The 57,671-nt window shown below is 45.7% G+C and carries 53 protein-coding genes, 1 tRNA gene and 2 pseudogenes (2 of these 56 cut by a window edge); 43 read left to right on the top strand and 13 right to left on the bottom strand.

Annotated elements, in window-relative coordinates:
* From LWH95_RS00560 to pgmB, 8 genes are all read left to right on the top strand, one after another.
* Window positions 1–1,133: the 3' portion of a glycoside hydrolase family 13 protein gene (locus LWH95_RS00560; RefSeq protein ID WP_232918740.1), read on the top strand. Its footprint begins 637 nt before the window's first position; only the last 1,133 of its 1,770 coding nucleotides appear in the window; its start codon lies beyond the left edge, outside the window; the stop codon is at window positions 1,131–1,133.
* Window positions 1,134–1,227: 94 nt separating this feature from the next.
* Window positions 1,228–2,481, top strand: a complete 1,254-nt coding sequence (locus LWH95_RS00565; RefSeq protein ID WP_232918742.1) for a maltodextrin ABC transporter substrate-binding protein — start codon at window positions 1,228–1,230, stop codon at window positions 2,479–2,481.
* 39 nt (window positions 2,482–2,520) lie between these two features.
* Window positions 2,521–3,828, top strand: coding sequence for a maltodextrin ABC transporter permease MdxF (mdxF, locus tag LWH95_RS00570; protein WP_232918744.1), 1,308 nt, complete (start codon window positions 2,521–2,523; stop codon window positions 3,826–3,828).
* Window positions 3,829–4,665, top strand: coding sequence for a maltodextrin ABC transporter permease MdxG (gene mdxG / locus LWH95_RS00575; RefSeq protein WP_100276358.1), 837 nt, complete (start codon window positions 3,829–3,831; stop codon window positions 4,663–4,665).
* 4 nt (window positions 4,666–4,669) lie between these two features.
* On the top strand, window positions 4,670–5,554 hold the full coding sequence (locus LWH95_RS00580; RefSeq protein WP_232918745.1) for a DUF1189 domain-containing protein: 885 nt from the start codon (window positions 4,670–4,672) through the stop codon (window positions 5,552–5,554).
* Window positions 5,532–7,805, top strand: coding sequence for a glycoside hydrolase family 65 protein (locus tag LWH95_RS00585; protein ID WP_232918746.1), 2,274 nt, complete (start codon window positions 5,532–5,534; stop codon window positions 7,803–7,805). The genes LWH95_RS00580 and LWH95_RS00585 overlap by 23 nt, the downstream gene beginning before the upstream one ends.
* Window positions 7,798–9,483, top strand: coding sequence for a glycoside hydrolase family 13 protein (locus LWH95_RS00590; RefSeq protein WP_232918747.1), 1,686 nt, complete (start codon window positions 7,798–7,800; stop codon window positions 9,481–9,483). Before LWH95_RS00585 ends, LWH95_RS00590 begins: the two co-directional genes overlap by 8 nt.
* The gene (gene pgmB / locus LWH95_RS00595) at window positions 9,480–10,154 is read left to right on the top strand and encodes a beta-phosphoglucomutase (RefSeq protein ID WP_148982544.1); all 675 of its coding nucleotides are present in this window, start codon (window positions 9,480–9,482) and stop codon (window positions 10,152–10,154) included. Before LWH95_RS00590 ends, pgmB begins: the two co-directional genes overlap by 4 nt.
* 72 nt (window positions 10,155–10,226) lie before the next feature.
* On the opposite strand, the gene clpP is transcribed toward pgmB, so the two are convergent.
* A complete protein-coding gene (gene clpP, locus LWH95_RS00600) occupies window positions 10,227–10,823 on the bottom strand; it encodes an ATP-dependent Clp endopeptidase proteolytic subunit ClpP (RefSeq protein ID WP_003219849.1) in 597 nt (198 codons plus the stop codon).
* A gap of 270 nt (window positions 10,824–11,093) precedes the next feature.
* On the opposite strand from clpP, the gene LWH95_RS00605 reads away from it, so the two are divergent.
* Both LWH95_RS00605 and LWH95_RS00610 read left to right on the top strand, forming a co-directional pair.
* Window positions 11,094–11,169 (top strand) — tRNA-Arg (locus LWH95_RS00605).
* Between the two features lie 154 nt (window positions 11,170–11,323).
* Window positions 11,324–11,836 (top strand): DUF3231 family protein, encoded by a 513-nt coding sequence (locus LWH95_RS00610; RefSeq protein ID WP_019259546.1) that lies wholly within the window; start codon window positions 11,324–11,326, stop codon window positions 11,834–11,836.
* 41 nt (window positions 11,837–11,877) lie between these two features.
* Here the strand turns inward: LWH95_RS00610 and LWH95_RS00615 are convergent, their stop codons facing one another.
* The 6 genes from LWH95_RS00615 to sacB all read right to left on the bottom strand — a co-directional run bounded on the left by LWH95_RS00615 (window position 11,878) and on the right by sacB (window position 18,006).
* Complete coding sequence (locus LWH95_RS00615) at window positions 11,878–12,192, bottom strand: DMT family transporter (protein ID WP_019259545.1); 315 nt, start codon at window positions 12,190–12,192, stop codon at window positions 11,878–11,880.
* The gene (locus tag LWH95_RS00620) at window positions 12,192–12,527 is read right to left on the bottom strand and encodes a DMT family transporter (protein ID WP_133485902.1); all 336 of its coding nucleotides are present in this window, start codon (window positions 12,525–12,527) and stop codon (window positions 12,192–12,194) included. Before LWH95_RS00620 ends, LWH95_RS00615 begins: the two co-directional genes overlap by 1 nt.
* An 81-nt stretch (window positions 12,528–12,608) precedes the next feature.
* A complete protein-coding gene (locus tag LWH95_RS00625) occupies window positions 12,609–13,193 on the bottom strand; it encodes a TetR family transcriptional regulator (protein ID WP_232918748.1) in 585 nt (194 codons plus the stop codon).
* Between the two features lie 94 nt (window positions 13,194–13,287).
* Window positions 13,288–14,850 carry an aspartate/proton symporter AspP gene (aspP, locus tag LWH95_RS00630; protein WP_119914319.1) on the bottom strand — a complete coding sequence of 521 codons (1,563 nt, stop codon included), beginning with the start codon at window positions 14,848–14,850 and terminating at the stop codon, window positions 13,288–13,290.
* A 107-nt stretch (window positions 14,851–14,957) separates the two neighbouring features.
* Entirely contained in the window at window positions 14,958–16,508 is a 1,551-nt protein-coding gene (locus tag LWH95_RS00635; protein WP_232918749.1) for a glycoside hydrolase family 32 protein, read from the bottom strand.
* Between the two features lie 76 nt (window positions 16,509–16,584).
* Complete coding sequence (gene sacB, locus LWH95_RS00640; RefSeq protein ID WP_003235314.1) at window positions 16,585–18,006, bottom strand: levansucrase; 1,422 nt, start codon at window positions 18,004–18,006, stop codon at window positions 16,585–16,587.
* 663 nt (window positions 18,007–18,669) lie between these two features.
* Between sacB and LWH95_RS00645 the strand changes: the two genes are divergently transcribed.
* The 5 genes and pseudogenes from LWH95_RS00645 (at window position 18,670) to padC (ending at window position 22,443) form a co-directional block, all read left to right on the top strand.
* The gene (locus LWH95_RS00645) at window positions 18,670–19,158 is read left to right on the top strand and encodes a C1q-like domain-containing protein (protein ID WP_269802247.1); all 489 of its coding nucleotides are present in this window, start codon (window positions 18,670–18,672) and stop codon (window positions 19,156–19,158) included.
* Window positions 19,159–19,303: 145 nt separating this feature from the next.
* A complete protein-coding gene (locus tag LWH95_RS00650; protein ID WP_232918751.1) occupies window positions 19,304–20,728 on the top strand; it encodes a serine hydrolase in 1,425 nt (474 codons plus the stop codon).
* The gene (locus tag LWH95_RS00655) at window positions 20,676–21,359 is read left to right on the top strand and encodes an aspartate/glutamate racemase family protein (protein ID WP_019259537.1); all 684 of its coding nucleotides are present in this window, start codon (window positions 20,676–20,678) and stop codon (window positions 21,357–21,359) included. The genes LWH95_RS00650 and LWH95_RS00655 overlap by 53 nt, the downstream gene beginning before the upstream one ends.
* Before the next feature lie 123 nt (window positions 21,360–21,482).
* A pseudogene (locus tag LWH95_RS00660) lies at window positions 21,483–21,936 on the top strand (DUF3237 domain-containing protein).
* A gap of 21 nt (window positions 21,937–21,957) precedes the next feature.
* Entirely contained in the window at window positions 21,958–22,443 is a 486-nt protein-coding gene (gene padC / locus LWH95_RS00665) for a phenolic acid decarboxylase (RefSeq protein WP_003235304.1), read from the top strand.
* Window positions 22,444–22,468: 25 nt separating this feature from the next.
* Here the strand turns inward: padC and LWH95_RS00670 are convergent, their stop codons facing one another.
* Complete coding sequence (locus tag LWH95_RS00670) at window positions 22,469–22,660, bottom strand: hypothetical protein (RefSeq protein ID WP_003235302.1); 192 nt, start codon at window positions 22,658–22,660, stop codon at window positions 22,469–22,471.
* 119 nt (window positions 22,661–22,779) lie between these two features.
* Window positions 22,780–23,238 carry an HTH-type transcriptional regulator SlrR gene (slrR, locus tag LWH95_RS00675; RefSeq protein ID WP_060399540.1) on the bottom strand — a complete coding sequence of 153 codons (459 nt, stop codon included), beginning with the start codon at window positions 23,236–23,238 and terminating at the stop codon, window positions 22,780–22,782.
* Between the two features lie 231 nt (window positions 23,239–23,469).
* On the opposite strand from slrR, the gene LWH95_RS00680 reads away from it, so the two are divergent.
* From LWH95_RS00680 to LWH95_RS00750, 15 genes and pseudogenes are all read left to right on the top strand, one after another.
* Window positions 23,470–24,174 carry a YveK family protein gene (locus LWH95_RS00680; protein ID WP_232918752.1) on the top strand — a complete coding sequence of 235 codons (705 nt, stop codon included), beginning with the start codon at window positions 23,470–23,472 and terminating at the stop codon, window positions 24,172–24,174.
* 5 nt (window positions 24,175–24,179) lie between these two features.
* Window positions 24,180–24,863, top strand: a complete 684-nt coding sequence (gene epsB, locus LWH95_RS00685) for a protein tyrosine kinase EpsB (protein ID WP_232918753.1) — start codon at window positions 24,180–24,182, stop codon at window positions 24,861–24,863.
* Between the two features lie 235 nt (window positions 24,864–25,098).
* A complete protein-coding gene (locus LWH95_RS00690) occupies window positions 25,099–26,919 on the top strand; it encodes a polysaccharide biosynthesis protein (RefSeq protein ID WP_232918754.1) in 1,821 nt (606 codons plus the stop codon).
* Window positions 26,920–26,930: 11 nt separating this feature from the next.
* Window positions 26,931–28,070, top strand: a complete 1,140-nt coding sequence (locus LWH95_RS00695) for a glycosyltransferase family 4 protein (protein WP_232918755.1) — start codon at window positions 26,931–26,933, stop codon at window positions 28,068–28,070.
* Entirely contained in the window at window positions 28,067–28,903 is an 837-nt protein-coding gene (epsE, locus tag LWH95_RS00700) for a glycosyltransferase EpsE (RefSeq protein WP_060399538.1), read from the top strand. Before LWH95_RS00695 ends, epsE begins: the two co-directional genes overlap by 4 nt.
* A pseudogene (locus LWH95_RS00705) lies at window positions 28,896–30,051 on the top strand (glycosyltransferase family 1 protein). The gene epsE and the pseudogene LWH95_RS00705 overlap by 8 nt, the downstream one beginning before the upstream one ends.
* Entirely contained in the window at window positions 30,048–31,151 is a 1,104-nt protein-coding gene (epsG, locus tag LWH95_RS00710) for a biofilm exopolysaccharide biosynthesis protein EpsG (RefSeq protein ID WP_119914313.1), read from the top strand. The pseudogene LWH95_RS00705 and the gene epsG overlap by 4 nt, the downstream one beginning before the upstream one ends.
* Before the next feature lie 24 nt (window positions 31,152–31,175).
* Window positions 31,176–32,210 (top strand): glycosyltransferase family 2 protein, encoded by a 1,035-nt coding sequence (locus LWH95_RS00715; protein ID WP_232918757.1) that lies wholly within the window; start codon window positions 31,176–31,178, stop codon window positions 32,208–32,210.
* 4 nt (window positions 32,211–32,214) lie between these two features.
* Window positions 32,215–33,291 carry a polysaccharide pyruvyl transferase family protein gene (locus tag LWH95_RS00720; RefSeq protein WP_232918758.1) on the top strand — a complete coding sequence of 359 codons (1,077 nt, stop codon included), beginning with the start codon at window positions 32,215–32,217 and terminating at the stop codon, window positions 33,289–33,291.
* Window positions 33,288–34,322, top strand: coding sequence for a glycosyltransferase (locus LWH95_RS00725; protein WP_232918759.1), 1,035 nt, complete (start codon window positions 33,288–33,290; stop codon window positions 34,320–34,322). Before LWH95_RS00720 ends, LWH95_RS00725 begins: the two co-directional genes overlap by 4 nt.
* Window positions 34,319–35,836: an MATE family efflux transporter gene (locus tag LWH95_RS00730; RefSeq protein ID WP_232918760.1), complete on the top strand. Its 1,518-nt coding sequence runs from the start codon at window positions 34,319–34,321 to the stop codon at window positions 35,834–35,836. The genes LWH95_RS00725 and LWH95_RS00730 overlap by 4 nt, the downstream gene beginning before the upstream one ends.
* Entirely contained in the window at window positions 35,833–36,441 is a 609-nt protein-coding gene (locus tag LWH95_RS00735) for a sugar transferase (protein WP_003235274.1), read from the top strand. The genes LWH95_RS00730 and LWH95_RS00735 overlap by 4 nt, the downstream gene beginning before the upstream one ends.
* Entirely contained in the window at window positions 36,438–37,076 is a 639-nt protein-coding gene (locus tag LWH95_RS00740; protein WP_060399531.1) for an acetyltransferase, read from the top strand. The genes LWH95_RS00735 and LWH95_RS00740 overlap by 4 nt, the downstream gene beginning before the upstream one ends.
* 16 nt (window positions 37,077–37,092) lie before the next feature.
* Window positions 37,093–38,259: a DegT/DnrJ/EryC1/StrS family aminotransferase gene (locus tag LWH95_RS00745; RefSeq protein ID WP_232918761.1), complete on the top strand. Its 1,167-nt coding sequence runs from the start codon at window positions 37,093–37,095 to the stop codon at window positions 38,257–38,259.
* Window positions 38,238–39,206, top strand: a complete 969-nt coding sequence (locus LWH95_RS00750) for a polysaccharide pyruvyl transferase family protein (RefSeq protein WP_232918762.1) — start codon at window positions 38,238–38,240, stop codon at window positions 39,204–39,206. Before LWH95_RS00745 ends, LWH95_RS00750 begins: the two co-directional genes overlap by 22 nt.
* Window positions 39,207–39,215: 9 nt before the next feature.
* Here the strand turns inward: LWH95_RS00750 and yvfG are convergent, their stop codons facing one another.
* Window positions 39,216–39,434, bottom strand: coding sequence for a protein YvfG (yvfG, locus tag LWH95_RS00755; RefSeq protein WP_003235267.1), 219 nt, complete (start codon window positions 39,432–39,434; stop codon window positions 39,216–39,218).
* A 78-nt stretch (window positions 39,435–39,512) separates the two neighbouring features.
* Here yvfG and rpoN point away from each other — a divergent pair, with 78 nt between their 5' ends.
* Window positions 39,513–40,823, top strand: a complete 1,311-nt coding sequence (gene rpoN, locus LWH95_RS00760; protein ID WP_232918763.1) for an RNA polymerase factor sigma-54 — start codon at window positions 39,513–39,515, stop codon at window positions 40,821–40,823.
* Between the two features lie 26 nt (window positions 40,824–40,849).
* Here the strand turns inward: rpoN and lutP are convergent, their stop codons facing one another.
* The gene (lutP, locus tag LWH95_RS00765) at window positions 40,850–42,541 is read right to left on the bottom strand and encodes an L-lactate permease LutP (RefSeq protein WP_104010192.1); all 1,692 of its coding nucleotides are present in this window, start codon (window positions 42,539–42,541) and stop codon (window positions 40,850–40,852) included.
* A 227-nt stretch (window positions 42,542–42,768) separates the two neighbouring features.
* Here lutP and lutR point away from each other — a divergent pair, with 227 nt between their 5' ends.
* The 7 genes from lutR (at window position 42,769) to LWH95_RS00800 (ending at window position 51,674) form a co-directional block, all read left to right on the top strand.
* The gene (gene lutR / locus LWH95_RS00770; RefSeq protein ID WP_269802248.1) at window positions 42,769–43,491 is read left to right on the top strand and encodes an L-lactate utilization/bacilysin biosynthesis transcriptional regulator LutR; all 723 of its coding nucleotides are present in this window, start codon (window positions 42,769–42,771) and stop codon (window positions 43,489–43,491) included.
* Window positions 43,492–43,672: 181 nt separating this feature from the next.
* Window positions 43,673–44,665, top strand: a complete 993-nt coding sequence (gene ganR, locus LWH95_RS00775; RefSeq protein ID WP_232918764.1) for a galactan degradation operon transcriptional regulator GanR — start codon at window positions 43,673–43,675, stop codon at window positions 44,663–44,665.
* A 140-nt stretch (window positions 44,666–44,805) separates the two neighbouring features.
* Window positions 44,806–46,071: an arabinogalactan oligomer ABC transporter substrate-binding protein GanS gene (gene ganS / locus LWH95_RS00780; protein ID WP_232918765.1), complete on the top strand. Its 1,266-nt coding sequence runs from the start codon at window positions 44,806–44,808 to the stop codon at window positions 46,069–46,071.
* Between the two features lie 39 nt (window positions 46,072–46,110).
* Window positions 46,111–47,367 carry an arabinogalactan oligomer ABC transporter permease GanP gene (ganP, locus tag LWH95_RS00785; protein ID WP_133485949.1) on the top strand — a complete coding sequence of 419 codons (1,257 nt, stop codon included), beginning with the start codon at window positions 46,111–46,113 and terminating at the stop codon, window positions 47,365–47,367.
* A gap of 3 nt (window positions 47,368–47,370) precedes the next feature.
* Window positions 47,371–48,222, top strand: a complete 852-nt coding sequence (gene ganQ / locus LWH95_RS00790) for an arabinogalactan oligomer ABC transporter permease GanQ (protein ID WP_232918766.1) — start codon at window positions 47,371–47,373, stop codon at window positions 48,220–48,222.
* An 18-nt stretch (window positions 48,223–48,240) separates the two neighbouring features.
* A complete protein-coding gene (gene ganA / locus LWH95_RS00795) occupies window positions 48,241–50,304 on the top strand; it encodes a beta-galactosidase GanA (protein WP_232918767.1) in 2,064 nt (687 codons plus the stop codon).
* Between the two features lie 80 nt (window positions 50,305–50,384).
* Complete coding sequence (locus LWH95_RS00800; protein ID WP_032731636.1) at window positions 50,385–51,674, top strand: arabinogalactan endo-1,4-beta-galactosidase; 1,290 nt, start codon at window positions 50,385–50,387, stop codon at window positions 51,672–51,674.
* 52 nt (window positions 51,675–51,726) lie between these two features.
* Here LWH95_RS00800 and LWH95_RS00805 read toward each other — a convergent pair whose 3' ends face one another.
* Both LWH95_RS00805 and rsbQ read right to left on the bottom strand, forming a co-directional pair.
* On the bottom strand, window positions 51,727–52,938 hold the full coding sequence (locus LWH95_RS00805) for a PP2C family protein-serine/threonine phosphatase (RefSeq protein WP_232918768.1): 1,212 nt from the start codon (window positions 52,936–52,938) through the stop codon (window positions 51,727–51,729).
* 33 nt (window positions 52,939–52,971) lie between these two features.
* Complete coding sequence (gene rsbQ, locus LWH95_RS00810; RefSeq protein ID WP_232918769.1) at window positions 52,972–53,781, bottom strand: sigma factor SigB/phosphatase RsbP regulator RsbQ; 810 nt, start codon at window positions 53,779–53,781, stop codon at window positions 52,972–52,974.
* 286 nt (window positions 53,782–54,067) lie between these two features.
* On the opposite strand from rsbQ, the gene LWH95_RS00815 reads away from it, so the two are divergent.
* The 5 genes from LWH95_RS00815 to lutA form a co-directional block, all read left to right on the top strand.
* On the top strand, window positions 54,068–54,973 hold the full coding sequence (locus LWH95_RS00815) for an ABC transporter ATP-binding protein (RefSeq protein ID WP_232918770.1): 906 nt from the start codon (window positions 54,068–54,070) through the stop codon (window positions 54,971–54,973).
* Window positions 54,974–55,711, top strand: a complete 738-nt coding sequence (locus LWH95_RS00820) for an ABC transporter permease (RefSeq protein WP_133485961.1) — start codon at window positions 54,974–54,976, stop codon at window positions 55,709–55,711. It abuts the gene before it with no gap.
* A 3-nt stretch (window positions 55,712–55,714) separates the two neighbouring features.
* Window positions 55,715–56,830, top strand: coding sequence for a sensor histidine kinase (locus LWH95_RS00825; RefSeq protein WP_232918771.1), 1,116 nt, complete (start codon window positions 55,715–55,717; stop codon window positions 56,828–56,830).
* A 16-nt stretch (window positions 56,831–56,846) separates the two neighbouring features.
* Window positions 56,847–57,449: a two-component system response regulator YvfU gene (yvfU, locus tag LWH95_RS00830; protein WP_003235239.1), complete on the top strand. Its 603-nt coding sequence runs from the start codon at window positions 56,847–56,849 to the stop codon at window positions 57,447–57,449.
* A gap of 188 nt (window positions 57,450–57,637) precedes the next feature.
* A protein-coding gene (gene lutA / locus LWH95_RS00835; protein ID WP_003235238.1) for a lactate utilization iron-sulfur protein LutA crosses the window boundary here: on the top strand, window positions 57,638–57,671 show its 5' end (the start). 683 nt of this gene lie beyond the right edge of the window; the window shows 34 of its 717 coding nt (coding positions 1–34); the start codon lies at window positions 57,638–57,640; the stop codon falls past the right edge of the window.

Raw genomic sequence — 57,671 nt, forward strand, 5'->3', positions numbered from 1 at the left:
TGGACTACTATTCCATTGATCCGCATTTTGGAGATCCGGAGCTTTTTCGCACATTGGTCAGCCAGCTTCATCAGCGGGGGATGAGAATTATGCTTGATGCTGTTTTTAATCATATAGGCAGCGCTTCTCCGCAGTGGCAGGATGTCGTGAAAAACGGAGCTCAATCCCGCTATAAAGATTGGTTCCATATTCACTCTTTTCCTGTCAAAGAAGGCAATTATGATAGGTTTGCGTTTACACCTGATATGCCGAAGCTACATACGGCTAATCCCGAAGTACAGAGATATTTGCTTGATATTGCTTTGTACTGGATTCGCGAATTTGACATTGACGGCTGGCGTTTGGATGTGGCCAATGAAGTGGATCACGCTTTTTGGAAGACATTCAGGCAAGCCGTATCAGCAGAAAAGCCTGACCTTTATATTTTAGGAGAGATCTGGCATTCTGCCGAACCTTGGCTTAGAGGAGATGAATTTCATGCGGTGATGAATTATCCTTTTACAGAGCCTATGATTGAATATTTTGCTGACCGGGCGATTCCAGCCTCGCGTATGGCCCACCGTGTAAATGCACATTTGATGAATGGGATGAAGCAGGTCAATGAGGTGATGTTTAATTTACTGGATAGCCATGATACAAAACGCCTTTTGACCAGATGCCGCAATGACGAGAAAAAAGCACGCGCTCTGCTGGCCTTTATGTTTGCCCAGACAGGTTCACCATGCATCTATTACGGAACAGAAATCGGGCTGGACGGCGAAAATGATCCTTTATGCCGGAAATGTATGGTTTGGGAAAAAGAAAAGCAAAATCAAGAAATGCTTCTATTTATGAAGCGGTTAATTGCTTTACGCAAACAGGAAAACACTTTATTGACTGAGGGAAATCTTGAGTGGAATCTGCTGGATGACCAAAACAACTTTATTAGTTTTTCACGGACTCTTGATGAAAAAACACTGATTTATTTCTTTAATCAGGGGGATGCGGCTCAACTTGTCAGTTTACGGGATTTGAATATTGAAAGGAATAAGAAAATCTACGATGTATGGACAGAGCAGCCGCTCCATCATAGCGATGTGATTGCCGTTCAGCCGGGAGAATTTTTTATTTTGGGTGCTGCCGTCCCTGTTTAAATTCTGTTATCGGTAACAAATCAAAAGATGTTGTAACCGCTTTCTATAGGCCCATACAATTGTTATAGATTCATAAATAGAAGGGGGAAAAGAGATGATCCTTTTTAAAAAGGGGTTCGCTTTATTGGCGGCATCAGTCCTGACATTCGGTCTCGCCGCCTGTTCAAATTCAAAAGATCCGACAAGCTCTGATGGCAAAAAAGTACTGACTGTGTCTGTCGAAGAAACCTATAAAGAATCCATTGAAAGCATAAAAGCAAAGTTTGAAAAAGAGAATGATGTCACAATAAAAGTTGTTGAAAAGCAAATGTTCGAGCAATTGGAAGCACTTCCTCTTGATGGCCCGGCAGGTAATGCACCTGATGTTATGCTTGCAGCGTACGACCGGATCGGCGGTTTGGGCCAGCAAGGACATTTGCTTGATATTAAGCCATCTAATACAAAAAGTTTTGGCGATAAAGAGATGCAGCAGGTAACGGTTGACGGCAAGGTGTATGGTATGCCGCTAGTCATTGAAACACTTGTTTTGTATTACAACAAAGATCTCTTACAAACAGCACCAAAAACATTTAAAGATCTTGAAAAATTAACAGAGGATTCCCGGTTTGCGTTTGCTTCGGAAAAAGGAAAATCAACCGGATTTTTAGCGAAATGGACTGACTTTTATATGTCGTACGGTTTGTTGGCCGGTTACGGCGGATATGTATTTGGAAAAAACGGAACAGATTCCGGGGACATCGGCCTGAACAATAAAGGGGCTGTAGAAGCGGTGAAATATGCGGAGAAATGGTTTAAAACCTATTGGCCAAAAGGCATGCAAGACAATTCAAGCGCTGACGATTTTATTCAGCAGATGTTTTTAGACGGCAAAGCGGGTGCGATCATCGGCGGACCTTGGTCAGCTGCCAACTATATAGAGGCTAAATTGAACTACGGAGCGGCTCCTATTCCGACATTGCCAAATGGAGAAGAATATGCTCCTTTTGCCGGCGGCAAGGGCTGGGTTGCTTCAAAATATACAAAAGAACCCGAACTGGCTGAAAAATGGCTTGAGTATGCTACAAATGATGCCAATGCTTACGCTTTTTATGAGGATACAAACGAAGTTCCGGCCAATACAGCTGCAAGGAAGAAAGCGGATGGGCAAAAAAATGAGCTGACGTCAGCTGTGATTAAACAATATGAAACAGCGACACCGACTCCGAATATTCCGGAAATGGCTGAGGTATGGACGGGAGCGGAAAGTTTGATTTTTGATGCGGTTTCAGGAAAAAAAGCGGCGCAAACATCAGCGAATGATGCTGTAAACGTCATAAAGGACAATATCAAAGAAAAGTATGTGAAATAAAACGGCGGGACAGCGTCCGGAAGAATAGAGGGCGAAAAAATGAATACACACCACACACTTGCAAAGCAAAAACGAAAGGCAGGGCTTTTATCGATCATTCCAGGGCTTGGGCAGATTGCGAATCAGCAGTTTTCAAAGGGGATCTTGTTTCTTGTCATCACGGGTTTGTTTGCTCTTGAATTAAGCGTTTTCGGCATTCAAGCGCTAACCGGATTGATGACCTTGGGAAGTGTTCCCGGTGAAGACCACTCACTGTTTATGCTGATTGAAGGCACACTGCAATTGATCGTGACGCTGATTTTCCTCATGTTCTATATCTTTAATATTCATGATTCACGTAAGACCGCCGCTATGAAGGCGGCGGGTTTGGAGGTCAATACAACGGCCAAGGATATGATCTGTCATGCGGGTGATAAAGGGTTTCCATATTTATTTACACTGCCGGCATATATCATGATGGTGTTTGTGATTATTTTTCCGGTTTTGGTGACTCTGTTTGTTGCATTAACAAACTATGATTTTTATCATATTCCGCCTAATAGTCTGATTGACTGGGTCGGTTTTAAAAATTTCTTGAATATTTTTTTCCTTGGCTCCTATCGTGAAACATTTATGAATGTACTGGGCTGGACAATTATCTGGACAATCTGTGCAACAACGCTGCAAATCATTTTGGGTATCGTGACGGCACTTTTCGTCAATCAGGATTTTATAAAGGGCAAGCGGATATTTCGAATGATTTTCTTATTTCCATGGGCTGTTCCGGCTTTTATTACAATCATGAGTTTTTCGAACATTTTTAACGACAGCATAGGGGCGATGAATGCACAGGTGATTCCATTATTAAATCACCTGCCGTTCGTAGAGGTGCCGGCGATCGCGTGGAAGACTGATCCTTTCTGGACAAAGACAGCCCTTATTATGGTTCAGACCTGGCTCGGCTTTCCTTATATTTATGTCATGATAACGGGAGTGCTTCAGGCCATCCCAGGTGAACTGTATGAAGCGGCAAAGATTGACGGGGCTACTTTTATTCAGCGTTTTCAACATATTACATTCCCGATGATTTTATTTGCGACAGCACCCGTGATGATTACCCAGTATACGTTTAATTTCAATAACTTCTCGATTATCTACTTATTTAATGAGGGAGGACCGGGCAGCGCGGGAGCCGGAGCCGGGTCGACCGATATCTTAATTTCTTGGATTTATAAACTGACAACAGGCACATCACCGCAATATTCCGTTGCCGCGGCTGTTACACTATTAATTTCTTTCATTGTCATTGGAATTTCCCTGATTGCTTTTAAAAAATCGAATGCTTTTGGCAATGAGGAGGTTATGTAGGTGAATGTGAGAACTGCCAGAATGCTTAATAGAATCTGTACCTATTTATTTTTGACGCTGCTAAGTATTGTCATTATATATCCGTTGCTGATTACGGCATCATCCGCTTTCCGTGTCGGAAATGCAACGGCTTTTCAGCTTGATTTTTCGGGTTCTTGGACTTTGGATCATTTTAAGCGGCTATTTGACGAGACACTTTATCTTCATTGGTACGGCAATACACTTGTCATTGCGCTATCGGTCATGGTATTGCAGGTTACGATTGTGACGCTTGCCGGGTATACGTACAGCCGCTATCGGTTTGCAGGCCGAAAAAAGAGCCTGGTATTCTTTTTAATCATTCAAATGGTGCCGACGATGGCAGCGCTGACTGCTTTTTACGTTCTGGCAATGCTGATAGGCGCACTTGATCAATACTGGTTTTTGACAGCAATCTATATCGGCGGCGGAATTCCGATGAACACGTGGCTGATGAAAGGTTATTTTGATACTGTGCCGAGAGAAATTGATGAAGCCGCGCGAATTGACGGGGCGGGACATCTGAGGATTTTCGCTTCCATTGTTCTGCCGCTTGTTAAGCCGATGCTTGCGGTACAAGCGCTTTGGGCGTTTATGGCACCGTTCGGCGACTATTTGCTGGCGAAGTTTTTGCTCCGCTCACCGGAAAGGCTGACCATCGCTGTAGGATTGCAGTCCTTCATTTCAAATCCGCAGCAGCAAAAAGTCGCCCTGTTTGCGGCCGGAGCTATATTGGCCGCACTGCCGATATGCGTCTTGTTCTTTATTCTCCAAAAGAACTTTGTGTCAGGGCTGACAGCCGGCGGAACAAAGGGGTAATTCGATGAAGAATCTGAAAAATGAAAGCTTTATTATCCGCTGCCTGAAAGCGGCTGCATCCCCATCTGGTGTTTGCCGTTACGGGAATACATTCAGCTGGCTGCAGCTCTCCTTTCTCTTTATGTTTTTGACGGCCTCCCTGATGGCGCCGTTGACGGTTTCGTTTATGAAAATGGATCGCTTCAGTGTTACATCTTTCATGCCGTCAGCTTTTCAAAAGGTTAATGATACATTTGCTGATCAATTACAAGGTTTTCAAATCAGAAACGGAAAACTGACGGGCGGGAAGAGCTCTGATCGAATGGAAGATGGGCAGAATTTGCTGGCTGTCGATATGAAGCATGAATATCAGACAAGCGGTGAAAATGGGCGATTGAAAGTAACTGGATATGATAACGCTATCGTATTTCAATCTGATCAACTGGTGATCACCGATCAAAACGGAACGGGGTTTTCTGTTGGCTATGGGAAATTGGAGGCTGAGCTTAAGGAACCGAACGTCCATGATGTAGAGGTTTTGATCGACAAATTGTGGTTGGCACAGTATAAGCCGATGATCATGATGCTGGCATATGCGGTAATCTTTATGATCCAGCTTTTTTTAACGGCTGTTATTGCGGGTGGCATCTGGATCACAAAAATATCAAACATGATCTTTATTGCGTCATTCAAGGAAGCAGCATCTACGGCGATTTGCGCATCGGCACTGCCGGCATTCGCGGCAGCTGCTATCGGTATGGTTCATTTTGACTTGATCACTGTATTGATGATCCATTCGTGTGGCGTCACTTTGATGATCTCTTTTGCATTTAGATATTTGGCCAAAACCCGCCGTTATAATGGAAACTTACATTCGGGAGGAAATTATGATAAATCAGCGGTTATTTGAGATTGATGAATGGAAAATCAAAACAAATACATTTCAAAAGGAACATACACGGCTGCAGGAAAGCCTGACTTCTCTTGCTAACGGCTATATGGGAGTCAGAGGGAATTTTGAAGAGGGCTATTCAGGCGACAGCCACCAAGGCACATATATTGCAGGCGTGTGGTTTCCTGACAAAACGCGGGTAGGCTGGTGGAAAAACGGGTATCCGGAATATTTCGGAAAAGTGATCAATGCGATGAACTTTATAGGCATAGGTGTATATGTTGACGGTGAAAAAGTCGATCTCTATCAAAACCAAATCGAATCATTTGAGTTAGAACTCAACATGAAAGAGGGGATTCTGCGGCGAAGCGCTGTTGTCCGCATTCAGGATAAAACCGTCAGAATCAGGTCGGAGCGATTTCTTAGCCTTGCCGTAAAAGAGCTTTGTGCGATTCACTATGAAGCGGAGTGCCTGACAGAAGATGCTGTCATTACGCTTGTTCCTTACCTGGACGGAAATGTCGCAAATGAAGATTCTAACTACCAAGAACAGTTTTGGCAGGAAGAAGCAAAAGGTGCTGATCCTCACCGCGGCCATTTAGTCGCCAAAACGATCGAAAATCCATTTGGAACACCGCGCTTTACTGTTTCAGCTGCAATGGCAAACGTGACAGAGGGCTTTGTCAGTGAAAGCTCTCAAACAGCTGGAATGTATGTCGAGAATCGCTACAGTTACCAAACGAAGGCTTCTTTGAAAAAGTTTATTATTGTCACGACTTCCCGTGATGTTCGGGAGGCAGAGCTTTTATCGAAAGCCAAGGAGCTTTTGGCGGGTGTTCTTGAGAACGGATATGAAGAAGCTAAACGGAGTCACACTGAGCAATGGAAGGAAAGATGGGCAAAAGCGGACATAGAGATTAAAGGGGATGAGGAACTTCAGCAGGGGATCCGCTACAATATCTTTCAGTTATTCTCGACATATTACGGGGGCGATGCCCGTTTGAATATCGGGCCGAAAGGATTTACTGGCGAAAAATACGGAGGTGCCGCCTATTGGGATACTGAGGCATATGCTGTGCCGATGTATTTGGCTACAGCCGAGCCGGAGGTGACGAAAAACCTGCTTTTGTATCGCTATCATCATTTGGATGCAGCTAAACGGAATGCCGCCAAACTGGGGATGAAGGGGGCACTTTACCCGATGGTGACGTTCACAGGTGATGAATGCCACAACGAATGGGAGATCACCTTTGAAGAAATCCACCGCAATGGTGCGATTTGCTATGCAATCTGCAATTATGTCCAATATACAGGCGACCGTGACTATATGAAAGAATACGGGATAGACGTTCTCGTGGAAGTCAGCAGGTTTTGGGCTGACCGCGTTCACTTCTCGAAACGAAAAAACAAATATATGATCCACGGCGTCACAGGGCCGAATGAATACGAAAACAATGTCAACAACAATTGGTATACAAATGTCATTGCGGCTTGGACGTTGGAGTATACATTAGAAAATCTCGAAAGTATTTCAGCGGAAAAACGCCGCCTGCTCGATGTGCAGGAAGAAGAACTCAAGGCCTGGAGAAATATCATCCAGCACATGTACTATCCGTATAGTGAAGACCTGCAAATTTTCATTCAGCATGACACATTCTTGGACAAAGACCTGCAATCAGCGGATGAATTAGATCCAGCTGAGCGGCCTCTTTATCAGAATTGGTCATGGGACAAAATTCTCCGCTCCAATTTTATTAAGCAGGCAGATGTTCTTCAAGGCATTTATCTTTTTCATGACCGTTTTACAATGGAAGAAAAACGGCGAAACTTTGAATTTTATGAACCGATGACTGTTCATGAATCAAGCCTGTCGCCCTCTGTCCATGCGGTTCTCGCAGCCGAGCTCAAGATGGAAAAGAAAGCGCTTGAATTATATAAGCGTACAGCAAGGCTTGATCTTGACAATTACAATCATGACACGGAAGAAGGCTTGCACATTACATCAATGACGGGAAGCTGGCTCGCAATCGTTCAAGGCTTTGCAGGCATGAGCATCACGAATGAGACGCTGTCATTTGCTCCGTTTTTGCCGAAAGAATGGGACGGATATTCATTCAAAATTAATTATCGAAACAGATTAATCAATGTTACGGTTGACGAAATGGGCGCCATCTTTGAGCTTGTAAAAGGCGAGCCGCTGCACATGAAAGTTTATGATGAACCGGTTGTCCTAAACGGACGATGTGAAAGGAGAACGCCTGATGAGTGAATGGTGGAAAGAAGCAGTCGTTTATCAAATTTACCCGCGCAGTTTTTATGATTCCAATGGAGATGGATTCGGGGATTTGCAAGGCGTGATTCAAAAGCTGGATTACATCAAAAATCTCGGGGCGGATGTGATCTGGCTCTCCCCGGTGTTTGATTCCCCGCAGGATGATAACGGCTATGACATCAGCGACTATAGAAACATGTACGAAAAATTTGGGACAAATGAAGATATGTTTCAGTTAATTGATGAGGTGCATCAACGCGGAATGAAAATCATCATGGATCTGGTCGTGAACCACACGTCAGATGAGCATGCCTGGTTTGCTGAAAGCCGCAAGTCAAAGGACAATCCTTACCGGGATTATTATTTTTGGAAAGACCCTAAACCGGACGGCTCAGAGCCGAATAATTGGGGGTCAATTTTCTCAGGCCCGGCGTGGACGTTCGATGAAGGAACGGGGCAGTATTATTTGCACTACTTTTCGAAAAAGCAGCCTGATTTAAATTGGGAAAATGAAGCGGTGCGCCGGGAAGTTTATGAATTGATGAGATTTTGGATGGATAAAGGCGTTGACGGCTGGCGGATGGATGTGATCGGCTCCATTTCCAAGTACACCGATTTTCCGGACTACGAAACAGATAACAGCCGCAGCTATATCGTCGGACGTTATCATTCGAATGGCCCCCGCCTTCATGAATTTATCCAAGAGATGAACAGGGAAGTGCTTTCTCATTACGACTGCATGACGGTCGGAGAGGCAAACGGCTCTGATATTGAAGAGGCGAAAAAGTACACAGATGCAAGCAGGCAAGAGCTGAATATGATCTTTACCTTTGAACATATGGATATTGATACAGAACAAAACTCGCCAAATGGGAAATGGCAGATCAAGCCGTTTGATGTGGTTGCTTTAAAAAAGACGATGACAAGATGGCAGAACGGGTTAATGAATGTCGGCTGGAATACCCTGTATTTTGAAAACCATGATCAGCCGAGAGTTATTTCCCGCTGGGGCAATGACGGTGAGTTGCGAAAGCAGTGTGCAAAAGCATTTGCAACGGTTCTCCACGGGATGAAAGGAACACCGTTTATTTACCAGGGAGAAGAAATCGGCATGGTCAACAGTGATATGCCGCTGGAGATGTATGACGATCTTGAAATAAAAAATGCATATCGTGAACTAGTCGTCGAAAACAAAACGATGTCAGAAAAAGAGTTTTTAAAAGCTGTGGCAAAAAAAGGACGGGATCATGCGAGAACACCGATGCAATGGAATGCCGGAAAACATGCGGGATTCACAGCCGGAGACCCTTGGATAGCGGTAAATTCACGCTATCAAGATATCAATGTGGAAGAGTCCTTAGAAGATAAAGATTCGATTTTCTATTACTATCAAAAGCTCATTCAATTACGAAAGCAATATAAGATCATGGTATATGGAGATTATCAGCTGCTGCAGGAGAATAATCCGCAAATCTTTTCTTACCTCCGTGAATATCAAGGAGAAAAGCTTCTCGTCGTTGTGAATATGTCGGAAGACAAGGCTCTGTTCGAAGTGCCTCCAGAATTGATTCATGAGCATTGGAAAGTGCTTATGACGAACTATTCGCATGAGCGGGCTGACTTGAAGAGTATTTTCCTCGAACCTTATGAAGCTGTGATGGGCATTAGCATATGAAAGCGGTCATTTTTGATTTAGACGGAGTGATAACAGATACAGCTGAATATCATTTTCTCGCTTGGAAGCACATTGCAGAACAAATCGATATTCCCTTTGACAGGGGTGTGAATGAAAGCCTAAAAGGAATCAGCAGAGAAGAGTCACTTGAAAGCATACTTATCCTTGGCGGTGCGGAAACAAAGTATACAAATGCAGAGAAACAAGAACTTATGCATCAAAAAAATCAATATTATCAAACGCTGATCAGCAAATTGATGCCGAAAGATCTTTTGCCGGGAATCGGCAGGCTTCTTTGTGAGTTAAAAGGCGAAAATATAAAAATCGGGTTAGCGTCTTCAAGTCGCAATGCTCCAGAGATTTTAAAACGTTTGGAGATCATTGATGATTTTCATGCCATTGTTGACCCGACAGCTCTCGCGAACGGGAAACCTGATCCCGAAATCTTTTTAACAGCTGCAGCGCTGCTCGGTGTTTCCCCGGCTGATTGTGCGGCAATAGAAGATGCTGAAGCAGGCATTTCCGCAATCAAATCTGCCGGGATGTTTGCGGTTGGAGTCGGTCATGAACAGTCAATGCTTGGTGCTGATCTGGTTGTGAGAAACACTTGTGATTTGACGCTTGAGCTGTTGAATGAGGAATGGGAGCAGTATAGAATAAAACGTTTTTAAGAATCGTTAGAGAATGAATTCCTTCAAATGAAAAAACCTGCAAGAGACATCGCTCTTGCAGGTTGTGCAGTATTACTTTTGTTCTTCTGTGTTGCGAGTCAGGATTTTGTCAATCAGGCCGTATTCAAGCGCTTCTTCAGCAGACTTGAAGTTATCACGGTCTGTGTCGCGTTCGATCACTTCAAGCGGCTGGCCAGTACGTTCAGCAAGGACTTTGTTTAATTTGTCGCGAAGCAAGAGAATGCGTTTCGCGGCAATTTCAATTTCTGTCGCCTGACCTTGTGCACCGCCAAGAGGCTGGTGAATCATGACTTCACTGTTTGGAAGCGCATAGCGTTTGCCTTTTTCGCCTGCAGCAAGCAGGAATGCGCCCATTGATGCAGCCATACCGATACAAATTGTAGATACCTTCGGCTTAATAAACTGCATGGTATCATAGATCGCCATACCGGCTGTGATAGAGCCGCCCGGGCTGTTGATGTAAATAGAAATATCTTTTTCAGGGTCTTCTGCTTCTAAGAATAAAAGCTGTGACACGATGGAGTTCGCAACGTTGTCATCAATCGCAGATCCAAGCATGATGATACGATCCTTTAATAGACGAGAATAAATGTCATACGCTCTTTCCCCGCGGTTCGTTTGTTCAATGACTGTAGGTATTAAATTCATAATGCTCCTCCTTCACCTTTTAGGTAAGTATGTAGTTACATGATACATTTTTGGTCAATAAAGGTCAAACAAAAAGCTGGCTGGATATGCAAAGTCGTCTCTTTTTCCCATTTTCCCCAAAAATACAGGGGTTCAAACCATCATATGTCAGATTGCCAAATCAGATGATGTGTCTGTTTAAAAAAAACCGCTCTTGAAATAGAGGGTTGTTATTTGAATGGAATTATCGTATAATTAGTTGTGCTGACGTTCTTATAACGCAGTCAATATGCGCTCGTAGCTCAGTTGGATAGAGCGGTGGTTTCCGGTACCACGTCTGTCGGGGGTTCGAATCCCTCCGAGCGCGTCCAATAGAACAACAGGAAAGACAAGGGTTTGGCATTTTGCCGCTCTTGTCTTTTTTGTTTTGTTTTAAAAAATCTTTCTCATCGGAACATAAATTTTCCTCCAGCCGGGCACGTTATGAGATGTGCGATATTGAATCTGTAAGGAGGATGAACATGGGTATTTTAAGCGGAAATCCGCAAGATGAACCGATGCATTACGGTGAGGTATTCAGCTTGTGGAGTTATGTGATGGCGGGCAATAAAATGGTCGGCAATTACCAGATGTTATTGCATCATGTCGGTGATGAAGACCTGAAGAAGCTGCTTCGTGAGTCCATTGAGAAGTGCCAAGATGAAATGAAACAAGTCAGTGCGATACTGAAAGAAAACGGTGTGGCGCTCCCGCCGGCTTCTCCTGAACCGCCGGCTGCAGATCTTAAAGATATTCCGCCGGGTGCGCGGTTTCTTGATCCGGATGTGGCGGCCTCTGCGGCAGCGCAAAATGCTGCAGGTCTTGTGACATGCAGCAAAATTATGGGACAGTCAATTCGTGAGGATATTGCCATGATGTTTGGACAATTCCATATATCTAAAGCGGCAACCGGCGCAAAATACTTAAGGCTGCTAAAAAACAAAGGCTGGCTCATCCCGCCGCCGCTTCATCTTCAAAAACATCAAGACGCTTAACGGCAAGGGCATATACAGCTGTATATGCCCTTCTCTTATGATTAAGCCGTAAGACGCAGGCCGATGACCCCGGCGAGGATAAGGCAAAGGGAAATCAGCTGTGGCAGCTGAAACCGCTCCTTAAACCAGATGACGCCGACCGCCGAAACGCCAATACTGCCAATGCCGGTCCAGACGGCATAAGCGACGCCGGCAGGCAGGGCCAGCATCGCTTGTGAAAGGCAGTAAAAGGATAAGCCAAAACCAACAGTCATCACAATGATCGGCCATTTTTTTCTTGTACCGTCTATATATTTCATGGCAACGGCAGCTATAATTTCTTCAATGCCGGCAACCACTAATAAAAACCATGCCATTATTTTTCACCTCCCGGCTGTGATGTGCTTTCTTTCGTAAATAGCTTCATTCCTAAAATACCGGCCAGCAATATAACTAAAAAGAACATTTGCGCTGCTGAGAAGGATTCGCCCAAAACAATTCCGGTGATATAAGTTCCGACGGTTCCGATTCCGACAAATACAGTGTATGCCGCGGCCATCGGGATTTTTTGATAAGAGCGGATTAACAGTATAAAGCTGATTGCGATCAAGATAAAAATGATTATCCAATCTATAAGCGAATCGGCATGTTTAAGGGAGGAAGCCCAAACAACTTCTAAAAGACCTGCAATAAAAACAAGCACCCAATTCATATGAAGCACCTCTCTATTTTGTGAATGAACGTCAGTCATTTTTAAGGCATTAAAAAATGAGCGGTGTTACCCAGTCATTTTTTAAGCTGTACCTAAGCTTCGTTTTAAGAAAGTAAAGATTTCTTTTTTAAACACTTCAATATTTTCATCTTGTTCAAATCCGATATAGAATCTTTCAGCTGTGTTCTCGACCAAGTTGATAATCGTTCTGGCTGTCCATTTCGCATTGATTCCTTCAGTCACCTCATGGTTTTTAATCGCCTTATGGATGATTTTTTCGAGCCAGGAATAATAAGGCTGATAAATCGTCTCCCATTTTTCCATGGAGTGGTCGATCGCAAGCCCAGAGTAACAGAGGACGATAATATCCTTATGGCGTTCTGTAATGAGAAATGTCTCATCAATTAATATATCTAAAACGGTCCAAAAACCTTCGTCTCCATGCAGTTTTCCTTTGATTTGATCCAGGGTATGGGTGAGAAGATTTTCTGCGATTGCCGGGATGAGAGCGTTTTTAGATGAGAAATACAAATAGAACGTTCCTTGGGCAGTGCCGGCCTTTTTGACAATATCAGAAATAGAGGCTTTGTCGAGACCTTTTTCAGAAATGACTTCAATGGCGGCCTGCAGAATTTTTTCATATTTGCCCGATGTTTGTTTTGGCATAAGGAACACCTCCTGTAATGACTGACTATCATTCATTTTATCGCGAGTATGTGCATTTGTAAAGAATAAAGAAGCAAGAAAAACTCTTGCTTCTTTATTTATCATAATCAATGGCCGCTTTCGGGAGCCCTGTGTACTTTGCCCAGTAGTAAATCGCAAGTGAGCCGATGGCGACCAAAATGAGGTCGATTGGATTGCTGATGATGCCTAAACCGTGTCCGAAAGACCCGATGAAGGAAAAGATCAGCATCATGATATAAAACCCGACGAGCCACCACGCTGATTTTAACTGCTGAGCAAGGCTGACATCCTCTTGAGGCGCATATTTTCTGAAACAGAGATAGATCAAAAACATCACGAGCTGTGAACCGAGCAGCCAGGAAACGGTTGTCCATCCAGACCAGTACACGATAAACGCCGTGAAGATAAAGGAAAGCGGCCCGATAATGCTCATTCCTTTTAAATAAAACGGCCTGTTTAAGTCCTTCGCATTGACCCTCAGCGCAGCTGAAGAAATCGGTGCAATCGCATAAGAAAGAATGAGCGCGACAGAACAGACATTGACGAGCGCGTTCCACGAAGGGAAGGGAAGTGTCCAGAAAATGGACAGGGCAAACGAAAGCCAGAGTGAAGCACGGGGTGTCCCCGTTTCTTTATTCACTTTTGAAAATATGCTAAATAATGTGCCGTTACGCGCCCAGGCGTAAACGAGGCGAGACGTCGTATTCATAAAAATATTCCCGTTTCCTCCGGGAGACAGAATGGCGTCTAAAATGACAAGCGTTGCAAGCCAGCCTAAACCGAGCATGATCGCAATATCTTTAAACGGCAAGGAGAACTCCCGCCCGATTGCCGGCCAGCCATTTTTCAGCGTTTCTGTTGGGATTGCGCCAATAAAGGTGACCTGCAAAACCGTGTAAATGATGGTTGAAACGATAATGCAAATGATTAAAGCGATCGGGATATTGCGTTTTGGATTTTGCACTTCACCTGCAACAGCCACAATCGGGTGCAGGCCGAGATACGCAAACATCACGCCGCCTGTCGAAATCGCAGCCTGAATGCCTGTAAAACCAAACGGCGCAAATCCTTCAACAGATAAATTCTCAGGCTGAAAATGAAAGATCAGCACGATAATGATGGTAATCGGTACAATATATTTAAAAATTGATATGATGAAATTCGCCTTAGCGAAGGTTTTGACGCTCCAATAATTCAGCAGGAAAAACAAGCAGAGCAAGGCGAATTGCAAGATCCAGCCAGCGATGGTCGGCGAATCAGATCCTTTTATGGTCAGGCCGGGAAACCAATAGGCCACATACTGACGCACAGCCGTCACTTCAATTGAAATCAGGCTAGTGTAAGCGACAATCGTGACAAATGAAATTAAATAGCCGACAAGATGGCCATGTGAATAAACGGGGTATCGAATGATGCCACCGGTACGGGGCAGAGCGGCCCCAAGCTCCGCGTACACGAGCCCGATTAACAGAATGATGGCTCCGCCGATAATCCAGGAAAAAGCGCCGGAGGGTCCTGCTTTTGAAGCGACATTACTGACAGCGAACAGCCATGCTGACCCAAAGATGGCACCCATCCCAATCAAAATCAGATCAAACAGCGACATTGATTTTTGAAAATTTCCTTGTTTAGACATCCGCTTCCTCCTTAGAAACCAGCCTTATATTCCTTACAATGCCCAATATGTAACAGAGAATACCGCTCTAATAAAAAAACAGGTGCAGCAAGCGCCGCACCTGTTTTTTATTCATGTATCGCATCAAAATGTTTCACCGTTATATTTTTGAATGAGGCTGTGCCGCCGTCAGAATAAAGAGTAATGCCCTTATCTTCAGGTTTTGGGAATACTTCATTTGAAAAAACAGTTTTCCCGTCGCCGACAAATACTTCTATCGTTGTTTTATCGACGAGAATTTTCAAATGCGCCTTTTGTTTGCTTACATCGTAAGGAGCCTTGCTTTCGACATAGGTATTGCTTTTGTCAGGCTGATTTGTGGCCGCTCTGTTGACATACGCATAGCCGCCTTCGGCGAAAATACCGACATCAATGTGGCGCTTTTGATCTTCCGACTCTCTCAGTCTGACGCCTGCGTTTTTCAGCTCTGACCAAGAAAGATCCATATCAAGCTGGTACGTATCACCTGTGATGGACAGTGTCTTTGATCCGCTCACATCCTGATCCTCTATTTCGTCAGTTGAAACGGTCAGCTGCTCCAAAGCTTCAATCGGCTGTGAGACGAGGCTGTAGGTGCCGTCCTGCTCCTGCAGCCGGAGTTCGCGTATGACTGAATCTGTGCCGTTAAAGCCGTTCTTCATTGTCGGTGTGTTGTTGGCGTAATCCCAATTGTTCATCCAGGCAAGCGCATACCGCTTTTCTAATGGATCTGTGCTTTTGCCGTCTTCGAACGTCACGCCCCCGTACCAGTCAAAGCCGTGGTCAAGCCATTGGGCTTCGGTCTGATCCGCTGTAAATTCTTTTCCGTCGAAGCTCCCGGTCCAGTAGGCGTACGTATTTGGTTTGCCCCAAGGTTTGCCGTTCGCGCTGGCACCGAGAACCCACTTATTTGTTCCGTCACTTGCCCACATCATGTAGAGATCAGGACATTCCACAATTCCCGCTTGTTCCGTGAAGAATCCGCTTGTGTAATGCCAGTCCTTGAGATTATCGGATTCATAAAAGCCGATTTTTGTTCCTTCAGCCATGACCATTACCCATTTGTTATCCTGGTCATCCCATATGACTTTCGGGTCTCTGAAATCCTTTGTGCCCGGATTCGGCATAACAGGGTTATCACTGTAGGACTTGAATGATTTTCCTTTGTCTGTGCTGTACCACAAATGTTGCTCCTGCTTTTTGTCTTTGGCTGAAGGCTGTGTCACAATCGCAACAAGTGCATTTTTTCCGAATCCGGCTGTGTTTTCTTTATCCATCACGACAGAACCGGTCCAAATGTCACCGTCTGGGTTTGTATATTTCGGGATAGCCACGCCTTCATCGGTCCAGTGTACCAAATCCTCTGAAACGGCATGGCGCCATTCTGTGCCGTTGCCTTTTGGATAATCTTGGTTATAAAGATAGAAATAATGATACTTCCCATCAAAATAGAGCGGTTTTTGGGGATCATTTTTCCATTTGTCGGGTGCCGTAAAGTGATATGCAGCCCGGTAGTCTGGCTTATGTGTTGTTTTTGTTTTTTTGACAGGTTCTTCGTTTGGCAATAAATCGATAAACAGCAGTATTCCTGCAAAGGTGAGGAATACGGTTAGCCATTTGCCTGCTTTTTTATAGTTCATAGGGGATTCACCTTTATGATGTTGATAAGAAATAAAAGAAAATGCCAATAGGATATCGGCATTTTCTTTTGCGTTTTTATTTGTTAACTGTTAATTGTCCTTGTTCAAGGATGCTGTCTTTTACAACAGATGTTTTCTTGCCTTTGATGTTCAACAGGAAGCTTGGCGCAAACGTTGCTTGTCTGTCAGCAAAGAATCCTCTGTTTGTCATGTAGCTTGTAATCACGACATTGTTTCCTTCAGCTTGAGGCACAGCGAAGTGTGAATAAGTAAAGGTCACATCGTTAGGATCAAGATCCATTTTTAGCACGAGGCCTGTTTTGTTCAGCGGCTTGTATGGGCCAGTTAAGGAATCAGAAACATAACCAAGCATGTAAATGTCGTTAGATGTGATGCCGTCGATCGTCATTTTTGATCCGCGAGAGTCAGTGAACAGATACCATTTGCCATTCATTTTAAAGACGTTCGCGCGTTCGATTTCATCTGTAACTGTGTTAGATGCAATTAGCGGTTTCATCACTTTTTTCAGTGTGTAGTCATCGTTTAGCTCAATGATACCGAGTGCGCCGTTTGCTAATTCAGCTGTGCGTTTTTTATCGCTTTGCAGAAGTTTTTGACTTTCTTGACGGAAGAATGATGTGCTTTTGCCATAGTATGCTTTGTTAAATAAAGATTCTTCGCCTTGGTAGCCATCTTCAGTTCCAGTGTTTGCTTCAAATACTAAGTATTTGCGGCCTTTATCTTCTACGTAGTGAGGATCTCTCAGCGTATGGTTATCGCCTGAGCTGTAGTTGCCTTCATCAATGAACTGCTGTACATTTTGATACGTTTTGCCGTCACCGTCAAAGATTGATTTATAATCCTCTACACCATTGATGTTCAAAGAGCTGTCTGTTGTTGATACGTTAACCTGTGCAGTTGTCAGTGTTTGTTTACCGTAATGTTTACCCGAGAAGTCAGTGTAGAACAAACGAATTTTTCCGTCAGATGTAAATGTGGCTGAACCAGACCATTCTTGTGTTTGGTCTTTTAGGATAGAATCATTTGCATCGAATTTGTCGCTGTCTTTAAAGACGCGTCCAGCGTTTTTCCAGCTGTCAATAGATGTTTCGCCGACTTTTTGATAGAACATGTAAATGGATGTGTCATCCGCATTTTTAGGGTCACCGGCTAATGCAAAGACGATGTGGTAGCCGTGATAGTTTGCGACTGTGCCGTCAGCGTTTTGCAATGGCCAGCTGTCCCAAACGTCCAGACCTTTTGCAGAAGAGATATTTTTAATTGTGGATGGGTCGAATTCAGGTACCTGATATTTTTCATTTTTTTGCTGTTCAGGGATTTGCAGCATATCATGGCGGGTAATATGGGTAATGCCGTAAGTTTCCTTATACGGTTTTTGATTTGTTTCTTTCGCAAACGCTTGAGTCGCGCCTCCTGCCAGCAGTGCAGTAGTAAAGGTTAATACTGTTGCTTGTTTTGCAAACTTTTTGATGTTCATCGTTCATGTCTCCTTTTTTATGTACTGTGTTAGCGGTCTGCTTCGTCCAGCCCTCCTGTTTGAAGATGGCAAGTTAGTTACGCACAATAAAAAAAGACCTAAAATATGTAAGGGGTGACGCCAAAGAATACACTTTGCCCTTTACACATTTTAGGTCTTGCCTGCTTTATCAGTAACAAACCTGCGTGATTTACTTTTCGACATCATTCTATTAGACTCTCGTTTGGATTGCAACTGGTCTATTTTCCTCTTTTGTTTGATAGAAAATCATAAAAGGATTTAAAAGTTACAGGTCTAAAGAACTAATACAGATGGCTATTTCTTTTCATTCTCTGTATTTTTTATAACGCCTGATGCATGGGCATAAAGTTACCTTTTGAGTAATGATTCAGAAAATGATCATCCAGGGTGAAGCATGACTTGAAATTCATCTTGGATCAAAAGCAGTAATTCGTTTTGGGAACTTGCTGCTGTCATTTCTATTTTTGAGCACAGTCGGGCAGATCCCGTTTCAATGTCAGTAACGACCAATATAATAATGTATTGCTAGCCAACAAATGATAGAAGCGAAAGATTTTTAAGGAGGAAAAAGTCATACCGCCACGGCCATCAAAATGGATTAAGAGGAACGATCGACCGGAACCTCTTTTATCACCAAGTGTCATGCAAGGCAGAAATGGAAACACCCCAACCTCTCAACAAAACCAGTCCTTCGTACCAATTACTAACCAGCCTATTTCTGCTTTCAGAGCCACGAGCAATATGAATTTGTCAGTGGCTGCAAATGCAGCTAGCGGAGTCTTATTTCAAAATGAGCAATTTGATTTGGCGAATGAATATAACCCCGACACATCTACATTTTCACCGAGAACAGCAGGCGTATATTCTCTTAATGCAGCAGTTGAGTTTCAAGCGAATGCGAATGTTGACTTCAACTTAGAAGTCGTATTTCTCGTGAATCAAGATGTGGTAGGCGGAAATAATGAAACTCAAGCAGGGAATCTCTCGGCAGTCGTAGCCATTACGGAAATTCTTCAGTTAAACGCCGGAGACACGGTGACAGTTGCAATGAGAAGTACTGCCGCCGGAACAATTCAAGAGACTACGAGAACTCGTTTTGCAGCCGCTAGAGTTCCTTCTCTGACTTCGTAAAAAGGGGATATTTGATTCATGTAAATCTAAGCCGCTATATTAAAGTTGATTTTTCCTGTTTGAGGAATGATCAACTTTTTGTTATTTTCAAAATATTTAAAACGTTAATAGCTTAGTAACGTACAGAGATATGGGAGGTGGAAGAATGAAGCAGACTAAAAGGAAGCATCTCAAGACGTTATTTGAGACATTAGGCGAAAAACATCAGTTCAACGGGACGGTTCTGGCTGCGGAGGATGGCGATATCTTATATCATCACTCTTTCGGTTATGCGGAACTGAAGGAAAAACGCCCCTTGCAAACAAACTCTTTGTTTGAATTAGCATCTCTGTCAAAGCCTTTTACAGCTTTGGGAATCATATTGCTAGAGGAGAAGGGGATTCTTGGGTATGAAGACAAAGTGGAGCGCTGGCTGCCCGGTTTTCCGTATCAGGGCGTCACGATTCGGCAATTATTGAACCATACGTCAGGGCTTCCTGATTATATGGGATGGTTTTTTACCAATTGGGATCAATACAAGATTGCGGTGAATCAGGATATTGTGGATATGCTGATGAATGAGGGGCTGCCTGGTTATTTTGAACCGAATGAAGGCTGGCTGTACAGCAATACGGGGTATGTGCTGCTGGCGGTTATTATTGAAAAAGCATCCGGCAAGAGCTATGCGGATTATATGAAAACATGTATTTTTTCACTGGTCGGCATGAATGAAACGAGAGTGTATAATCGGAGGCTTCGGCCTGAGCGGATGGATCATTATGCATATGGATATGTGTATGATGTACATTCCGAAACGTACGTCCTACCTGATGATCTTGAGGAAACGAACTACGTTGTGTACCTTGATGGCATACAGGGAGATGGTACAGTTAACTCTGTCACCAGTGATTTGTTTCGATTTGATCAGGCTTTATATCAGGACAAATTGATCAGCGATGCTTCTAAGGAAGCCGCGTTCTCTCCTGTACAGCTGAACAATGGGGAAACAATCGATTACGGTTTTGGCTGGGTGCTGCAAAACAGTCATGAAAAAGGACGGATCGTCAGCCACAGCGGAGGATGGCCCGGCTATTCGACGACGATGATCCGATATATCGATCATCGTAAAACGCTGATCTATTTGAGTAATAAGGAAGAGGATGCTGAATATGAACAAGCGATTCTGCAAGCGGCGGAAAATATTCTATTTGGCCAGCCATATGAGATCCCAGAACGTCCTGCTGATAAAAAGAAAAAAGCAATTGATACGGCGATATACAGCTGCTATGTTGGCAGCTACTTATTTCAAGATGGGACGGCTGCACGGGTGACTGCTGAGAATAAACGGCTTTATTTGGAGATCACTGGACAGCTGAAACTAGAATTGTTTCCTTCCTCGGAAACCCGTTTCTTTCTGAGATCATTGTCTGTTGAAGTCGAATTTATGTTAGGTGATGATGCTGCGAAAAGCTTTATCCTCTATGAGGATGGCACAGAAGAAGAAGCGGTCCGTACCGAATTAGAAAGGAATGAACGTAATGATCGGAATATTAGCCGGAATGGGGCCAAAATCGACCTCGCCGTTTATTGATAAGGTAATTGATTACTGTCAGAAGCTGTATGGCGCTGCAAACGATATCGATTATCCGCACATGATGATCTATTCATGTCCGACACCCTTCTATGCAGATCGTCCCGTTGACCATGATGAGATGAAAAGAGCGATTATTGATGGAGCGGTAAAGCTCGAGAAGACAGGTATTGATTTCATTGCTCTTCCTTGTAATACGGCACATGTGTACTATGAAGAGATTCAGCAGGCATTGTCGGTTCCTTTGTTACATATCATTGAGGAAACGATAAAAGAGATTCCGCATCCTGCAAAAAAAGCGGTGGTTTTAGGAACAGAACCAACCATCCAATCCGCCATCTACCAAAAAGGGCTGGAGGCAAATGGACAAGAAGTTGTTCACAAGGACCATTGGCAGCAGGCTGTGAACCAGCTCATTGCCGGAATCAAACAGCCGAATCATATACCGCATACACAAGCATTGTGGCAGAAGCTATATGAAGAAATCAGTCAGCATGCAGACATCATTATTTCAGCCTGTACGGATTTAAATGCAGTGTTAGATCATATTCAAAGTGAGATTCCGATTATCGATTCCTCTGACTGTCTTGCAAAAAGCACTGTCAGCACATATCTTGCCTATCAAAGCTAACAAGGACTGTCTACAAACAGTCCTTGTTTTTTTATGCTCCTATTGTTTGACAGCTACATGCAATAATGTTAAAGTGAACATGTAAATAGTTACATGTTTTTTTCTGAAGGTGAGGTGGTGCTTGTGAAGAATCCGGTTTTAAAACCATTCGCCTCTTTAGAAATTAAGGTTGATCCGCCTTACCATTGGTGAGACAGACCTAGGACTGAGACGATTGATTCCGATTCGTTCGGGAACAATAACCGGAGAAGTAAAGGGACGTATTTTGCCGGGCGGTGCCGATTCACAAATCATTCGCGCTGACGGCAGAACAGATTTATCTGCCAGGTATGTAATCGAAACAGCAGATCATGAACTCATTTACATCGAAAACAATGGAATACGGCAAGTCAGCGAGCCGTTTCGAAAACAAGCCGCGGCCGGGGAAATCATTGATCCGGAGCATGTTTATTTCCGTACGGTGCCGACATTTGAAGCAGGCAGTGAAGCCTATCAATGGCTGCATGACCGCTTGTTTATCGGTTCCGCAGAAAGAACCCCTGATTACGTTCGACTAGACATTTATGAAGTACAGTAAAGACTAAGGAGAGTGTGAAAGATGGAAAACTTTATCGGAAGCCACATGATTTATACTTATGAAAACGGATGGGAATACGAGATCTATATTAAAAACGACCATACAATCGATTATAGAATTCATAGCGGAATGGTTGCCGGACGCTGGGTTCGGGATCAGGAAGTCAATATTGTCAAACTGACAGAAGGCGTATATAAAGTATCTTGGACAGAGCCGACAGGCACAGATGTTTCATTAAACTTTATGCCGAATGAAAAACGCATGCACGGGATTATTTTCTTCCCGAAATGGGTGCATGAACATCCTGAAATTACGGTCTGCTATCAAAATGACCACATTGATCTGATGAAAGAATCCCGCGAAAAATATGAAACGTATCCAAAATACGTTGTACCTGAATTTGCGGAAATTACATTTCTGAAAAACGAGGGTGCCGACAATGAAGAAGTGATTTCGAAAGCCCCTTATGAAGGAATGACAGACGATATTCGCGCGGGAAAATTGTAAGAAACGAAAAACCCGGAAAAGAGAGTTACTTCTCTTTCCCGGGTTTTCTTTTTGCTGAATATGCGGGAACCATCACAATTCCTGCGAAAAACAGTATGATTCCAGTCCAGCGTATGAGCTGATAATAGGTTGTGTCCCGTAAAAATACAACTGCAGACAAAATGATGATACAAGCTGCCACAACGATGACAGCGCCAATGTAGCCGGTTTTCCCCATGGTTATTCTCCTTTTGAAGGGAATCGTGACTGTTTTATGAGACATCGCTTTCTCTCCCTTTTTCCCCTATTATAAACAGATTTACCCTGCGGATTCGAATGTAAGCCCTTAACCAATATTCATCTTCCCATCGTTTTGAAAAAGGATTTGACTTCCTGGACGGTCAAACCGATTTCTCTTGCTTCCGCCATCAGCGCTTTCCATTCTTCTATATTGGATTCCGTTAATTTACGGTTGCGGTAAGAAGCGGTTTCGGGCTGTTCTTTCTTCAGTCTGTTCGTAAAAGTGAACAACTCTTCCTTTTCCATTCCGGCTTGTACGGCTTGCACAAGATGTACGCGCCATTCTTCTTCACCGCCGCTGATTTTTTCATACATCATTGTTTCTGCGTCGAATAATTCTGTTAATTCAACATCCAGTGTGGCGGAAACTTTTTTTAAAAATTGAACGGACGGATTCGTATGAACGCCTCTTTCAATCTTGCTTAAATAGGATTTAGATACACCTGACTCAACAGCCAGCTGATTTATAGAATAGCCTTTTCTTTTACGGTACAAACGGATAATTCTTCCAATCATGATATGTAATTCTCCTCTATTCCTGTCGTTATTTCGTTCATTATAAGGAATTATTCGTTCTTTATAAAATTTAAAATAATAAGGGAAGTGCAGTAAATAAGAGGAAAATCATGATTTTGTTCTCTAAAGAGAACTTATTGGCTTATTTTGCAATTTTTAAATAATAAAGTTTTCTTTTATAATCCAATCATTAACAGAAAGGGGCGCGGGAAGCCTGAAGGCTATGAATACATGAATGAGAATATGAGTTTTAAAGAATTATATGCGATTGTCAGACACAGATTCGTGCTGATTCTGCTCATCACAATCGGCGTCACCCTTATTACGGGGTTTGTGCAATTTAAGGTTATTTCCCCGACCTATCAGGCGTCGACGCAAGTGCTGGTTCATGAATCAGACGGTGAAGAAAACTCGAATCTCAGTGACATCCAGCGAAATCTTCAGTACAGCAGCACGTTCCAATCGATTATGAAAAGCACTGCCTTGATGGAAGAGGTCAAGGCGGAATTGCATCTTTCTGAATCGGCTTCCTCGCTGAAAGGAAAAGTGATTACCAGCAGTGAAAATGAATCAGAAATTATCACCGTTGCCGTCCAGGATCATGATCCGGCGAAAGCGGCTGAGATTGCGAACACATTAGTGAATAAGTTTGAAAAAGAAGTAGATGAAAGAATGAATGTACAAGGCGTGCATATTTTATCAGAGGCGAAGGCTTCGGAAAGCCCGATGATCAAGCCGACCCGGCTGCGAAATATGGTCATGGCTTTTGGCGCTGCTGTCATGGGCGGCATTACTCTGGCATTTTTTCTGCATTTTCTCGATGATTCGTGCAAAAGCGCACGTCAGCTCAGCGAGAGAACCGGATTGCCATGCTTAGGCTCCGTCCCTGATGTCCAAAAAGGGCGGAATCGCGGGATAAAACATTTCGGGGAGTGAAGCGAGTGATCTTTAGAAAAAAGAAAGCAAGGCGAGGTTTGGCTCAAATATCCGTTTTACACAATAAATCAATTGTTGCGGAACAATATCGCACCATTCGGACAAACATTGAGTTTTCATCCGTCCAGACCAACTTGCGGTCTATCCTCGTCACCTCCTCTGTGCCTGGTGAAGGTAAATCGTTCAGTGCAGCGAATCTTGCGGCTGTCTTTGCGCAGCAGCAGGAAAAGAAAGTGCTGCTGGTGGATGCCGATTTAAGAAAGCCGACCATCAATCAGACGTTCCAGGTTGAGAATGTAACCGGGCTGACAAATGTGCTGGTCGGTAATGCTTCACTCAGTGAGACGGTGCAAAAGACACCGATCGATAACTTATATGTGCTGACAAGCGGACCGACCCCCCCGAATCCGGCTGAACTGCTGTCTTCAAAAGCAATGGGAGATTTAATCTTGGACATCTATGAACAATTCAGCCTTGTCATCTTTGATTCCCCTCCGCTTTTGGCTGTTGCAGATGCTCAGATTTTAGCAAATCAGATAGACGGCAGCGTGCTCGTCGTTTTAAGCGGAAAAACGAAAACCGATACCGTCCTGAAAGCGAAGGATGCACTGGAACAATCCAATGCAAAGCTGTTAGGCGCACTTTTAAACAAAAAGAAAATGAAGAAATCGGAACACTATTCCTACTAAATGGATTGTTAAGGTGATGTCTCCTGACCTGTATCAATGGAGGCACTCGGCTCTGCTGTGGGCAGCTGATATTGCTGCCTTAGATGCTGGTCGTCGCTGGCGGGGCGTGAGGACGGGTTAAATGCCCACTTATCTGATATATACATAGGACGTGTTGTCGGTTTAGCTGCTGCCGATTTTTTTGAGGACGAAAACCGCCGCAGCTAAACCGATAAAAGAATTAGGGGGGAAAAGGTTGAGTTACCGGAGAAGACTGTCAATGATTATTGCGCTGGATACTTATCTCGTTTTAAATTCAGTTATTGCAGGATATCAATTTTTAAAAGATTCCTATCAATTTTATGACTCCGGAGCATTATTGCTTACCGCTGTCAGCTTGCTCCTCAGCTATCATGTATGTGCTTTCCTGTTCCGTCAGTATAAACAGGTGTGGACATACACCGGAATCGGCGAGCTGATCGTCCTGCTTAAGGGCATTACCCTTTCAGCCGCTGTGACCGGCGTCATACAGTATGCTGTGTATCATACGATGTTCTTCCGTCTGTTAACCGCATGCTGGGTGCTTCAGCTTTTGTCTATCGGAGGAACCCGTGTTTTGTCCAGAGTGTTAAAAGAAAGCATCAGAAAAAACCGCAGCGCCTCGTCCCGCGCCCTGATTATCGGGGCGGGCTCAGGAGGGACTTTGATGGTCAGGCAGCTGCTTTCAAAAGATGATCCTGACATCATACCTGTCGCTTTTATTGATGACGACCAAACGAAGCATAAATTAGAAATTATGGGGCTTCCCGTGATCGGCGGAAAAGAAAGTATCATGCCTGCGGTGCAAAAGCTCAAAATTAACTATATTATTATTGCCATTCCTTCACTCCGCACCCATGAGCTTCAGGTGTTATATAAAGAATGTGTGCGAACTGGAGTAAACATTAAAATTATGCCTCATTTTGATGAAATGCTGCTTGGCACACGAACTGCCGGGCAAATCAGAGATGTAAAAGCTGAGGATTTGCTCGGCAGAAAGCCGGTGACACTCGACACAAGCGAAATTTCGAACCGCATCAAGGGGAAAACAGTTCTCGTCACAGGAGCGGGCGGATCAATCGGCTCGGAAATCTGCCGGCAGATCAGCACGTTTCAGCCTAAGGAAATCATTCTGCTCGGCCATGGAGAAAACAGCATTCATTCAATTTATACAGAGCTGAACGGACGGTTCGGCAAACAGATTGTGTTCCATACGGAAATTGCGGATGTGCAGGACCGCGATAAAATGTTTACCTTGATGAAGAAGTACGAGCCGCACGTTGTCTACCATGCAGCTGCCCATAAGCATGTGCCTTTAATGGAACACAATCCTGAAGAGGCTGTCAAAAACAACATCATCGGAACAAAAAATGTCGCGGAAGCAGCCGATATGTCGGGAACAGAAACGTTCGTGCTGATTTCATCGGACAAAGCGGTGAACCCGGCCAATGTAATGGGGGCGACAAAACGTTTCGCCGAAATGATTATTATGAATCTCGGAAAAGTCAGCAGCACAAAATTTGTCGCTGTCCGCTTCGGCAATGTGCTCGGGAGCCGCGGCAGCGTCATTCCGATTTTCAAAAAACAGATTGAAAAAGGCGGCCCGGTGACGGTGACACATCCGGCGATGACCCGCTATTTCATGACGATTCCCGAGGCCTCAAGGCTTGTCATTCAGGCCGGGGCACTGGCGAAGGGGCGTCAGATTTTCGTTCTCGATATGGGAGAGCCCGTAAAGATTGTGGATCTTGCCAAAAACCTCATTCATTTGTCCGGCTACACGACTGAGCAGATTCCAATCGAATTCACAGGCATTCGTCCCGGTGAAAAAATGTATGAGGAATTGCTGAATAAAAATGAAGTGCACGCTGAACAAATCTTTCCGAAAATCCATATCGGCAAAGCGGTGGACGGCGATTGGCCAGTGCTGATGCGCTTTATCGAGGATTTTAATGAGCTGCCGGAAGCCGATATGAGAGCGAGGCTGTTTGCGGCGATCAATACATCAGACAAAATGACGGCTGCCAGTGTTCATTAGGGGGAGTGAAGATGACGAAAAAGATCTTGTTTTGCGCGACTGTTGATTATCATTTTAAGGCCTTTCACCTCCCTTACTTTAAATGGTTTAAACGAATGGGCTGGGAGGTTCATGTCGCCGCGAGCGGACAAACCAAGCTGCCGTATGTGGATGAGAAATTCTCAATCCCGATTCGCAGATCACCCTTTCATCCTCAGAATCTGGCCGTTTACAGACAGCTGAAGAACGTGATCGACACCAATCAATATGACATTGTCCATTGCCATACGCCGGTAGGCGGCGTGCTCGCCAGACTAGCGGCGAGGCAGGCAAGGCGGCATGGAACAAAGGTGCTGTACACAGCGCACGGCTTTCACTTCTGCAGCGGAGCGCCGATAAAAAATTGGCTTCTTTACTATCCGGTTGAGAAATGGCTTTCGGCATATACCGACTGCCTGATCACGATCAATGAAGAGGATTACACTCGGGCAAAAGGACTTCAAAGGCAAGGCGGCATGACGCAGAAAATTCACGGCATCGGCGTCAATACCGATCGGTTCCGGCCTGTCAGCCTGGAAGAACAGCAAAGACTCAGAGAAAAACACGGATTCCGTGAAGACGATTTTATATTGGTTTATCCGGCTGAGCTCAATCTGAACAAAAACCAGAAGCTGTTAATTGAAGCCGCAGCCTTGCTGAAAGATAAAATTCCGTCGCTCCGCCTTGTTTTTGCCGGAGAAGGGGCGATGGAACAAACGAATCGAACGTTGGCTGAAAAGCTTGGCGCTTCCGGCAATGTCCGCTTTTACGGCTTTTGCCGCGACATTCACGAGCTGATACAGCTGGCAGATGTATCTGTCGCATCCAGCATCAGAGAAGGCCTCGGCATGAATGTGCTTGAAGGGATGGCGGCGGAAAAACCGGCGATTGCCACGGATAACCGCGGGCATCGGGAAATTATCCGGGACGGAGAAAATGGTTTTTTGATCAAAATCGGTGACAGTGCCGCTTTTGCCCGCCGGATTGAACAGCTTTACAATCAGCCGGAACTCTGCAGAAGGCTGGGACAGGAAGGCCGAAAAACAGCCTTGCGCTTTTCGGAGGCGCGAACGGTAGAAGAAATGGCAGATATATATTCCGCGTACATGGAGATAAAGGAGAAAAGCGTATGAACTCAGGACCGAAAGTTTCTGTCATTATGGGCATTTATAATTGTGAACGCACTTTGGCGGAAAGCATTGAATCCATTCTCAGCCAATCCTATAAAAATTGGGAGCTGATTATGTGCGATGATGCGTCAACAGACGGCACGCTCCGCATTGCGAAGCAGTATGCCGCTCATTACAGCGACCGCATCAAGCTGATTCAAAACAAAACAAACAAGCGGCTTGCCGCCTCATTAAATCATTGTCTTTCGCATGCGACAGGCGAGTATATCGCCCGCCAGGATGGCGATGACCTTTCGTTCCCGCGCCGTCTGGAAAAGCAGGTCGCGTTTTTAGAAAAACACCGCCACTATCAGGTGGTTGGCACCGGCATGCTTGTATTTGATGAATGTGGCGTAAGAGGCACCCGCATCCTGCCTTCTGTTCCGGAGCCGGCCATCATGGCAAAAGGGACCCCGTTTTGCCACGGAACGATTATGATGAGAGCCAGCGCCTACCGCACGCTGAAAGGCTACCGTTCGGTGCGGCGGACGAGACGGATGGAGGATATTGATTTGTGGCTTCGCTTTTTTGAAGAGGGCTTCAGGGGCTACAATCTCCAGGAGGCCTTGTATAAAGTAAGGGAAGACAGCGATGCATTCAAACGGCGGTCATTTACGTATTCAATCGACAATGCCATCCTTGTCTATCAGGCATGCAGACGTTTGAAGCTCCCTTTATCTGATTACATATATATCGCAAAACCGTTAATCCGCGCGTTTATGCCTCCAGCCGTGATGAATCGCTACCACAAAAAAAGAGTGACGAACCAAAAGGAAGGGCTTGTCAAGCATGAATAACAGCCAAAAACGCGTGCTCCATGTTCTCAGCGGCATGAACAGGGGCGGCGCGGAAACCATGGTGATGAATTTATATCGGAAAATGGACAGAAGCAAAGTACAATTTGATTTTTTAACGTATCGAAATGATCCGTGCGCTTATGATGAAGAAATTTTATCTTTAGGCGGGCGGCTTTTTTATGTCCCGAGCATCGGACAAAGCAATCCCCTTACATTTGTGAGGAATGTAAGAAACACGATAAAAGAAAACGGGCCGTTCAGCGCGGTCCATGCCCACACGGATTTTCAAACGGGCTTTATCGCCCTTGCGGCAAGGCTTGCCGGAGTGCCGGTCAGGGTATGCCATTCCCACAATACGTCGTGGAAAACCGGCTTCAATTGGAAGGATCGCCTGCAGCTGATGGTGTTTAGGCGGCTTATCTTGGCGAATGCGACAGCATTGTGTGCCTGCGGAGAGGATGCGGGCACGTTTTTATTCGGGCAGTCCAACATGGAACGGGAGCGCGTTCATCTCCTTCCGAACGGGATTGATCTTGATTTGTTCGCCCCAAATGGGCAGAGGGCTGATGAAGAAAAAACAGCACGCGGCATAGCGGCTGACCGTCTGATCATTGGCCATGTGGCCCGGTTTCATGAAGTGAAAAACCACGCGTTTCTGCTAAAGCTTGCCGCACATCTCAAGGAACGAGGGGTTCGCTTTCAGCTCGTTCTCGCAGGAGACGGGCCGCTGCGCGAGAAAATGGAAGAGGAGGTGCGGCGGCAGAATCTGCTTTCAGAGGTCCTCTTTTTAGGCACTGAAGAACGCATTCATGAATTGATGCGCACATTTGATGTGTTTGTCATGCCGTCTTTGTACGAAGGCTTGCCGGTTGTGCTTGTGGAAGCGCAGGCATCGGGGCTTCCATGCATCATTTCAGACAACATTACAGAAAAAGTCGACGCCGGTCTCGGGCTTGTGACGAGATTGAGTCTTTCTGAGCCGATCGGTATCTGGGCTGAAACCATTGCAAGGGCGGCCGCCTCAGGCAGGCCGAAGCGGGAGCTCATCAAAGAAACACTTGCCGAACTCGGCTACGATGCACAGCAAAATGTAGGAGAGCTGCTGAATGTGTACAACATCAGCAGCGGAAAAGGACTATAAACGATGATTGTATATGCCGTCAATATGGGAATTGTATATATTTGGTCTTGGTTCGCTAAAATGTGCGGCGGCCGTGACGATTCGCTCGCCACGGGGTATCGGCCGAATAAGCTTCTGATTTGGATTCCGCTCGCCTCACTTGTGCTCGTGTCGGGTCTCCGCTACAGAGTCGGCACGGATTTTCAGACGTACACGCTGCTGTACGAAATGGCGGGCGATTATCAAAATGTGTGGCAGATATTCGGTTTCGGCACAGCGAAAATGGCGACAGATCCGGGCTTTACCGCACTGCTTTGGCTGATGAATTTCATCACGAAAGATCCCCAAATCATGTATATAACGGTTGCGGCCGTGACCTACAGCTTTATTATGAAGACACTCGCTGACTACGGAAGGCCGTTTGAGCTGAGTGTCTTTTTATTTTTAGGAACCTTCCATTATTACGCGTCTTTTAACGGCATCAGGCAATACATGGTGGCCGCTGCTTTGTTTTGGGCGATCCGTTATATCATCAGCGGGAACTGGAAGCGATATTTTCTGATCGTGCTGATCAGCTCGCTCTTTCATTCCTCGGCGCTGATTATGATTCCAGTGTACTTTATTGTCAGAAGAAAAGCCTGGTCACCGGCAATATTCGGCCTATCCGCTTTATTTCTCGGCATGACGTTTTTATATCAAAAATTTATTTCTGTGTTTGTCGTTGTGCTTGAAAACAGCTCATACAGTCATTATGAAAAATGGCTCATGACAAACACAAATGGAATGAATGTGATCAAAATCGCTGTCTTGGTTCTGCCGCTGTTTCTCGCCTTTTGCTACAGAGCGCGTCTGCGGAAGCTGTGGCCGCAAATCGATATCGTCGTCAATTTGTGCCTGCTCGGGTTTTTGTTCGGGCTTTTGGCCACAAAGGACGTGATCTTTGCCAGATTCAATATCTATTTCGGCCTGTATCAAATGATCTTAGTCCCTTATTTCGTCAGGATCTTTGATGAAAAATCGAATGCCCTTATCTATATCGCTATCGTTGTTTGTTATTTTCTTTACAGTTATTTGCTTATGCCGGTTGATTCGTCCGTTCTGCCCTACAGAACGATTTTTTCCCGGTAATTTATGCAAGAGGAGCCGGTCATTATGGAAACACCTGCAGTTAGTCTGTTAGTCGCTGTTTATAACACAGAAACATATATCAAAACATGTCTCGAATCGCTGCGTAATCAGACGGTGGACAATATTGAAATCATCGTCGTCAATGACGGTTCAGCAGACGCCAGCCCGGATATCGCGGAGGAATACGCCAAAAACGACAACAGGTTCAGAGTGATACATCAGGAGAATCAAGGGCTCGGCGCGGTTCGGAATAAAGGCATCGAGGCGGCACGCGGCGAGTTTATCGCGTTTATCGATTCAGACGATTGGATCGAGCCTGATTATTGCGAGCGGATGCTCCAGGCAGCAGGCGATGAAACTGATCTGGTCATTTGTAATTACGCCGCGGAATTTGAGGATACTGGAAAAACGATGCTCTCTGACATTGCGGAAACCTATCAGGGGCAGCCGAAGGAGCACTATATCAAGGCGTTATTCGAAGGGAAGGTCAGAGGGTTTTCATGGAACAAACTTTACAGAAGAAGCATGATTGAAGCACACCGGCTGTCGTTTCCGCTCCGAGGCGAGCTGGAGCATGTCGAGGATCAGTTTTTCAGCTTCCGGGCTCATTTTTTCGCCCGTTCGGTATCCTATGTAAAAGCGCCGCTCTATCATTACAGAATTCACCTATCATCCATCGTGCAGCGCTATCAGAAAAAACTGTTTGAATCAGGACTTGCGCTGTATGAGGCGAATGCGGCTTTTTTACAGGAGAACAACAAAATGGAGGAGTACCGAAAGGAGCTTGATACCTTTATCGTGCTTCACAGCAGCATCTGTATGCTGAACGAATGGAAAACAAGCGGCAGCGGCCGGCTGTTTGAAAAGCTTAGAAATGTCGGCGTGATTTGCGCGGACCCGGTGTTTCAGGAGAGCCTCTCAAAAACGGGTACTGCGCCTTTTGATGCAAAACGGTCATGCCTGCTTCTGATGGCGAAATACAGAATGATTCCGTTCGTCGCTATGGCGTCGGCCGTGTATCAGCGGGTAATCGAGTACAAAATGAGAAACAGAGGGTGAGGACATGTCGTTACAATCGTTGAAAATCAATCTTGCAGAATGGCTGCTGCTTAAGGTCAAATACCCGTCCCAATATTGGCTGGGTGCGGCCGATCAGTCGGTAAAGGCCGCAGCACATCAGAAAAAAATCATACTGACCCTGCTGCCGTCTCATGACAATTTGGGAGACCACGCGATTGCTTATGCCAGCAAGGCATTTCTTGAGCGGGAATATCCCGATTTTGACATCGTCGAAGTCGATATGAAGGACATTTACAAATCAGCGAAAGCGCTGCTCCGCTCACGCCATCCGGAGGATATGGTCTTTATCATCGGCGGCGGAAACATGGGGGATTTATACCGTTATGAGGAGTGGACGCGCCGCTTTATCATTAAAACATTTCACGACTATCGAGTTGTCCAGCTTCCGGCAACGGCTCATTTTTCTGACACGAAAAAGGGGCGCAAAGAGCTGAAACGGGCACAGAAAATTTATAATGCGCACCCCGGCCTATTGCTGATGGCTCGGGATGAAACAACGTATCAATTTATGAAACGGCATTTTCAAGAAAAAACGATTTTGAAGCAGCCGGACATGGTGCTGTATTTAAATAGAAGCAAGACCCCCGCAGAGCGCGAAGGGGTTTATATGTGTTTGCGCGAGGATCAGGAAAGCGTCCTTCGGGAGGATGAGAGAAACCGGGTCAAGGCGGCGCTTTTTGCAGAATTCGGCGAAATCCAATCCTTTACGACAACGATTGGGCGCCGGGTCAGCCGCGATTCACGGGAGCAGGAGCTTGAAGCGCTGTGGTCTAAGCTGCAAAGCGCAGAAGCTGTTGTCACTGACAGGCTTCACGGCATGATTTTTTGCGCACTGACAGGAACGCCGTGTGTCGTCATCCGTTCCTTTGACCACAAGGTGATGGAAGGCTATCAATGGCTCAAAGACATCCCATTCATGAAGCTGATTGAACATCCGGACCCCGAGCGCGTGACAGACGCAGTAAAAGAGCTGTTAACAAAAGAAACACCCCGTGCCGGCTTTCCGAGAGATGTGTATTTTAAAGGGCTGCGGGACAAAATCAGCGGTGAAGCGCAATGAACCCGCTCGTCAGCATTATTGTTCCGATGTATAACGTTGAACCATTTATAGAGGAATGCATTGACTCACTGCTTCGTCAAACGCTTTCTGATATTGAAATCATCCTCGTGAATGACGGAACCCCGGATCGTTCAGGCGAGATTGCAGAGGACTATGCAAAACGGGATGCGAGAATCCGGGTCATGCATCAGACAAACGGCGGGCTGAGTTCAGCACGAAATGCGGGAATAAAGGCCGCGCGGGGCACGTACATCGGCTTTGTCGATGGAGACGATTATGTATCTTCCGCCATGTTCCAGAGGCTGATTGAAGAAGCGGAGGAGAACCGGCTCGACATCGCTGGATGCGGTTTTTACAAGCAGTCAGCGGACAGTCGGGTATATGTGCCGCCGCAGCTTGACACAAACCGCGTGCTGACAAAAGCGGAAATTGCTGAACGGCTCAAACATGCTCACGAAACGAGATTTATCTGGTATGTATGGCGTTATGTTTATCGCCGTGAGCTTTTGGAAAGGGCGAATCTGCTGTTTGATGAAGACATCCGTTTTGCCGAAGACTCCCCCTTCAATTTGTCCGCTTTTTTCGAAGCGGAGCGGGTGAAAATGCTGGATGAAGGCTTGTACATCTATCGTGAAAACCCGAACAGCCTGACAGAAATGCCTTATAAGCCGGCGATGGATGAACAGATTCAAAAGCAATATCAGGCTAAAATCGCATTCTACAATCATTACGGTTTAGCAGGTGCATGCAAAGAAGATTTAAATGTGTACATTTGCAAGCACCAGCTTCCGATGCTTCTGGCAAATGCCTGTGCTTCTCCAAATCCGCCGAAAGACATCAAAAAGCAGATCAGGCAGATTTTATCCTATGACATGGTGCGGCAGGCTGTCAGAAATACACCGTTTCAGCATGAGAAATTATTAAGAGGCGAGCGTTTGGTATTAGGCCTGTGCAAATTGCGGCTCATATTTCTCATCAAGCTGTTTTTCGAGCAGCGGGGGACGATGAAAGGCAGTGCGAAGCAGGCATGAAATTCACGATAAACTTCAGCGCTAATCTCACGGCTTTTCTCTTGTCCGTATTCCTGTCAGTCTGGATGACGCCTTTTATTGTCAAAACGCTTGGTGTGGAAGCGTTCGGCTTTGTTCATTTGACACAAAATGTGATTAATTACTTTTCAATTATCACCGTGGCGCTCAGCTCGGTTGTTGTGCGGTTCTTTTCTGTCGCCGCCCACAGGGGAGAGCGGGATAAAGCAAATGCGTATATCAGCAACTATTTGGCGGCGTCTGTTCTAATATCATTGCTTCTTTTGCTGCCTCTTGCGGGTTCGGCTTTTTTTATTGACCGTATCATGAACGTGCCGCCAGCGCTTTTGGCTGATGTGCGTTTGTCGATTTTGATCGGCAGTCTGCTGTTCATTTTAACGTTTCTGATGGCGGGTTTCGGCGCTGCTCCATTTTATGCCAACCGCCTATACATCACCAGCTCAATTCAGGCGGTGCAAATGCTAGTACGCGTGCTGTCTGTGCTGCTCTTGTTTGCATGCTTCACGCCGAAAATCTGGCAGATCCAGCTTGCCGCTTTAGCTGGTGCTGCCATCGCGTCTGTGCTGTCTTTCTATTTCTTCAAAAAGCTGATTCCGTGGTTCTCGTTTCGTATGAAGGATCTTTCATTCCGCACAAGCAAGGAGCTGTTTCAGGCGGGCACATGGAGCTCCGTCAATCAAATCGGCGTCCTGCTTTTTTTGCAGATTGATCTATTAACCGCCAATTTGGTGCTGGGGGCGTCTGCATCCGGGAAATACGCGGCGATAATCCAGTTTCCGCTGCTGCTGCGCAGCTTGGCTGGAACAGTCGCATCCCTGTTTGCACCGCTTATGACTTCGTATTATTCAAAAGGCGATATGGACGGATTGGTGAATTACGCTAACAAGGCAGTGAGGCTGAACGGTCTTCTGCTTGCGCTTCCCGCTGCCTTATTGGGCGGTTTGGCGGGGCCTTTTCTGACGATCTGGCTCGGACCGTCCTTTTCGTCTATAGCACCGCTTTTATATATTCATGCCGGATACTTAGTGGTCAGCCTCGCCTTTATGCCAATGTTCTATATATGGACCGCCTTTAATAAACAAAAAACACCGGCGATCGTTACCCTGCTGTTAGGCGCGGTGAATGTGGTGCTGGCCGTCGCGCTGAGCGGGCCGGCTCATCTCGGCCTGTACGGCATTACATTGGCCGGGGCGATTTCCCTTATTTTAAAAAATGCCATTTTTACGCCGCTTTACGTATCCCGCATTACCGGCTACAAAAAGCACGTGTTCTTCAAAGGCATAATCGGGCCTCTTTCAGCAGCTGCGTTTGCCTGGGCGGTCTGTGAGGCGATCCGGTTCTTTGTGAAGATTGACGGCTGGACATCATTGATAGCAGCGGGAATGACAGTCAGCTGCTGCTACGCCGTTTTCGCTTTTACGCTCGTTTGTACGAAAGAGGAAAGACAGCTGGTACTGAAACGGTTTCGAAAAACGAAAGGAGCTGTGAATCTTTGATCCTGAAACGACTTTTTGATCTGACGGCCGCCATTCTTTTATTGTGCTGTACGAGTGTCATCATTTTGCTCACCATCGCCGTTGTCAGGCTGAAAATAGGATCCCCTGTTTTTTTTAAGCAAGTAAGGCCGGGCCTGCACGGCAAACCGTTCACCCTTTATAAATTCCGAACGATGACGGATGAACGGGACAGTGAAGGAAATCTGCTGCCTGATGAAGTCCGGCTGACGAAAACGGGCAGGCTGATCAGGAAGTTGAGCATCGATGAGCTTCCGCAGCTGCTGAATGTCCTAAAAGGCGATCTCAGCCTTGTCGGTCCGCGGCCGCTTTTGATGGACTATCTGCCGCTTTATACAGAAAAGCAGGCACGGCGCCATGAGGTGAAGCCGGGTATCACAGGCTGGGCGCAAATCAACGGCAGAAACGCAATTTCCTGGGAAAAGAAATTTGAATTCGATGTTTGGTACGTTGACAACCGATCATTTTTTCTCGATTTGAAAATTTTATGTTTGACGGTGCGAAAAGTGCTTGTTTCAGAAGGGATTCAGCAAACCAATCATGTGACGGCGGAACGGTTTACAGGAAGCGGAGATGTGTCCTCATGAGAAACGTGGCCATTGTGGGTGACGGCGGACACGGAAAGGTGATCAGAGAGCTGATAAACGCCCGGCCAGACACGCGCTTAACCGCTGTGCTGGATGATAAATTCAGATCGTTTGAAGCCGGAAAAGAGTGGTGCACAGGCCCGCCGGAAGCCATTTCTGAAGTGCGCAGGCTGGTCCCCGATGTGTTGTTCCTGATCGCCATCGGAAACAACAGTGTCAGAAAACAGCTGGCAGAGCGACTGGGACTGAAGAAAGAAGATTTCATTACATTGATTCACCCGACAGCCATCGTCAGCAAGTCCGCTGTCATCGGGGAAGGGACCGTAATTATGGCGGGCGCGATCATTCAGGCGGATGCGCGTATCGGCGCCCACTGTATCATCAATACTGGTGCAGTGGCAGAGCACGACAACCAAATCAGCGATTATGTCCATCTTTCCCCGCGTGTCACGCTGTCAGGAGCGGTTGTTGTTCAGGAAGGCGCTCATGTCGGAACCGGCGCGTCCGTCATACCGCAGCTCACAATCGGGGCCTGGAGCACTGTCGGCGCCGGCTCCGCGGTGATCCGTTCCATACCGGACAGGGTAACGGCGGCCGGTGCCCCGGCGCGTATTATTTCTTCCATTCAAACATAAAACAAAGGATGATTATATGCATAAAAGAATCTACTTATCTCCCCCTCACATGAGCGGCAGAGAGCAGCACTATATTTCAGAAGCCTTTCGCTCAAACTGGATTGCGCCACTGGGGCCTCTTGTGAATACATTTGAAGAACAACTGGCTGAACGCGTCGGCGTAAAAGGGGCGGCTGCGGTCAGCTCTGGAACGGCGGCGATTCATCTGGCGCTGCGTTTGCTTGAGGTAAAAGAAGGAGACTGTGTGTTTTGCCAGTCCTTCACATTTGTGGCGACCGCCAATCCGATTTTATATGAAAAAGCGGTGCCCGTCTTTATTGATTCTGAGCCTGATACGTGGAATATGTCGCCGAAAGCCCTTGAAAGAGCGCTGGAGGATGCGAAAAGAAACGGAAAGCTGCCCAAAGCGGTCATTGCCGTCAATTTATATGGGCAAAGCGCGAAAATGGATGACATCATAAGCCTGTGTGACGCATACGGAGTTCCTGTCATTGAGGACGCAGCCGAATCTCTCGGCACAGTATATAAAGGGAAGCAAAGCGGGACATTCGGGCGCTTCGGCATTTTTTCATTTAACGGGAACAAAATCATCACCACATCGGGTGGCGGGATGCTCGTTTCAGACGATGAAGCCGCCATTGAAAAAGCACGATTTCTCGCTTCGCAGGCAAGAGAGCCGGCTGTACATTATCAGCACAGCGAAATCGGACACAATTACAGACTGAGCAATATTCTCGCTGGCGTAGGCATTGCCCAGCTTGAAGTGCTGGATGAGCGGGTGGAAAAAAGAAGGTCTATTTTTACGAGATACAAAAATGCGCTCGGTCACATAGACGGCGTCCGCTTTATGCCGGAGTATGCAGCAGGCGTATCCAATCGCTGGCTTACCACGCTCACACTTGATAACGGGCTGAATCCATATGACGCGGTTCAGCGTCTTGCTGAAGAAAACATTGAAGCGCGGCCGCTGTGGAAGCCGCTCCATACCCAGCCGCTGTTTGCGCCGTCTTTATTTTATTCTCATGAAGGTAATGGGAGCATATGCGAAGATCTTTTCAAGCGAGGGATCTGTCTCCCGTCTGGGTCAAATCTGACGGAAGAAGAACAAGACCGGGTCATTGATGTGCTAGCACACTTATTCCAAACTGCCGAGGTGAAGAAATGGACAGCAAGCATTCGATGATCAGCCTGAAACAGAAACTGTCCGGGCTGCTCGATGTCATTCCGAAACAGTCCGAGATCATATATGCCGACTATCCTCTATACGGAAATGTAGGGGATTTATTTATTATGAAGGGAACAGAAGCATTCTTTAAAGAACATGGGATCCGGGTCAGAAAACGCTGGAATCCCGACAATTTTCCAGTTGGACGAAAGCTGGATCCGAACCTCATCATCGTCTGCCAGGGAGGCGGCAACTTCGGGGACTTGTATCCGTATTATCAAGGCTTTAGAGAGAAAATCGTCCAAACCTATCCGAACCACAAAATCGTGATTCTGCCGCAATCAATTTATTTTCAAAACAAAGACAATCTCAAACGGACAGCGGAGATATTTTCTAAACATGCGAATCTCCACATCATCACAAGGGAAAAAGCCTCCTATGCAACAGCACAGGCTTACTTTACAAGCAATCATATTAAGCTTCTGCCTGATATGGCTCATCAGCTGTTTCCCGTAGTTCCAACGCTGCAGCCGATTAATCAAAAGCTAAGATTTATCAGAACAGATCATGAAGCAAACAAGGAGCTTCAGGAAGACGCAAAAGCGGAAAGCTACGATTGGCGCACGGTGCTGTCAGCTTCAGACCGCCGGACGATCGCTTTTCTGCAAACGCTGAACGTTTTGAACAAAAAAGCGGGCAACCCTCTGCCCATCGCGTATATATGGGAAAAATACTCGGATTATATCGTTAAAAAAGCGATTCGGTTTTTCAGCCGTTACGAATCGGTAGAAACGTCAAGGCTGCACGGCTACATCTTGTCTTCTCTTCTTCAAAAAGAAAACACGGTCATTGATAATTCCTACGGGAAAAACGCCAATTACTATCACACCTGGATGGAAGGCGTGCCGGACACCCGACTCATCCAGAACGTCTCAAAGAAGGAAAACCTTCCTGCTCATATGTGAGCGGAAGGTTTATTTTGATTCTCCCCGTTTGACTTTGTTGTACGCTTCATCTAAATGCTGAATCCGTTTCAAGACGACTGCGTTTTTCGTCAGCTGGTCCTGCACAAGCGTTGAGACAACGGAACGGTAGTAGCTGTTCATCGCGTGGATTTTATCCTCAGACTGATTCATTTCAATATGCTGTTTGAAATTCTCAATAAAATAAGGTACGGAAAAAAGTTCAGACATTTCTTTGGCAGCTCCTTTTTCATAAATGTATACGGTGTGATCTCAATCATGTACAATGAAGAAAGGGGAGTGAGCAAGATGGATATGAAACTTCAGCAAGTACAAGTATTAAAGCCTCAACTGACACAGGAGCTCAGGCAGGCCATCACGCTGCTTGGCTATCATTCGGCAGAACTCGCCGAATACATTGATGAGCTCTCACTGGAAAACCCTCTTATTGAACGAAAGGAATCAGACACACCGCCACTATCTTACCATAAAATAAACAAAAACAGGATGAATGCACAGGAAGCAGGCCTTCAATTAAGTGATCCGCAAAAAACATTGCAGGATGTGTTAAAACAGCAGTCACTTGATATGAATCTGACAAACTCCGAAAAAAAGATTTTCAATTATCTGATTCATTCGCTTGATTCGAACGGGTACTTGGAAGAAGAAGTGGAGGAGGCAGCACGGCGACTATCGGTTTCAATCAAGGAAGCGGAAGCTGTTTTGGCAAAACTCCAGTCGTTAGAGCCGGCTGGAATCGGCGCAAGATCTCTGCAGGAATGTATCCTTCTTCAATTACAGCGGCTGCCGAACAGAAATGAACAAGCGGAAATGCTTGTTTCAGCTCATTTTGATGCTTTCGCGCAAAAAAACTGGAAAGCGCTTTCAAAAGAAACGGGAATTCCGCTTCATACCATTCAAGATATCTCTGATGACATCGCAGCTCTTCATCCAAGACCGGGCCTTCTATTTGCCCGGCCAGAGCAAGATGTGTATATCGAGCCTGACATTTTTATCACCGTGAAAAACGGGCACATCGCAGCGGAGCTGAATACCCGCTCGTTTCCAGAGATAGACCTGCATCCGCAGTACAGAACGCTTTTATCGTCCGGCTCCTGTCAGGATACCGCCTCTTATTTATCTGCGAAATATCAGGAATGGCGCTGGCTGAGCCGCGCGCTGCGACAGCGAAAGCAGACGATCACGAGAATCATAAATGAACTGATCACACGGCAAAAGGATTTCTTTCTGAAAGGACGAAGTGCAATGAAGCCGCTGACTCTCAGGGAGGTAGCGGACTGCCTAAGCCTTCATGAATCAACTGTGAGCCGGGCAATTAAAGGGAAAACGATGCAAACGCCGTACGGACTGTTTGAGATGAAACTCTTTTTCTCAGCAAAAGCCGAGGCTTCAGGAGATGGAGATGCGTCTAACTATGCAGTCAAAACGCATCTTGAAGACCTGATCAATCAAGAGGACAAAACAAAACCGCTCTCAGATCAAAAGCTAGCTGATTTGCTATATGAACAGCACGGCATCCAAATCTCCAGACGAACCGTGGCAAAATACCGCGATCAAATGAACATTCCGTCATCGGCGTCGAGAAAACGGTATAAATAAAATCCTCCCTTGACGGGAGGATTTTTTTACGGAATCATCCAGCTGAACACATGATGCTGCAAAAAGGTGATGATACAAACGAGCAGCAGCAAAAACAAGCTGTGCTTAATCGTAAAGCGGAAAAGATCTGATTCCTTTCCGGCGAGTCCTACCGCAGCGCACGCTACCGCAATTGACTGCGGCGAAATCATTTTTCCTGTGACACCGCCTGATGAGTTGGCAGCGACAGACAGAACCGGGTCCATGCCGACTGATAATGCGGTGACTTTCTGCAGGTTGCCGAACAGCAGGTTGGCAGAAGTATCTGAGCCGGTAATGAAGACGCCGAGCCAGCCGAGAACAGGCGAGAAGAAGGTAAACATTGAACCTGTTAGCGCGAGTGTCATCCCGAGTGTCGTGCTCATTCCAGAGGAATTGGTGACATAGGCAAAACCAACGACAGAAGCAATGGTCAAAATCGGAAACTTCAGCTCTTGGATCGTTTCCTGAAAAACAGCTCCCCAGTTTTTCCACGAAATCGCCGTGATGAACTTTGACAGCACAGCGGCAATCAATATCGCGGTGCCGGCCGAACCAAGCACCTCGAGCTTGTAAACCGCTTCAATCGGCGCACCGTCAGCATTGACAATTTGATTGTTCAAAAAAGGCACACCGGGGGCAAAAGTCAATTTTTCTCCAACAGCATTCAGCCACTTCAAGAAAACAGCGGAGCCTTCATAATGCCCGGTCAGCGCCGATTTGACAGATGGAATGCCCCATACAGAAATCATCACTGTCAGCAGCAGAAATGGCGACCAGGCCTTGAATATCTGTCCGCCGCTGTACGCAGGTGCTGCTGAATTTGTTTTCGCCGTTTCAATCGCAGCGGCCGATTCCTGTTCACTGGCAAACCGAAATGTTGTTTTTGGCTTCCACCATTTTAAAAACACAGCAAGTGCAGCCATCGAAACCAGAGCGGACAAAACATCCGGCAGCTCAGGCCCTAAAAAATTAGAACTGAGATATTGAACAACAGCAAAGGAAACACCGGAAACGAGAATCGCCGGCCAAACTTCAAAGGCTTTCCTGAACCCACTCATGATAATGATTAAATAAAGAGGAATAAATACGGATAGAAACGGCAGCTGCCGCCCGACCATTTGCGAAATCTCCATCGCCGGAATCCCTGTCGGCCCTTCTACAGCTGTAATCGGAATCCCAATCGCCCCAAAGGCCACAGGGGCTGTATTGGCGATCAAACAGATTCCCGCCGCATAAAGAGGGTTAAAGCCGAGACCGACCAGCAGCGCGGCAGAAATGGCGACCGGCGCCCCGAAGCCCGCCGCTCCTTCTAAAAAAGCACCGAATGAGAAAGCGATCAGAAGCGCCTGAAGCCGGCGGTCATCGGTAATCGAGAGAACAGAGCTGCGAATAATATCAAACTGTCCCGTTTTCACAGTGATTTTATACAAAAAAACAGACGTTACAATGATCCAGCCGATCGGCAAAATCCCGTATACGGCTCCTTGTGTAGCGGACATCAGCGCTTTTTCCGCCGGCATCCGATAAACCAATACAGCAATCACAAGCGCGATCCCCAAGGTGGACAAGCCCGCTGTATACCCCTTCATCCGTTTAATCGCGAGTGCCCAAAAAAAGAAAATAATCGGTACAAGTGCGGCAAGCGCTGATAAAAGCAAATTTCCCCCTATAGGCGTAAATGCCTGTGTCCATTGCATCCCAAACCCCTCCTTGAAACATAAACCGGCGTTATATGTAAGCGGTTTCTAAAGATGATATGATCATCTGATGACTGGGTAATAAGACCAGTTACCTAGCATTATATTTTGAAAAAAATCAAAGTACAAGACTTTTTGACAAAATTGTCAAAATCTTTTGGTGGCCCCCAAAACAGAGTATAATAGATCGTAACCAGCCAGACCTACAAGTTACGGGGTGAATTGCATTGAAATACAAACAGATTAAAACAAAGAAAATATATGAAGAAGTGGCGGATGCATTATTAGATATGATCAAAACCGGCGAATTGAAGCCGGGAGATAAATTGGACTCCGTTCAGGCGCTTTCTGAAAGCTTTCAAGTCAGCCGCTCAGCGGTCCGCGAAGCACTTTCTGCATTAAAAGCGATGGGGCTTGTCGAGATGAAACAGGGAGAAGGCACGTACTTGAAGGAATTTGAACCGAATCAAATTTCTCAGCCGCTCTCAGCCGCGCTTCTTATGAAAAAAGAGGACGTCAAGCAGCTGCTCGAGGTCAGAAAACTGCTTGAAATCGGCGTGGCGTCATTAGCTGCTGAAAAAAGGACGGAAGAGGATCTCGAAAGAATTCATGCTGCGTTAAAGGAAATGAGCAGCATTGAAGCGGACGGGGAGCTGGGCGAGAAAGCAGACTTCGCATTTCATCTGGCGCTTGCTGACGCTTCCCAAAATGATCTTCTCAAACATTTGATGAATCATGTTTCATCATTGCTGCTGGAAACGATGAGAGAAACACGGAAAATCTGGCTGTTTTCCAAAAAGACCTCAGTTCAGCGGCTTTATGAGGAGCATGAACGGATTTACAAGGCCGTGGCAGCACAGGATGGAGCGCAGGCGGAGGCTGCCATGCTGGCGCATTTGACGAATGTGGAAGATGTGCTTTCGGGATATTTCGAGGAAAATGTGCAATAACCAACTCATTTCCCGGGCAATTCTGCCGGTGCCGCATGATACAAACAACCGAGACTGAGCCGCAAATGGTTCAGTCTTTTTACATGATGCAGTAAGGGCCTTGTGCACTTGACATTTACGGAAAAGGAAGTAAAATGTTTTACTAAAATGAACGGCAAGCTGAATAATGGAGGCAGATGCAATGGCGACAATTAAAGATATCGCGCAGGAAGCGGGATTTTCGATTTCAACCGTTTCCCGCGTTTTAAATAACGATGAAAGCCTTTCTGTTCCTGATGAGACACGGGAGAAAATCTATGAAGCGGCAGAAAAGCTCAATTACCGCAAGAAAACAGTAAGGCCGCTAGTGAAACATATTGCGTTTTTATATTGGCTGACAGATAAAGAAGAATTAGAAGATGTCTATTTTAAAACGATGAGATTAGAGGTAGAGAAACTGGCGAAAGCATTCAATGTCGACATGACCACTTATAAAATATCGGATGGAATCGAAAGCATTCCTGAACATATCGAAGGGTTTATTGCCGTCGGCACATTTTCTGATCAAGAGCTGGCTTTCCTCAGAAATCTCACTGAAAACGGCGTCTTTATCGATTCAACTCCTGATCCAGATCATTTTGACTCGGTAAGGCCTGATTTAGCCCAAATGACAAGAAAAACGGTAAACGTCCTGAGCGAGAAGGGGCATAAGACCATCGGGTTTATCGGCGGCACATACAAAAATCCCAACAACAATCAGGATGAAATGGACATCCGCGAACAAACCTTCAGATCCTATATGAGGGAAAAAGGCATGCTGGACGAGCGGTATATTTTCTGTCATCGCGGGTTCTCTGTGGAAAACGGGTACCGCCTGATGACAGCAGCGATTGACACATTAGGTGATCAGCTCCCGACCGCTTTTTTGATCGCGGCGGACCCGATTGCAGTAGGCTGTCTGCAAGCCCTGAATGAAAAGGGAATTGCCATACCGAACAGGGTGAGCGTTGTGAGCATCAACAACATCAGCTTCGCAAAGTATGTCTCGCCCCCTCTGACAACGTTTCATATTGATATACATGAATTGTGTAAAAATGCTGTTGAAATGCTGCTTGAACAAGTGCAAGACAAAAGAAGAACGGTAAAAACATTATACTTGGGGGCGGAATTAATCGTCAGAAAGAGTATGAATTAACAATGGCTTAGGAGACTAAGTCATTTTTTATTTAGGTAAAAAAATTTACTGATGGAGGTAAATAGTTTGTTTACACATTTTCTCGGGCGTGCTATATTATTTTAAAAGCGCTTTCATTCATATGAAAAGGGTGACAATCAATGAAAATGGTAAAAAAGTGTTCCGTACTCATGCTCTGCTCGGCTGTCAGTTTATCCTTGGCGGCTTGCGGCCCAAAGGAAAGCAGCAGTGCCAAATCAAGTTCAAAAGGGTCAGAGCTTGTCGTGTGGGAGGATAAAGAAAAGAGCATGGGCATTAAAGACGCCGTTGCTGCGTTTGAAAAAGAGCATGATGTAAAGGTTAAAGTCGTGGAAAAACCGTATGCCCAGCAGATTGAAGATTTGCGGATGGACGGACCGGCCGGCACGGGGCCTGACGTGTTAACAATGCCAGGTGACCAAATCGGAACGGCTGTGACGGAAGGATTACTTAAGGAATTACATGTCGAAAAGGACGTTCAATCGCTCTATACTGACGCTTCCATTCAGTCTCAAATGGTAGATCAAAAGCTTTATGGGCTGCCTAAAGCGGTCGAAACGACAGTGCTTTTTTACAACAAAGATCTCATCTCAGAGAAGGAATTGCCGCAAACGCTGGAAGAGTGGTACGACTATTCTAAAAAGACAGCTGACGGAAGCAAGTTTGGATTTTTAGCCCTGTTCGATCAAATTTATTACGCGGAAAGTGTGATGAGCGGATACGGCGGATACATTTTCGGTAAGAATCAAGACGGCAGCTATAACCCGTCTGACATCGGGATCAATAATGAAGGCGCTGTTAAAGGTGCGGCGCTGATTCAAAAGTTTTATAAAGAGGGTTTATTCCCGGCAGGCATTATTGGAGAACAAGGGATTAATGTGCTGGAATCACTGTTCACAGAAGGAAAAGCCGCCGCGATTATTTCGGGCCCGTGGAATGTAGAAGCCTTTTCGAAAGCAGGAATCAATTATGGCATAACGAAACTGCCGAAGCTGGAAAATGGGAAAAACATGAGCTCCTTTATCGGCGTCAAAAGCTACAACGTCAGTGCGTTTTCAAAGAATACAGAGCTGGCGCAAGAATTAGCCGTTTTTCTCGCGAACGAAAAGAATTCTAAAACACGATATGAACAAACGAAGGAAGTCCCTGCTGTGAAATCCTTAGCCAATGACCAGGCTATTATGAAAAGCGAGGCGGTACGGGCTGTTACTGAACAATCCCGCTTCTCAGAGCTGACGCCGAATATCCCGGAAATGAATGAAATATGGACGCCGGTTGATTCGGCATTACAAACGATTGCAACAGGAAAAGCGGATCCCAAACAAGCATTGGATCAAGCAGCTGAAACGGCCAAAGGACAAATCAAGGCAAAGCACAGCGGAAAATAAAGAGAAAGCTAGATTCGTATGGTAAGAGAGGTGAAAACGGTGCAGCATCGTCAAATCGCTTTGTTCCTGTCAATCATCCCGGGGCTGGGGCAATTTTATAACAAGCAATGGATAAAAGGTTTTGTCTTTCTTTTCTTAGGCGCATCGTTTTTTGCGGTCTTTGGAGATCTGCTCAATATGGGGTTTTGGGGAATCTTTACTCTGGGAACAGAAGTGCCGCGGGATAATTCCGTGTTTCTCCTGGCGGAAGGGATTATCGCTGTGATTGTGACCTGCTTTGGCCTTGCGGTGTATTATGCGAATCTTCGCGATGCGTTTCAAAGCGGAAAACGGCGTGATGAAAACAAGCCGTTGGGTTCCCTAAAGGAACAATACCAAAATATCATTTCTCAGGGCTATCCTTATGTTGTCAGCGGCCCATCTTTGTTTATTTTAATATTCGCCGTGGTTTTTCCGATCTTGTTCAGCTTTGCATTAGCTTTTACAAACTATGATTTGTACCATTCCCCTCCTGCTAAATTAATCGATTGGGTCGGTTTTCAAACCTTCTCAAACATCTTCACAGTTGATATTTGGAGGTCGACTTTTTTTGATGTGCTGGCTTGGACGGTGGTTTGGACACTTGCCGCATCCACACTGCAAGTCAGTTTAGGGATTTTTCTCGCGATCATTGTCAATCAGAAAGACATTCGTTTTAAACGCTTTTTCCGGACGATTCTGATTTTGCCCTGGGCCGTTCCCGGATTTGTTACGATTTTAATTTTTGCAGGGCTGTTTAATGACAGCTTCGGCGCGATGAATCACGACATCTTGGCTTTTTTCGGGATAGAGCCTCTTCCGTGGATGACAGATGCCAATTGGTCTAGGCTTGCGCTGATTCTCATGCAGGGCTGGCTCGGGTTTCCGTACATCTTTCTTGTCTCAACAGGCGTGTTGCAGTCGATCCCGGACGATCTGTATGAAGCAGCCACGATTGATGGCGCTTCTGTCTTCGCAAAGCTGAGATACATCACGCTTCCAATGGTGTTCATTGCCATGGCTCCGATTATCATTACTCAGTTTACGTTTAATTTTAATAACTTTAATATTATCTATCTATTCAATGGCGGCGGTCCGGCTGTCACCGGATCAACAGCTGGCGGGACAGATATCCTCGTTTCGTGGATTTATAAATTGACAATGCAGTCCAGCCAATATTCACTCGCCGCAGCTTTAACGATTTTATTATCTGTGTTCGTCATTTCCATTGCGTTGTGGCAGTTCAGACGGACGAAGTCTTTTAAAGAGGAGGCATGAGGCATGCTGGCAGATATGAAGGTCAGAAAATATATCCGTCTCCTTTTCTCTTACTTGTTGTTAGCCTGTATGACGGTCATCATTGTTTATCCTCTCCTTTGGACGGCAGGCGCTAGCTTTAACCCCGGCAACAGCTTGATCAGTACATCCATCATTCCGAAGCATCCGACATTCGACCATTACAAGGAATTATTTGCGGGCAAAGAAAGCCTTCAATATGTGCAGTGGTATATCAACTCAATGAAGATTAGCCTGTTTACGATGGCGGGGTCTTTGATCTGTGTGACTTTTACCGCCTATGCGTTTTCGCGGTTTCGATTTAAAGGGAGGAAATACGCTTTAACTCTCTTTTTATTGCTGCAAATGATTCCCCAGTTTTCGGCTTTAATTGCCTTGTTTGTATTGGCGCAAATCTTGGGGATGATCAATAGCCACTGGCTGTTAATCTTGCTTTATATCGGCGGCCTGATCCCGATGAATACGTATTTGATGAAAGGGTACATGGATTCCATCCCGATGGATTTAGACGAAAGCGCCAAGATTGACGGGGCCAGCAGCACAAGAATCTTCTTCCAGATCATTCTGCCATTATCAAAACCGATGGCGGCAGTGGTCGCTATGAACGGCTTTACCGGCCCGCTCGGAGATTTTGTGCTGTCCTCAACGATATTGAGAACGCCTGAATCATATACATTGCCCGTCGGCCTATTCAATTTAGTGAACGATGTCATGGGGGCCAGCTATACGACATTTGCGGCCGGAGCCCTGCTCATCAGCATCCCGGTTGCCGTCATCTTTATCATGCTGCAAAAGAATTTTGTGTCCGGATTAACTGCAGGGGGAACGAAAGGCTAGGAGAATAAGGAGGAGAATATGATGTCGAAGCTTGAAAAAACGCACGTAACAGAAGCAAAATTTATGCTCCACGGAGGAGACTACAATCCTGATCAGTGGCTTGATCGGCCCGATATTTTAGCTGATGATATCAAGCTGATGAAGCTTTCTCATACGAATACGTTTTCTGTCGGCATTTTTGCATGGAGCGCGCTTGAGCCGGTGGAGGGCGTATACCAATTTGAATGGCTTGATGATATTTTTGAACAGATTCACAGTATAGGCGGCCGGGTCATATTAGCAACACCAAGCGGAGCCCGTCCTGCCTGGCTGTCGCAAACCTATCCTGAAGTTTTGCGTGTCAATGCTTCCCGAGTCAAACAGCTGCACGGCGGAAGGCACAACCACTGCATCACATCAAAGGCCTACCGTGAAAAAACACGCCACATCAACCGGTTATTAGCAGAGAGATATGGCAATCATCCGGCGCTGTTAATGTGGCATATTTCAAATGAATACGGAGGAGATTGCCACTGCGAACAATGCCAGCATGCTTTCAGGGAGTGGCTGAAATCAAAATATGACAACAGCCTCAAGACATTAAATCATGCGTGGTGGACTCCTTTTTGGAGCCATACATTCAATGACTGGTCACAGATTGAAAGCCCTTCGCCGATCGGTGAAAATGGCTTGCACGGCTTGAACTTAGACTGGCGCCGGTTCGTCACCGATCAAACGATTTCGTTTTATGAAAATGAAATCATTCCGCTGAAAGAACTGACGCCTGATATCCCTATCACAACGAACTTTATGGCTGATACACCGGATTTGATACCGTATCAGGGCATCGACTACAGCAAATTTGCGAAGCATGTCGATGTCATCAGCTGGGACGCTTATCCGGTCTGGCACAATGACTGGGAAAGCACAGCTGATTTAGCGATGAAGGTCGGCTTTATCAACGACCTGTACCGAAGCCTGAAGCAGCAGCCTTTCTTATTAATGGAGTGTACGCCAAGCGCAGTCAATTGGCATAACGTCAACAAGGCGAAGCGCCCGGGCATGAATCTGCTGTCGTCCATGCAGATGATTGCCCACGGTTCGGACAGCGTTCTCTATTTCCAATACCGTAAATCACGCGGGTCATCAGAAAAATTGCACGGGGCAGTAGTGGATCATGACAATAGCCCGAAGAACCGGGTCTTTCAAGAAGTGGCCAAAGTCGGCGAGACATTAGAACGGCTGTCCGAGGTTGTCGGAACGATGAGGCCCGCTGAAACCGCTATTTTATATGACTGGGAAAATCATTGGGCGCTCGAGGATGCTCAGGGGTTTGCGAAGGCGACAAAACGTTATCCGCAAACGCTTCAGCAGCATTATCGCACATTCTGGGAACACGATATCCCTGTCGACGTCATCACGAAAGAACAAGATTTTTCACCATATAAACTGCTGATCGTCCCAATGCTGTATTTAATGAGCGAAGACACCATTTCCCGTTTAAAAGCGTTTACGGCTAACGGGGGCACTTTAGTCATGACGTATATCAGCGGAATTGTAAATGAGCATGATTTAACGTACACAGGCGGATGGCATCCGGACCTGCAGGCTATTTTCGGGATTGAGCCTCTTGAAACCGACACGCTGTATCCGAAGGATCGAAATGCTGTCAGCTATCGCAGCCAAACATATGAAATGAAGGATTATGCAACGGTGATCGATGTCAAGACCGCATCAGCAGAAGCGGTGTATCAAGAAGATTTTTATGCGCGTACGCCAGCGGTGACAAGCCATCAATATCAGCAGGGAAAGGCGTATTTTATCGGTGCGCGTTTGGAAGATCAATTTCATCGGGATTTCTATAAAGGACTGATCACAGACCTGTCGCTTTCTCCTGTTTTTCCGGTTCGGCACGGAAAAGGCGTCTCCGTACAAGTGAGGCAGGATCAGGACCATGATTATATTTTTGTCATGAATTTTACGGAAGAAAAGCAGCTGGTCACGTTTGATCAGAGTGTGAAGGATATGATGACAGGAGAAATCTTGTCAGGCGACCTGACGATGGAAAAATATGAAGTGAGAATCGTCGTAAACACACATTAGGCTGATGCTCCGCTCGATTTGGGCGGATTCTTTTTTCTTGTATATTTGAAAACGCTTACTTTGGAGAGAGGGGTGGAATCATGAGAAGCAGAGTGAAAATGTTCTTTGCGGCTGTTATCGTGTGGAGTGCATTCAGTTCAACGGGATATGCCGCTGCCATTGAGGGGGAGAAACATGTACCAGAGCTTCAGACAGATGAGCTTTTCGTTAAAAAAGTAGAGGGTATGAACAAGGATTTTATCAAAGGGGCAGATGTGTCCAGTGTTATTGCTTTAGAAAACAGCGGCGTCACCTTTTACAATACAAGCGGAAAACCTCAGGACATCTTTACAACCTTAAAACAAGCTGGCGTCAACTATGTTCGCGTCCGCATCTGGAATGACCCATATGATTCAAATGGCAACGGGTATGGAGGAGGAAACAATGATATCCAAAAAGCCATCGAAATCGGAAAAAGAGCGACAGCGAACGGAATGAAGGTGCTGGCCGACTTTCATTATTCTGATTTCTGGGCCGATCCTGCGAAACAGAAGGTGCCCAAAGCTTGGACGAATCTCAGCTTTGAAGCTAAAAAAGCAAAGCTCTATGAGTATACGAAACAAAGCCTTCAAAAGATGATCAAGGAAGGCGTCAACATCGGCATGGTTCAAGTCGGAAATGAAACAACAGGGGCATTTGCCGGCGAAACCGATTGGGCGAAGATGAGCCAATTGTTTAACGAAGGAAGCCGAGCGGTCAGGGAAACAAACCGCGGCATTCTGGTCGCACTGCATTTTACCAATCCTGAAACGACTGGAAGGTATTCATTTATTGCAGAAACACTACGCAAAAACAAAGTGGATTATGATGTGTTTGCCAGCTCGTATTATCCTTTCTGGCACGGCACAGTACAGAATTTGACCTCCGTGCTGAAGGCTGTCGCTGATACGTACGGCAAAAAAGTTATGGTCGCGGAGACATCATACACCTATACCGCTGAGGATGGCGACGGTCATGAAAATACAGCGCCAAAAAGCGGGCAGACGCTGCCATATCCAATGTCCGTTCAAGGCCAGGCAGATGCGATAAGAGATGTGATGCAGGCTGTAGCAAATACGGGCACGGCAGGACTTGGCGTTTTCTATTGGGAGCCTGCGTGGATTCCAGTCGGGCCGAAAACGCAAATAGAGAAAAACAAAGTGTTATGGGAAACGTACGGGTCAGGCTGGGCCTCCAGCTACGCTGCCGAATACGACCCTGAAGATGCCGGGAAATGGTATGGGGGAAGCGCTGTGGATAATCAAGCTTTGTTTGATTTTAACGGACACCCGTTGCCTTCCTTGCAGGTGTTTCAATATGCGGAGTCAGGACATAACCCGAAAAAACGCTGAAACAGAAAATCCATGAGATGTAACAAATCATTGTTATGTCTCATGGATGTTTTTATTTCAAATCAACTACTATAAAACATTCGTCATCACTTTTATGATGGGCTTCCTTATGTTGATGCAGTGATGTAAGCATTTTCTCTTTCAGGTCGGTAATAGGCAACTCGGGATGCTTCTTCAATAAATCAAATAAATAACATGAAGCCGTAGGGTCCATCACGCCATCTGTATAAAGAAGAAGCCTTCCGCCCTCCGTGTATGGAAGGCTGCTTGACTGAAACACTGTGTCTTCAAACATCCCGATCGGAGGCGCAGTTGCCTGCAGCAGATTTTGGGTTCCTCCGGCGCCCTGCCATAATGCCGGGGGATGCCCTGCGTTGACATAATCAATTCTTTGCCGGGCTGTATCAATCTCGAGATAAATGGCAGTGCAATAATGTCTTGCTTCCTCATCATTTTGAAACAAGCTGTGAAGATGGCGGTCTAATTCTTTCATGACTTTGCCGGGACTGAGACCTTGCGTGATCTGGCGCTGGAACAAAGGATGAAGAGACATCGTAATCAAAGCAGATGAAATCCCATGACCCATCACATCAAGGATAATAATGCCGTAACGGTGTTCATCGATTTGATAAAATCCGTATAGATCACCTGATAAGTCACTGGATGCTTTGTAATAAGACTCAATCTGAATCTGATCATTTACAATCGGTTCAGTCAACGAGTTTTCCTGAATCTTTCTGGCGAGCTCAAGCTCTCTTTTGGTGTTTAATTTAAATTGCTGATTTTGTTTGTTGATCTCAAGAAGCTCTTCTTGTTTAGCCTTCAGCGTTCCTAAAGCAATTTCTAATTCTGCATTGGCTTTCTGTTTGGCAAACAAAGCTTCCTGGGCTGCGTTTCTGGCCATCAGCAGTTCATTTTCATATTCATTTCGCTTCCGCATCGGAATCAGAACACACTCGGTGACAGATGCTCCGCGATCAGCTCTTACAACCGCATTGACAAGGACGGGAATTTCTTCTCCATCTCTTGTTTGCAGGGAAATGTACATTTCTTCAATGTGCTGCTCCAGTTTCAAAAGTGGAACAAAATAAAGCTGGTAGAAAAGCTGTGCGGAAACGGTCAAGATCGTATCCATATGCTCGCCGATTACCTGTTCCTGCTCATATTTTAGGATGTTGAGCAGGGTGCGGTTGACCGCTATTATTGAACCCTCTTCTGACAAAGTGAGGAAACCGCATGGTGCATTATTCAATTGTTTGTCCATTCAGAGGGTCACCTCTATCCCTTTCGTTCCGTATCACACGTGTGCTTTCAAATAATCGCTGATCAGCTGTATCGTTTCTTCAGGATGGCTCATGTGGGGACAATGCCCGCGAGCCTCCATTTGTTTCAGTCTGCTATAAGGCAGGTGCTTATGCATATACTCACCTACTGCTGCCGGTGCGATGATATCATCTGCGCATTGGAGGATAAGAGAGGGAACCGTTACCTTCGAAAGATCCTCCCGGTGATCAGAAAAAAACGCTGCTTTCGCGAATTGGCGGGCAATCACAGGGTCAGTAGAACAAAAACGGCTTTCAAGCTCTTCCCTGATTTCAGGCCGGTCTGGCTGATTCAGAACGGTGGCCGCAAATACAGTTGCCCAGCCTATGTAATTTTTCTCCATCATCTCCAGCAAGCCAAGGAGCTGCTCCTCCTCAAATCCTCCGTAATACTCAGGCGGGTCATTCAAATAGCAAGGAGAAGGGCCCACCATCACCAGATGGGAAAAGAGTTCCGGGCGGCGGATGGAAGCAAGCATCCCAATCACTGCTCCGACAGAGTGACCCACAAACACGGTATCTTCCAGATCTAAAGCTTCACAAACATCTAGAACATCCTGGGCATAGCCGTCAAGTGTCCGGTAACGATTCAGGTCATATGCGCGCAAATCTGAATGTCCCGAACCGACGTAATCAAATAAAATGACCTGATGATCTTCTTCGAAGGCCGGCGCCACGGCATTCCACACGCTTTGATCGCATCCAAAACCAGGTGCAAAAAAGATAGAGGCTTTGCCGCTGCCCTTCACCTTCACATCATTTCGAGACAAAATCGCTTCGTTCATGATTGGCTCCTTTCAGCCGGAAAGTAAAATAAAGTTCAATATGTATATCATAACACTCGGGCGGTTTGAAGAGGGTGTCTTTCTATGAAAGTAAATAGCAGTTTAAAAGAAAGAGGACATCCGGCATAGGAGAGCTGGATGAATTGGAAGATGTAGAGGATGGATGGCCTAGGCACCTGCGGCGGGAAAGAATATGACATTTGTCACTCAATCATCATGACACCCCATACTAACATCATCATCTCAGTCATTTTACAATCAATGTAAGCCATCAGGAGGTGCTCATGTGATGAATGAGGCAGTATCAGTAAGCAATGTGACAAAACATTTCCAGCAAAAAACAGCTGTAAACAACATCAGCTTCAGCATTGAAAAAGGAGAAATTGCAGCCATTCTCGGACCGAATGGGGCAGGGAAGACGACCGTTATCTCCATGATATTAGGATTGCTGAAACCGACTAAGGGAGAAATCAAACTATTTAACCGGCTTCCCGATGATCAACGGGTTCGCGAAAAAATAGGCGTGATGCTGCAGGAAGTGAGTGTCATGCCGGGGCTAAAGGTGAATGAAATCCTCGAACTCTTCCGAAGCTATTATCCGAATCCATTGTCCATGAAAGAACTCGTTTCGTTAACAGCACTCACAAAAGAAGACTTGAAAACAAGAGCAGAAAAATTATCCGGCGGACAAAAACGCCGTTTGAGCTTTGCTTTGGCTCTTGCCGGGAACCCGGAGCTGCTTATATTCGATGAACCGACAGTCGGAATGGACACATCATCAAGACATCGATTCTGGCAGACCATTCATGGGCTGGCGGATCAAGGGAAAACGATTATTTTCTCAACTCACTATTTACAGGAAGCAGATGATGCCGCACAGCGAATCTTATTTTTTGCTGATGGACGGCTTGTGGCAGACGATTCACCAATGCAGCTCCGCTCTAGGATTCAAAAACAGTCTGTTTCCTTTACGCTTCATTCAGATGAATCATTGGAAAAGCTGTCTCGTCACCCGGAAGTAGAGCGAGTGATCCAAAAGCATCAGAGAACCATCATCCAAACATCAAATACAGACAAAGTGTTAGCGCTGATCTTTCAAGAAAACATACATGCACGCAATATTCGAATTGAGCAAGGAACGCTTGATGAGGCATTTCGCCAGCTGGCTGACGGAAACAGGGAGGCGATGTGAGTGAACATGCTCCAGAAGCAAAGCATAGCTGAAATGAAAAGGGTGCTTAGGAATAAGTACTTTGTGCTTTGGTCGCTGATGATGCCGATTGCCTTTTATTATCTCTTTACCAATGTAGTGAATACCAACGTCCCTGATCAACGTGCATGGGACGCCCATTACTTAATGTCGATGACAGTCTTCAGCGTGATGGGTTCTTCTATCATGACGCTTGGAATCCGTATGGTTCAAGAACGGTCACAGGGCTGGACTGCCTTTATCCGCATTACGCCTCTTCCGGATCATATTTATTTATCAGCTCAGATGATTGGCCAAAGTGTGATTCACGTTTTATCCATTACCGTCATTTTTCTTTTCGGCGCCATTATCAATGACATTGCCTTGTCACCGTTTGAATGGATCATGAGCGGACTGTGGATTTTGTTTGGCGCATTGCCGTTTTTAGCATTAGGCACACTAATAGGCCTCATGAGAAAAGTAGAAACAGCGGCCGGAATCAGTAATGTGCTTTACATGCTGCTGGCTTTAGGCGGTGGCATGTGGATGCCGTTTGAGGTCATGCCTGACATGATGCAGAACATTGGCCGGTGGCTTCCGTCTTATCATTTCGGGAGCGGAGCGTGGGAACTTGTCCGAGACGAATTCCCATCCTGGAAAAATATTCTGATATTAATCGCTTATTTGATGCTCTTCATGCTACTATCTAAGTATATTAGAAGAAAACAAGAAGCGGTGTAATACATGAAAAAGGCAGTATCAATTTTCCCGAAGCAATTCGGGTTTTTCCCTTATATCTTTCTGGTGTACATCATTATGCCGTTCCTCTCTTTATTGAAAGAATCAGGCATCAAACAGGTGATTGGATATGGCATGCTGGTCCTTTTTGTCGCAGCATATCGCCAGTTGTTCTGCAGCTTGGGCAGAGGATCGTTTACGTGTTGGCTCATCGTGCAAATGGCGGTTATTTTTATATACAGTCTGTTTTATGATATCAGCTATATGTACTTAGGTTTTTTCCCGGCAAACTTTGTTGGTTATTACAGAGAGAAAACGAAGTTTAACCGTGCTTTCTGCGGTTTAATCTTCATGCTGCTGCTCCCTTGTCTGTATCAATTATTTGCGAATTCGGTCTCAATTCGGGAGCTTTTCTCTATTCTTCCATTTCAGGTCATCATGCTCATTTCTCCATTCGGAATCCGTTCTATGTTTCGGAGAATAGAGCTTGAAACGAAGCTTGACCAAGCAAACGAACAGATAAGGGAACTCTCCAAAAGGGAGGAGCGCGTTCGAATCGCCCGTGATCTTCACGATACCCTCGGCCATACCCTGTCGCTCCTTACATTAAAAAGCCAGCTGATTCAGCGGCTGGCAACATCTGATCCAGAACGGACACGGCTTGAGGCAAAAGAAATGGAAATAAGCTCACGAGCCGCACTTAAGCAAGTTCGTGAGCTTGTTTCTGATATGAGAACGGTCACGATGACGGAGGAGCTCGCCAACATTCAGCACATATTAAAAACGGGGAACATTACCTTTCAATACGAAGGAGACGAAGACTTTTCAGCAATATCTCCCGTCACTCAAAACATTATCAGTATGTGTATGCGGGAAGCCGTGACCAATATCATCAAGCATAGCAAAGCAACCCACTGCGCCATCACCATTTCTCAGTTTGCTGACAAAATGAGGATTGTCATACGGGATGACGGAAAGGGAGCGGCAAAGGAGAAAACATTTGGGAATGGCTTGCGGGGAATGGAAGAACGGCTCATGCTCATTGAAGGCGGATTAACGCTTTTAGCCCATAACGGAACGGTTTTGACACTGACGATTCCGCTTATTAAAAAAGCAGAATGATAGGAGGACGAAAAGAATGATTCGTCTGTTTATTGCTGAGGACCAGCGAATGCTTTTAGGCGCTTTGGGATCTCTGCTTGATTTAGAAAAGGATATGACAGTCATCGGACAAGCATTAAACGGGGAAGAGGCGCTAAAAGCCATTTTGAAGCTGGAGCCGGATGTGTGCATCATGGACATTGAAATGCCGGTTCGAAGCGGGCTGGATGTGGCAGAGGCATTAATGCAAAAAGGCTGCGGCAGCAAGGTCATTATATTAACCACCTTTGCCCGCCCCGGATATTTTGAACGCGCCGTCAAAGCCGGCGTACATGGCTACCTGCTGAAAGACGGGGAAATTGACGATCTGGCCGATGCCATCCGAAAGTGTGTAAAGGGAAAACGAGTGTTCAGCCCGGAGCTGACGTTTAATATGATTAGAGACGAAAATCCGCTCACTGTAAGAGAGCAAGAAATTCTGCGGCTGGCGGCTTTAGGCAAGACAACAAAAGATATTACGCTTGAACTCTATTTATCTCAAGGCACAGTCCGAAACTATATATCAGAAATCATCCAAAAGCTTGATGCGAAAAATCGGACAGAAGCCGCCAGCATTGCTGAGGAAAAGGGCTGGATTTAACCATATGTTTTTCACCATCACGGCACTCCTGGGAGATCAGGAGTGTTTTTTATATGCCCGCAAATGAAAATATCCCCAGAAAACCCTTTCCTTCCATTATCAGAATAGTGTACGATATTCATATAGTTATTTTAACTCAGGTCATCTGATGACCTGATCATATATTGGGGATGAGAGAGGGGTTCATCATGAAAGTCTCACTTTTTGTCACTTGTCTTGTTG

Source organism: Bacillus sp. G16, assembly GCF_021282335.1.
In the GTDB taxonomy this organism is placed as follows: Bacteria; Bacillota; Bacilli; order Bacillales; family Bacillaceae; genus Bacillus; species Bacillus inaquosorum.

Bases quoted from the DNA above. Each gene is read 5' to 3' on its own strand.
- yvfU (WP_003235239.1), top strand. From the start codon at position 56,847: ATGATTCGTCTGTTTATTGCTGAGGACCAGCGAATGCTTTTAGGCGCT.
- LWH95_RS00800 (WP_032731636.1), top strand. From the start codon at position 50,385: ATGAGAAGCAGAGTGAAAATGTTCTTTGCGGCTGTTATCGTGTGGAGT.
- clpP (WP_003219849.1), bottom strand. From the start codon at position 10,823: ATGAATTTAATACCTACAGTCATTGAACAAACGAACCGCGGGGAAAGA.
- LWH95_RS00750 (WP_232918762.1), top strand. From the start codon at position 38,238: ATGGACAGCAAGCATTCGATGATCAGCCTGAAACAGAAACTGTCCGGG.
- LWH95_RS00650 (WP_232918751.1), top strand. From the start codon at position 19,304: ATGAAGCAGACTAAAAGGAAGCATCTCAAGACGTTATTTGAGACATTA.
- LWH95_RS00565 (WP_232918742.1), top strand. From the start codon at position 1,228: ATGATCCTTTTTAAAAAGGGGTTCGCTTTATTGGCGGCATCAGTCCTG.
- aspP (WP_119914319.1), bottom strand. From the start codon at position 14,850: ATGTCTAAACAAGGAAATTTTCAAAAATCAATGTCGCTGTTTGATCTG.
- LWH95_RS00720 (WP_232918758.1), top strand. From the start codon at position 32,215: ATGTCGTTACAATCGTTGAAAATCAATCTTGCAGAATGGCTGCTGCTT.
- LWH95_RS00745 (WP_232918761.1), top strand. From the start codon at position 37,093: ATGCATAAAAGAATCTACTTATCTCCCCCTCACATGAGCGGCAGAGAG.
- LWH95_RS00610 (WP_019259546.1), top strand. From the start codon at position 11,324: ATGGGTATTTTAAGCGGAAATCCGCAAGATGAACCGATGCATTACGGT.
- LWH95_RS00805 (WP_232918768.1), bottom strand. From the start codon at position 52,938: ATGGACAAACAATTGAATAATGCACCATGCGGTTTCCTCACTTTGTCA.
- LWH95_RS00615 (WP_019259545.1), bottom strand. From the start codon at position 12,192: ATGGCATGGTTTTTATTAGTGGTTGCCGGCATTGAAGAAATTATAGCT.
- LWH95_RS00825 (WP_232918771.1), top strand. From the start codon at position 55,715: ATGAAAAAGGCAGTATCAATTTTCCCGAAGCAATTCGGGTTTTTCCCT.
- rpoN (WP_232918763.1), top strand. From the start codon at position 39,513: ATGGATATGAAACTTCAGCAAGTACAAGTATTAAAGCCTCAACTGACA.
- LWH95_RS00670 (WP_003235302.1), bottom strand. From the start codon at position 22,660: ATGGGGAAAACCGGCTACATTGGCGCTGTCATCGTTGTGGCAGCTTGT.
- lutP (WP_104010192.1), bottom strand. From the start codon at position 42,541: ATGCAATGGACACAGGCATTTACGCCTATAGGGGGAAATTTGCTTTTA.
- rsbQ (WP_232918769.1), bottom strand. From the start codon at position 53,781: ATGAACGAAGCGATTTTGTCTCGAAATGATGTGAAGGTGAAGGGCAGC.
- ganQ (WP_232918766.1), top strand. From the start codon at position 47,371: ATGCTGGCAGATATGAAGGTCAGAAAATATATCCGTCTCCTTTTCTCT.
- padC (WP_003235304.1), top strand. From the start codon at position 21,958: ATGGAAAACTTTATCGGAAGCCACATGATTTATACTTATGAAAACGGA.
- ganA (WP_232918767.1), top strand. From the start codon at position 48,241: ATGATGTCGAAGCTTGAAAAAACGCACGTAACAGAAGCAAAATTTATG.
- yvfG (WP_003235267.1), bottom strand. From the start codon at position 39,434: ATGTCTGAACTTTTTTCCGTACCTTATTTTATTGAGAATTTCAAACAG.
- LWH95_RS00580 (WP_232918745.1), top strand. From the start codon at position 4,670: ATGAAGAATCTGAAAAATGAAAGCTTTATTATCCGCTGCCTGAAAGCG.
- ganS (WP_232918765.1), top strand. From the start codon at position 44,806: ATGAAAATGGTAAAAAAGTGTTCCGTACTCATGCTCTGCTCGGCTGTC.
- LWH95_RS00680 (WP_232918752.1), top strand. From the start codon at position 23,470: ATGAATGAGAATATGAGTTTTAAAGAATTATATGCGATTGTCAGACAC.
- epsG (WP_119914313.1), top strand. From the start codon at position 30,048: ATGATTGTATATGCCGTCAATATGGGAATTGTATATATTTGGTCTTGG.
- LWH95_RS00655 (WP_019259537.1), top strand. From the start codon at position 20,676: ATGATCGGAATATTAGCCGGAATGGGGCCAAAATCGACCTCGCCGTTT.
- LWH95_RS00590 (WP_232918747.1), top strand. From the start codon at position 7,798: ATGAGTGAATGGTGGAAAGAAGCAGTCGTTTATCAAATTTACCCGCGC.
- ganR (WP_232918764.1), top strand. From the start codon at position 43,673: ATGGCGACAATTAAAGATATCGCGCAGGAAGCGGGATTTTCGATTTCA.
- mdxF (WP_232918744.1), top strand. From the start codon at position 2,521: ATGAATACACACCACACACTTGCAAAGCAAAAACGAAAGGCAGGGCTT.
- LWH95_RS00625 (WP_232918748.1), bottom strand. From the start codon at position 13,193: ATGCCAAAACAAACATCGGGCAAATATGAAAAAATTCTGCAGGCCGCC.
- LWH95_RS00635 (WP_232918749.1), bottom strand. From the start codon at position 16,508: ATGAACTATAAAAAAGCAGGCAAATGGCTAACCGTATTCCTCACCTTT.
- LWH95_RS00715 (WP_232918757.1), top strand. From the start codon at position 31,176: ATGGAAACACCTGCAGTTAGTCTGTTAGTCGCTGTTTATAACACAGAA.
- LWH95_RS00645 (WP_269802247.1), top strand. From the start codon at position 18,670: ATGCAAGGCAGAAATGGAAACACCCCAACCTCTCAACAAAACCAGTCC.
- sacB (WP_003235314.1), bottom strand. From the start codon at position 18,006: ATGAACATCAAAAAGTTTGCAAAACAAGCAACAGTATTAACCTTTACT.
- LWH95_RS00585 (WP_232918746.1), top strand. From the start codon at position 5,532: ATGATAAATCAGCGGTTATTTGAGATTGATGAATGGAAAATCAAAACA.
- LWH95_RS00620 (WP_133485902.1), bottom strand. From the start codon at position 12,527: ATGAATTGGGTGCTTGTTTTTATTGCAGGTCTTTTAGAAGTTGTTTGG.
- epsE (WP_060399538.1), top strand. From the start codon at position 28,067: ATGAACTCAGGACCGAAAGTTTCTGTCATTATGGGCATTTATAATTGT.
- LWH95_RS00725 (WP_232918759.1), top strand. From the start codon at position 33,288: ATGAACCCGCTCGTCAGCATTATTGTTCCGATGTATAACGTTGAACCA.
- LWH95_RS00740 (WP_060399531.1), top strand. From the start codon at position 36,438: ATGAGAAACGTGGCCATTGTGGGTGACGGCGGACACGGAAAGGTGATC.
- slrR (WP_060399540.1), bottom strand. From the start codon at position 23,238: ATGATTGGAAGAATTATCCGTTTGTACCGTAAAAGAAAAGGCTATTCT.
- LWH95_RS00695 (WP_232918755.1), top strand. From the start codon at position 26,931: ATGACGAAAAAGATCTTGTTTTGCGCGACTGTTGATTATCATTTTAAG.
- pgmB (WP_148982544.1), top strand. From the start codon at position 9,480: ATGAAAGCGGTCATTTTTGATTTAGACGGAGTGATAACAGATACAGCT.
- LWH95_RS00730 (WP_232918760.1), top strand. From the start codon at position 34,319: ATGAAATTCACGATAAACTTCAGCGCTAATCTCACGGCTTTTCTCTTG.